Origin of the sequence: Bifidobacterium asteroides (genome assembly GCF_009683175.1) — a bacterium.
GTDB lineage: Bacteria > Actinomycetota > Actinomycetes > Actinomycetales > Bifidobacteriaceae > Bombiscardovia > Bombiscardovia asteroides_H.
Window position 1 is genome coordinate 1 of sequence record NZ_WKKW01000006.1, and the last position, 57,671, is coordinate 57,671.

At 60.7% G+C, this 57,671-nt stretch carries 42 protein-coding genes and 2 tRNA genes; 17 read left to right on the top strand and 27 right to left on the bottom strand.

Annotation, left to right across the window (positions count from 1 at the left end; genetic code table 11):
* Positions 1 to 503 precede the first annotated feature (503 nt).
* Entirely contained in the window at positions 504 to 1,259 is a 756-nt protein-coding gene (locus GKC41_RS07765; RefSeq protein WP_154313695.1) for a Sir2 family NAD-dependent protein deacetylase, read from the top strand.
* Between the two features lie 518 nt (positions 1,260 to 1,777).
* On the opposite strand, the gene GKC41_RS07770 is transcribed toward GKC41_RS07765, so the two are convergent.
* Complete coding sequence (locus GKC41_RS07770; protein WP_154313696.1) at positions 1,778 to 2,080, bottom strand: hypothetical protein; 303 nt, start codon at positions 2,078 to 2,080, stop codon at positions 1,778 to 1,780.
* A 497-nt stretch (positions 2,081 to 2,577) separates the two neighbouring features.
* Here GKC41_RS07770 and GKC41_RS07775 point away from each other — a divergent pair, with 497 nt between their 5' ends.
* Positions 2,578 to 4,611 carry a bacteriocin-associated integral membrane family protein gene (locus tag GKC41_RS07775; protein WP_195760210.1) on the top strand — a complete coding sequence of 678 codons (2,034 nt, stop codon included), beginning with the start codon at positions 2,578 to 2,580 and terminating at the stop codon, positions 4,609 to 4,611.
* A 25-nt stretch (positions 4,612 to 4,636) separates the two neighbouring features.
* A complete protein-coding gene (locus GKC41_RS07780; protein ID WP_154313698.1) occupies positions 4,637 to 5,308 on the top strand; it encodes an ATP-binding cassette domain-containing protein in 672 nt (223 codons plus the stop codon).
* A gap of 244 nt (positions 5,309 to 5,552) precedes the next feature.
* On the opposite strand, the gene ilvA is transcribed toward GKC41_RS07780, so the two are convergent.
* The 6 genes from ilvA to GKC41_RS07810 form a co-directional block, all read right to left on the bottom strand.
* A complete protein-coding gene (gene ilvA / locus GKC41_RS07785) occupies positions 5,553 to 6,818 on the bottom strand; it encodes a threonine ammonia-lyase (RefSeq protein ID WP_154313699.1) in 1,266 nt (421 codons plus the stop codon).
* A 257-nt stretch (positions 6,819 to 7,075) separates the two neighbouring features.
* Positions 7,076 to 9,541, bottom strand: coding sequence for a bifunctional alpha,alpha-trehalose-phosphate synthase (UDP-forming)/trehalose-phosphatase (locus GKC41_RS07790; RefSeq protein WP_195760211.1), 2,466 nt, complete (start codon positions 9,539 to 9,541; stop codon positions 7,076 to 7,078).
* Positions 9,542 to 9,703: 162 nt separating this feature from the next.
* Complete coding sequence (locus GKC41_RS07795; RefSeq protein ID WP_154313701.1) at positions 9,704 to 11,614, bottom strand: glycoside hydrolase family 13 protein; 1,911 nt, start codon at positions 11,612 to 11,614, stop codon at positions 9,704 to 9,706.
* Between the two features lie 86 nt (positions 11,615 to 11,700).
* Positions 11,701 to 12,600: a carbohydrate ABC transporter permease gene (locus tag GKC41_RS07800; protein ID WP_229281726.1), complete on the bottom strand. Its 900-nt coding sequence runs from the start codon at positions 12,598 to 12,600 to the stop codon at positions 11,701 to 11,703.
* A gap of 1 nt (position 12,601) precedes the next feature.
* The gene (locus GKC41_RS07805) at positions 12,602 to 13,540 is read right to left on the bottom strand and encodes a carbohydrate ABC transporter permease (protein WP_154313702.1); all 939 of its coding nucleotides are present in this window, start codon (positions 13,538 to 13,540) and stop codon (positions 12,602 to 12,604) included.
* Between the two features lie 20 nt (positions 13,541 to 13,560).
* Complete coding sequence (locus GKC41_RS07810; RefSeq protein WP_418904399.1) at positions 13,561 to 14,757, bottom strand: ABC transporter substrate-binding protein; 1,197 nt, start codon at positions 14,755 to 14,757, stop codon at positions 13,561 to 13,563.
* A gap of 268 nt (positions 14,758 to 15,025) precedes the next feature.
* On the opposite strand from GKC41_RS07810, the gene GKC41_RS08880 reads away from it, so the two are divergent.
* Positions 15,026 to 16,306, top strand: coding sequence for an ROK family transcriptional regulator (locus tag GKC41_RS08880; protein ID WP_154313704.1), 1,281 nt, complete (start codon positions 15,026 to 15,028; stop codon positions 16,304 to 16,306).
* Positions 16,307 to 16,328: 22 nt separating this feature from the next.
* On the opposite strand, the gene GKC41_RS07820 is transcribed toward GKC41_RS08880, so the two are convergent.
* The gene (locus tag GKC41_RS07820) at positions 16,329 to 18,554 is read right to left on the bottom strand and encodes an alpha-galactosidase (RefSeq protein WP_154313770.1); all 2,226 of its coding nucleotides are present in this window, start codon (positions 18,552 to 18,554) and stop codon (positions 16,329 to 16,331) included.
* A 176-nt stretch (positions 18,555 to 18,730) separates the two neighbouring features.
* Positions 18,731 to 19,705: a ketopantoate reductase family protein gene (locus GKC41_RS07825; RefSeq protein ID WP_154313705.1), complete on the bottom strand. Its 975-nt coding sequence runs from the start codon at positions 19,703 to 19,705 to the stop codon at positions 18,731 to 18,733.
* A gap of 222 nt (positions 19,706 to 19,927) precedes the next feature.
* Between GKC41_RS07825 and GKC41_RS07830 the strand changes: the two genes are divergently transcribed.
* Positions 19,928 to 20,755, top strand: coding sequence for a sulfite exporter TauE/SafE family protein (locus GKC41_RS07830; protein WP_154313706.1), 828 nt, complete (start codon positions 19,928 to 19,930; stop codon positions 20,753 to 20,755).
* A 9-nt stretch (positions 20,756 to 20,764) separates the two neighbouring features.
* On the opposite strand, the gene GKC41_RS07835 is transcribed toward GKC41_RS07830, so the two are convergent.
* Together GKC41_RS07835 and GKC41_RS07840 are read right to left on the bottom strand one after the other, a co-directional pair.
* Complete coding sequence (locus tag GKC41_RS07835) at positions 20,765 to 21,193, bottom strand: nucleoside deaminase (protein WP_154313707.1); 429 nt, start codon at positions 21,191 to 21,193, stop codon at positions 20,765 to 20,767.
* Between the two features lie 59 nt (positions 21,194 to 21,252).
* A complete protein-coding gene (locus tag GKC41_RS07840; protein ID WP_324612108.1) occupies positions 21,253 to 24,006 on the bottom strand; it encodes an HAD-IC family P-type ATPase in 2,754 nt (917 codons plus the stop codon).
* Between the two features lie 555 nt (positions 24,007 to 24,561).
* On the opposite strand from GKC41_RS07840, the gene GKC41_RS07845 reads away from it, so the two are divergent.
* Positions 24,562 to 26,793 (top strand): cation:proton antiporter, encoded by a 2,232-nt coding sequence (locus GKC41_RS07845; RefSeq protein ID WP_324612109.1) that lies wholly within the window; start codon positions 24,562 to 24,564, stop codon positions 26,791 to 26,793.
* Positions 26,794 to 26,799: 6 nt separating this feature from the next.
* On the opposite strand, the gene GKC41_RS07850 is transcribed toward GKC41_RS07845, so the two are convergent.
* The 3 genes from GKC41_RS07850 to GKC41_RS07860 form a co-directional block, all read right to left on the bottom strand.
* Entirely contained in the window at positions 26,800 to 27,555 is a 756-nt protein-coding gene (locus GKC41_RS07850; RefSeq protein WP_154313710.1) for an alpha/beta hydrolase, read from the bottom strand.
* A gap of 31 nt (positions 27,556 to 27,586) precedes the next feature.
* Positions 27,587 to 28,396 carry a hypothetical protein gene (locus GKC41_RS07855; RefSeq protein ID WP_154313711.1) on the bottom strand — a complete coding sequence of 270 codons (810 nt, stop codon included), beginning with the start codon at positions 28,394 to 28,396 and terminating at the stop codon, positions 27,587 to 27,589.
* A gap of 204 nt (positions 28,397 to 28,600) precedes the next feature.
* Positions 28,601 to 28,834 (bottom strand): DUF2188 domain-containing protein, encoded by a 234-nt coding sequence (locus GKC41_RS07860; protein WP_045934889.1) that lies wholly within the window; start codon positions 28,832 to 28,834, stop codon positions 28,601 to 28,603.
* 801 nt (positions 28,835 to 29,635) lie between these two features.
* Here GKC41_RS07860 and GKC41_RS07870 point away from each other — a divergent pair.
* Positions 29,636 to 30,073: a hypothetical protein gene (locus GKC41_RS07870; protein ID WP_229281727.1), complete on the top strand. Its 438-nt coding sequence runs from the start codon at positions 29,636 to 29,638 to the stop codon at positions 30,071 to 30,073.
* Positions 30,074 to 30,301: 228 nt separating this feature from the next.
* Here the strand turns inward: GKC41_RS07870 and GKC41_RS07875 are convergent.
* Both GKC41_RS07875 and GKC41_RS07880 read right to left on the bottom strand, forming a co-directional pair.
* A tRNA-Gly gene (locus GKC41_RS07875) sits at positions 30,302 to 30,372 on the bottom strand.
* 123 nt (positions 30,373 to 30,495) lie between these two features.
* Complete coding sequence (locus GKC41_RS07880) at positions 30,496 to 31,614, bottom strand: ROK family transcriptional regulator (RefSeq protein WP_195760213.1); 1,119 nt, start codon at positions 31,612 to 31,614, stop codon at positions 30,496 to 30,498.
* Positions 31,615 to 31,912: 298 nt separating this feature from the next.
* Between GKC41_RS07880 and GKC41_RS07885 the strand changes: the two genes are divergently transcribed.
* From GKC41_RS07885 to nagA, 4 genes are read left to right on the top strand one after another with little or no spacing between them, the layout of a single operon-like run.
* On the top strand, positions 31,913 to 33,217 hold the full coding sequence (locus GKC41_RS07885) for an AGE family epimerase/isomerase (protein ID WP_154313714.1): 1,305 nt from the start codon (positions 31,913 to 31,915) through the stop codon (positions 33,215 to 33,217).
* Between the two features lie 5 nt (positions 33,218 to 33,222).
* Entirely contained in the window at positions 33,223 to 34,329 is a 1,107-nt protein-coding gene (locus GKC41_RS07890; RefSeq protein WP_154313715.1) for an ROK family protein, read from the top strand.
* Positions 34,326 to 35,114 (top strand): glucosamine-6-phosphate deaminase, encoded by a 789-nt coding sequence (gene nagB, locus GKC41_RS07895; protein ID WP_154313716.1) that lies wholly within the window; start codon positions 34,326 to 34,328, stop codon positions 35,112 to 35,114. Before GKC41_RS07890 ends, nagB begins: the two co-directional genes overlap by 4 nt.
* A gap of 14 nt (positions 35,115 to 35,128) precedes the next feature.
* Positions 35,129 to 36,436 (top strand): N-acetylglucosamine-6-phosphate deacetylase, encoded by a 1,308-nt coding sequence (nagA, locus tag GKC41_RS07900; RefSeq protein ID WP_154313717.1) that lies wholly within the window; start codon positions 35,129 to 35,131, stop codon positions 36,434 to 36,436.
* Positions 36,437 to 36,640: 204 nt separating this feature from the next.
* Here the strand turns inward: nagA and htpX are convergent, their stop codons facing one another.
* The 6 genes from htpX to GKC41_RS07930 form a co-directional block, all read right to left on the bottom strand.
* The gene (gene htpX / locus GKC41_RS07905) at positions 36,641 to 37,576 is read right to left on the bottom strand and encodes a zinc metalloprotease HtpX (RefSeq protein ID WP_121913517.1); all 936 of its coding nucleotides are present in this window, start codon (positions 37,574 to 37,576) and stop codon (positions 36,641 to 36,643) included.
* A 90-nt stretch (positions 37,577 to 37,666) separates the two neighbouring features.
* The gene (locus tag GKC41_RS07910; RefSeq protein WP_154313718.1) at positions 37,667 to 38,266 is read right to left on the bottom strand and encodes a DUF4411 family protein; all 600 of its coding nucleotides are present in this window, start codon (positions 38,264 to 38,266) and stop codon (positions 37,667 to 37,669) included.
* Positions 38,263 to 39,444 carry an ImmA/IrrE family metallo-endopeptidase gene (locus GKC41_RS07915; protein WP_195760214.1) on the bottom strand — a complete coding sequence of 394 codons (1,182 nt, stop codon included), beginning with the start codon at positions 39,442 to 39,444 and terminating at the stop codon, positions 38,263 to 38,265. Before GKC41_RS07915 ends, GKC41_RS07910 begins: the two co-directional genes overlap by 4 nt.
* Before the next feature lie 165 nt (positions 39,445 to 39,609).
* Positions 39,610 to 41,076, bottom strand: a complete 1,467-nt coding sequence (locus tag GKC41_RS07920) for an FAD-dependent oxidoreductase (RefSeq protein ID WP_154313771.1) — start codon at positions 41,074 to 41,076, stop codon at positions 39,610 to 39,612.
* A gap of 118 nt (positions 41,077 to 41,194) precedes the next feature.
* Positions 41,195 to 43,162 carry a heavy metal translocating P-type ATPase gene (locus tag GKC41_RS07925; protein WP_154313720.1) on the bottom strand — a complete coding sequence of 656 codons (1,968 nt, stop codon included), beginning with the start codon at positions 43,160 to 43,162 and terminating at the stop codon, positions 41,195 to 41,197.
* A 154-nt stretch (positions 43,163 to 43,316) separates the two neighbouring features.
* Positions 43,317 to 45,200 carry a S1C family serine protease gene (locus GKC41_RS07930; protein ID WP_154313721.1) on the bottom strand — a complete coding sequence of 628 codons (1,884 nt, stop codon included), beginning with the start codon at positions 45,198 to 45,200 and terminating at the stop codon, positions 43,317 to 43,319.
* Between the two features lie 232 nt (positions 45,201 to 45,432).
* Between GKC41_RS07930 and tgt the strand changes: the two genes are divergently transcribed.
* Positions 45,433 to 46,731: a tRNA guanosine(34) transglycosylase Tgt gene (gene tgt, locus GKC41_RS07935; protein ID WP_154313722.1), complete on the top strand. Its 1,299-nt coding sequence runs from the start codon at positions 45,433 to 45,435 to the stop codon at positions 46,729 to 46,731.
* A gap of 56 nt (positions 46,732 to 46,787) precedes the next feature.
* Positions 46,788 to 46,870 (top strand) — tRNA-Leu (locus GKC41_RS07940).
* Positions 46,871 to 46,944: 74 nt separating this feature from the next.
* On the opposite strand, the gene GKC41_RS07945 is transcribed toward GKC41_RS07940, so the two are convergent.
* Both GKC41_RS07945 and GKC41_RS07950 read right to left on the bottom strand, forming a co-directional pair.
* Positions 46,945 to 47,580 carry an RpiB/LacA/LacB family sugar-phosphate isomerase gene (locus tag GKC41_RS07945; RefSeq protein ID WP_154313723.1) on the bottom strand — a complete coding sequence of 212 codons (636 nt, stop codon included), beginning with the start codon at positions 47,578 to 47,580 and terminating at the stop codon, positions 46,945 to 46,947.
* Between the two features lie 98 nt (positions 47,581 to 47,678).
* Positions 47,679 to 48,488 carry a gluconate 5-dehydrogenase gene (locus tag GKC41_RS07950; protein WP_154313724.1) on the bottom strand — a complete coding sequence of 270 codons (810 nt, stop codon included), beginning with the start codon at positions 48,486 to 48,488 and terminating at the stop codon, positions 47,679 to 47,681.
* A 253-nt stretch (positions 48,489 to 48,741) separates the two neighbouring features.
* On the opposite strand from GKC41_RS07950, the gene GKC41_RS07955 reads away from it, so the two are divergent.
* On the top strand, positions 48,742 to 49,833 hold the full coding sequence (locus GKC41_RS07955) for a glycoside hydrolase family 88/105 protein (protein ID WP_154313725.1): 1,092 nt from the start codon (positions 48,742 to 48,744) through the stop codon (positions 49,831 to 49,833).
* On the opposite strand, the gene GKC41_RS07960 is transcribed toward GKC41_RS07955, so the two are convergent.
* Both GKC41_RS07960 and GKC41_RS07965 read right to left on the bottom strand, forming a co-directional pair.
* Positions 49,830 to 51,194: a dicarboxylate/amino acid:cation symporter gene (locus GKC41_RS07960; RefSeq protein WP_154313726.1), complete on the bottom strand. Its 1,365-nt coding sequence runs from the start codon at positions 51,192 to 51,194 to the stop codon at positions 49,830 to 49,832. The genes GKC41_RS07955 and GKC41_RS07960 overlap by 4 nt on opposite strands.
* 168 nt (positions 51,195 to 51,362) lie before the next feature.
* A complete protein-coding gene (locus GKC41_RS07965) occupies positions 51,363 to 51,644 on the bottom strand; it encodes a metal-sensitive transcriptional regulator (RefSeq protein ID WP_045934848.1) in 282 nt (93 codons plus the stop codon).
* A 119-nt stretch (positions 51,645 to 51,763) separates the two neighbouring features.
* Between GKC41_RS07965 and GKC41_RS07970 the strand changes: the two genes are divergently transcribed.
* From GKC41_RS07970 to GKC41_RS07980, 3 genes are all read left to right on the top strand, one after another.
* Entirely contained in the window at positions 51,764 to 54,622 is a 2,859-nt protein-coding gene (locus GKC41_RS07970; RefSeq protein WP_154313727.1) for a heavy metal translocating P-type ATPase, read from the top strand.
* A 63-nt stretch (positions 54,623 to 54,685) separates the two neighbouring features.
* On the top strand, positions 54,686 to 55,954 hold the full coding sequence (locus tag GKC41_RS07975; protein WP_195760215.1) for an AAA family ATPase: 1,269 nt from the start codon (positions 54,686 to 54,688) through the stop codon (positions 55,952 to 55,954).
* Positions 55,947 to 56,567 carry a hypothetical protein gene (locus GKC41_RS07980; RefSeq protein ID WP_154313730.1) on the top strand — a complete coding sequence of 207 codons (621 nt, stop codon included), beginning with the start codon at positions 55,947 to 55,949 and terminating at the stop codon, positions 56,565 to 56,567. Before GKC41_RS07975 ends, GKC41_RS07980 begins: the two co-directional genes overlap by 8 nt.
* Here the strand turns inward: GKC41_RS07980 and GKC41_RS07985 are convergent, their stop codons facing one another.
* A complete protein-coding gene (locus GKC41_RS07985; protein ID WP_154313731.1) occupies positions 56,568 to 57,659 on the bottom strand; it encodes an alpha/beta fold hydrolase in 1,092 nt (363 codons plus the stop codon). It lies immediately after the preceding gene.
* Between the last annotated feature and the right edge of the window lie 12 nt (positions 57,660 to 57,671).

Consider the following 57,671-nt stretch of genomic DNA (forward strand, 5'->3'; position numbering starts at 1 on the left):
AGCTATAAGTAGCACAAACACGCTCTTGAGTTCTCAAACCACCACCACACCAACAAGCCATTCAACTTCCTCCCGGAAGAAGAACCGCCGTGTTGAGCAGCAAGAGATAAACTTACCACGAGCCGACCAAAACGCAACTCGGCACTCCTATGAAGTCCCTCAAAACAAGCAATAACAAGCCCTCAAACGGCGTGTCGTTACATGTTCCTTTCTAACTTTGAGTCTCCCGAAAATGGGCCTTCAGCTCACGCTCCTCGCTCCATGCACACATTTTATTCACAAAGTATTGTTCAGGCCACTGCTGAATCAGCATGTCAGAATAGCCCTTTCATGGTCCTTTTGAATTTTGGTCACAGGCAGCCATACCCGTGCGGAGCTCTCTCTCGGCCTTCAATCATTAGTCATCCACAACGCAAGAATGTCAGTGCTGATATAAATGCATATTCGCGCACCATGTAGGCCTTCGACTCATAGAGTCTATTAACGGATGGTAAGACGGGTGTATGAGCACAACAATTGCAGTACTGACCGGTGCGGGCATCTCGACTTCCGCCGGCATACCGGATTTCCGCGGACCTGACGGGGTCTGGACCAAGCATCCTGACCAGATGAACGTTTATGACCTGGACCTGTTCATGAACGACAAGAAGCAGCGGGAGTATTCATGGCGATGGCAGAAGGAGTCGCCCGTCTGGAAGGCCCAGCCCGGAGTAGCCCACAAGGCACTGGCCAGGCTGGAGCAGGCAGGCATGCTGAACCTGCTGGCTACGCAGAACTTCGATGCCCTCCACGAGAAAGCCGGTAACTCCGAGGACGTCATCGTCAACCTTCACGGGACCATCGGCAGCTCCCATTGCATGAAGTGCGGCCAGGCATATCGGACGGCCGACATCATGGCCAAGCTTGATCAGGAGCCCGATCCACACTGCCACAAGCCCATGCCCTACCAGGGCAACATGCCATGCAATGGCATCATCAAGACTGATGTGGTCTACTTCGGTCAGGCCCTGCCCGAAGGAGCCATGGAAAAGAGCATGAGGCTAGCCAGCCAGGCTGATCAATTCTGGGTGATCGGTTCGACCTTGGAGGTGTATCCGGCGGCCTCACTGGTGCCGGTGGCAGCCCAAGCAGGTGTGCCAATCACCATCATGAACATGGGTTCGACCCAATACGATTCCCTGGCAACCCGACTCATCCACGAACCTATCGAAGAGGCACTGCCCAAACTCGTCGACAAAACCATCGCCGGGCAGAAATGATTCGCTGACTGCTCCGCGCAATTGGCAATTACTGGAGCAGACCTACAATCTGCAGATTTCTGATGGGCCCTGCAAGAACCTGCGGGGCCCGCTATGGCGTTTCTAGCGCCGTCTTCCGTCTCACCTCAGACAGACTCCGCCTATACCCGGTCCCCTGTCAGCGTCGTTTTGTTGGAACCCCGGTACCCCGCTGGCTTCAAGTCATACATCCCATCGGGGCCTTTTCATGCCCGATAGCATACTTTTGGTAGAGCCATAAGCCTGAAACGCCTTGTCCCAACAGAGCTCCGACGCTTCCGGCGAACCCGCTGGGCCATCATGGCGCACATGGCCAGCTGGGGCTCCCCCTTGGCAGCAGACGTTCAAGCGGGGGAGTGCCGAATATCCCGGAATGATCATGCGTGATCGCCGCGATCCCGCCGGTTCGGTTTCAGTCCCGTGTCATGCGCCGACGAGGTCGGTGTGGTGGGTTTCGGCATCCCGCTGGACGAGCATGCGGAAGTATTTGCTGCGGTTCTTCAGCCCCTCGCGCTTATGGCGGCGGATACGTATTCGTCCATGGGTTCGCTCAAGCGCAGGCTGTGCTGCACTTTCGGCTTCCTGCCCTGTTCGCGCTGCTCAATCGATGGGCGCCCCATCAGGGTGGCGAACAGCTTTGTGGTGTCCGTGTCGGGGTCGAGCTTGGTCTGGCTGATCCTCTTGGCTTCCTCGCCGCCCCATGCGGCAACCGACGGCTTCGAGGGGGACTGGTCGAGCCGGTCCATGCGTTTCTCGTATTCGCTTGCCTCCATGATCGCGCGTCGTATTTTCTTGTCGCTCATTGCCGTTTCCTGTCCGGCGCCTGCTTTCGTGCCATGGCAGGGCAGGGTGCTTTGCCATAGTGGTTCTTTCTTGCCTGGTCGGCTGGAATGGTGCCTGTTGCCATGGCAGGCGGCGCTGGTGGAGGTAGTTTTACTTGTCATCGCTACGAGTTTCCAGGTTGGGATATGTGACCTCGTCATGTTGGCATCCCGACCAAGGGCCATTATGGGACCGCGAAGAGTACTGGATACGTCACAATTCAAGCAAATAGCAATAAATAGGCTGTCGCTCGGACTGGCCGCGTTACCTCAGACAATCAGTGCTACTGTGGTGTATAACTCACTTACGAGTATCAGGTATGCAATGACGTGATGCCTGGTATCACTTAGTGAACGAGGTGCTGGCACATATTTACCGGCATGTACCCGCAGGATTTCTCTTTGTTTTGGGTGGGTGAGGTGATTTGCGAATTCACTGGATTCAACGGTTGACGATTTGGGCTTCCTTGATTCTCACCATGGTGGTGACATTCGAGATGCTTATCACCATCGACCAGGAGCTTCCGGCAGGTACCGGTACCTCTTTCACCGTCGAGAGGGTTGATACCGCGACGAAGGCGGATGCTGTGCGTGCGATTGCTCAAGCATCAAGAAATTTAGGGATTAATGTCTTCAAAATCCAACCTTCATTTCGTGATTCAATGAAGTCTCGTGTTCTCGTGGCCTTTGTGGGTGACCAAAAGTCTTTTCAACGAAATGGAGGGTACGATTATCCTTCCTTTTCAACGCGTGACCAGTCAACGAAAGTAGTTTCTTTTGAGGAGATTACCACCCAGGACTTGCGCGGAAGGTATGCGACCAATGCGGATAGGTCGCATATGGAACAGCTCGCCAAGGCTTTGTCACGTTCCCGGATAGTGGTTGACGAATCACAAAGCCTCTGGTCACGAGGCCTCTGGATAGGTGCGACGATATATGCGTTAGGGAGGGGTGGCCTTTGGGCGGGAGTCGCCATCATCGCCATCACGTTGGTGGTTTCCACCGCGTATTCCCTGTCCAGGAACAGGAAGATACATGCGATCAAGGCGATGCACGGTTATACCAGCGGAAGGATACTCGTCGGCGAGCTGGTTTCACTGCTCGCCACGCTCGTCGTGGGATTGATGACGATTGCCTTGGTGGGATTGCCTTTCCTCTGGCTTATCAATAACTTCCACCAGATTTGGCGACTCCTTCGAGGGCTGTTTATCGCCGTGGCTGTATTGACAGCATATCTTGTCTTCCTGACGTTGGTTTTAGGCGGTGCCAGTACATTCCGCAATCGAATACCCGCCGTTCTCAACGGAGAGGGTAACGAACTCCGTGATGGCGTCATCGCGGGTTTTGCCCAGTTCATGGTGGTGGCTGTTCTCTTTGGCACCATCAGCGGGTCTCTGAATAGAATCAGCGCAATACAGAGCACCAGCCGGTCCTTGGCACAATGGTCTCGCATCTCGGATCAATATGTCCTCAGATTGTCAGTCAACACCAACACCCCACACGAGGATAATCTCCGGACAGCGCCTCCCCTGATGAAAGTGATCGAGGATCTTGACAGCAGAGGGAAGGCAATGCTGGTCGGGTATAACGGTGACTCCGTTTTTCCCGCTGATGGGAACAATGATCCTTATGAACCGGACGGATCCGATTCGATGATAGTGAGCCCGAACTATCTAGACAAACAACCCATTGCCGGACTTGATGGGAAACCGGTTAGGGTGGTTGGAAACGATGTCGGGGCTTTCACACTCCTGGTGCCTTCATCATATAAAGGGGACCCCGGAGCCTTGTTGAAGAAATATGCCGAATATTTCAAGACACAGTGCCAACTGGGTGTTACCCAGAAACAGAAACCATATTCCTGTAGCCCTCACGGCGTCCTGGTCCGCACACGTTCGGGCCAAGACATATCCCTCTTCTCGGGGACCCAGTTCATGCCTGCGGAAGATCAGCAGAGGCTGTCTTTGAAGGATCCGGTGGTAGCCGTCACATCCCCATCGTCAGGGTTGATCAGCCCCATGGTATACCTGTCATACACATCAAGCGATAGTGTATTGTTCTCCGATCCGGAACTCCTGCAAAGCAAGCTGGACCATTATGGAATCTCCGGATACTTCCAGGGTATTGATAACGCCAAGGACTCCGTGGCGTATACGTTGTCATTATCCCGGAACGAGCAACGTGGGGACATCATAGCCATATCGTTCGGTCTGGCCGCTGCCATGATGGCCATCCTTGTGTGCTCGGCCGCGTATTGTGCAAGACGACGCAGACTCTCCTTCGTTCAATTCATCCATGGATACGGGTTTTTCAGAAGACATGGAAGCTTTCTTATCATGCAGAATATTGGGATGCTGCTGACCCTCATGGCAGTCGGCATTATCGGCTCGATGAACAAGGTTGCGGATCTGGTGGCTGGAACATTGCTCTTCGCTGTATCCAGCCTCATCATGGCCATTACCGTATCGGTATACGAATCAAGGTTCCGTGCCGACGACATTAAACGCCCGTGAATCCACGGTGCGGAGGGAGATGCATATGACAGACGCAGGCAGGCAGCCGACATTGAAAGTCGAAGGACTTACCAAGAGATTTGCAGAACACACCTTATGGTCGAGACTGTCCTTCGACGCTGGACCTGGTTCCATAATCGCAGTGAGCGGGCCGTCCGGTGCAGGCAAAACGACCCTGCTCAACTGCGTCGGCTTGTTGGAGGACTTTGATGAAGGATCGGTCACTTACAACGAAGGGACATTCCGTTCCGGTTATTTGCATAAGAGCCGGAAGGGGCAGCGAGTGTGTCTTCGCGAAAACATAGGATTTCTATTCCAGAACTATGGTCTTGTCGAACAGTGGAACGTGTCGCATAACCTGCAGATTCCCCTCAAAATGAAGAAGCGCGAGCATCGCAAAGAATGGGATGAACGAATCGAAAGCGTGCTTGACATCGTCGGGATGAATGGCTCACAGAAGAAAAAGATATACACCCTATCGGGCGGGGAACAACAGAGAATCGCCCTCGCCAGGCTCCTGCTCAAACAGCCGAATGTCATTCTTGCAGACGAACCGACCTCTGCGCTGGATCAGGACAACGCCAACGTCGTAATACGCATACTGTGCGAACTTGCCCAACAAGGCGCTGCCGTCATCATCTCAACACACAATGAGGAAATAAAGCAAATCTGTACGTCGATTATCGAAATAGGCTGATATACCCACACCCTCCACCCGCAGACCGTGGCGACTCCGGGGAAGGGACTCCGCCTGCGATAAGACGCAAGCCAGCACAAGAATCGCCATAGAATGGCCCTTTAAGAACCAGCAAGTCCCATCAGCCAAGTCCAGCAAAGGCATCGGCGATTCCGACTGTTCTCTCGGCGATAATCATTGTCCATCATTGTCCCCGAACATCGGATGCCAGGCACAGGCACCGGATCCAATCGGGACATAGTGCTCAGTAGTTCTGATGGACCTGGAAGCCTCGACTGCGCAAGGTATCCAGAATCTGGGTGATGTGATCGGGGCCGTTGGTCTCCACAGTCACCTCCAAGAGCACGCCGTTGTCATAGTGGCCGGAGGATTTGAACTGATCGTGGTTGAGCTCGATCACATTGGCACGCAGATCGGCCAGGACCGTGGCCACTTTGACCAGCTGGCCAGGTACGTCGGGCAACTCCACGCCGAACTGCATGATGCGCCCGCGGGAGATCATCCCCCGCTGGATGACAGCACCCATGGTGACCGTATCGATATTGCCGCCCGAGATGATGGGGACGATCACATGCGGCCCCGGGGCCGACCGGAATACATCGGACTGCAGATCCAACTGGCCCAGCGCAGCAAGAGAGACGGCACCAGCTGCCTCGACCACCAGTTTGTGCTTCTCCAGCATGAATAGAATCATCTCGGAGATGTCGCTTTCAGTCACCTGGACCAGATCATCCATATAGCGGCTGAGCAGAGCATAGTTCAAATCGCCGGGACGTCTGACGGCAACACCCTCGGCAGCCGTACGAATCCGATCCGCTGCGACCACATGACCAGCTGTCAGAGATTCACGCCAGGCCGGGGACCCGACCGGGGTGGCTCCAATGACTCTGACCTCAGGCTTGAAGGTCTTTACGGCGAGCGCCACTCCGGCGCCCAGCCCACCCCCACCCAGGGGAACCACGATATCGGTGACATCGGGCACATCCTGAAGAATCTCCATGGCGATGGTCCCTTGGCCGCAGACGACCTCGTAGTCGTCAAAGGGCGGGACGAAGGTCATGCCGCGATCGCGTGCCAGGCCCAGGGCGTACTCGGAACTTTCATCGAAGACCTCACCCTGCAGGACAACCTCGGCACCATAGGCCCGAGTGGCATCGACCTTGAGGGGCGGCGTGATTCGGGGCATGACGATGGTGGCCTTCGCGCCACGGCTGCGTGCGGCAAAAGCCACCCCCTGGGCATGATTGCCAGCGGAAGCGGTGACGATACCGCGGTCCAGCTCGTCCTGATTCAGCGAGGCCACCTTGTTGTAAGCTCCGCGAATCTTGAAAGATCCGGTCAGCTGCAGATTCTCCGGCTTGAGCAGAACGCGATGGCCTATCCGAGCACCCAGGTCATCGGATTTCTCGATAAGAGTATGGCGGGCTACACCTTCCAGACGTTGGGCGGCTTTGCGCAGATCAGCGGCATGATCGGCCTGAAGACAGGCTGTGATTGTTGAAGTATCCATGCTCCAAGTATGGTCGGCCGGACCCGACCAATGGGGTCAGCCGTCAACATGGTGGACACCCAAACTTATCGAAAAACAAAAACCTGCGGGCAATCGGACGTTTGGACACCCGAAGACCGGACAATTATGAGAGCAAACCTGAAACAAGCAGACCGATAGCTAGGCGAAGCACCAGCCCGCCCGTGAACTTGACGGACTTCACGAGCGGTCACCGGTGATGGCTAACAGTCGCAGGTGATGGCTTGCGGTCGTCTGCCTTACTTGTCGTCAGTGAGCCGGGCATGCGCCTCGTCGACCACGGTATGGTCGTCGCGGAAGTCGTGGGAGGCCACAGGCTCATTAACGTCACGGGCCACACCGGCACCCAGGTCGGCCAGCAGCAGAGTGACCGCGGTCGGATCGTTGACCCGCAGCCGGGCCTTGGTCTGGCCGGGCCCGACCTTGATTGTCCAGCCCTTATCAGGCATAACGGCGAACATGGTCTCGTCCGTCTCATCGTCGCCCAGGGCCATCATGAAGTCGTAGTCGCCGCTGTTGACGAAGGGCAGGATGGCCTGGCCCTTGCTGGTGGCCACAGGGGTGACCTCGACGACCTTGGAGTTCTCCATGATCATCAACCCCAGGCCGACCACTACTCCGCGCAGGCGATGGAGCAGATCCTGACGTTCCTGGTCGGCCACCTGGGCATCGCTCATCCGGTAGTGCCAGGCCACCGCATCGGACTTGCTCTCCACAAAGGAGTTGGGGACCCTGGTGGCCGACTCATCCATGATGGGCCGGATCACCTTCTGCCAGGTATCGGAGTCGGGCAGGCCTTGCGCCCGCTGCCACTCGTCCGAGTCGCTGCCGGGCAGGTTGCGGTTCCAGGCGCCATGCTCGGCAATCAGCCCCACCGGCAGGTCACCGAACCAGTCCTGCATGATCTGATGGCTGCGGCCGGAGACCAGCAGGAAGTCCACATCGGGATTGCTTCCCACCTGGGTCAGCAGGCGGCGAAGGGCCTGGGTGGGCTTGGCCCGCTCAGGACGGCGAACAAGCGGGGTCAGCGTCCCGTCATAGTCGCACAGGACCAGACGACGATGGGCGCCGTCCCACTGACGAACGATGGCGTTGTGGTGATCCATACGCAGCCTCCTGTCTGTCATACCCGGAATGGACACCTGCCGCAGGGAGTCGAGGAACGAGGTGCACCAGTTGGCTGCGGTGCGCACCTTGAGTCGGGCCTGCATGCGGATGTTGCGCCGCTTGGACTCCTCGGGGGTGATCTCCAGGGCGTTGTGCAGGGCCTCGCAGACCATGTCGATGTCGTAGGGATTGACGATGAAGGCATCGGTCAGCTCGTCGGCAGCCCCGCACATGTCCGACAGGACCAGGGTGCCGTCGCGTCCGTCATGGCAGGCCAGGTACTCCTTGGCCACGAGGTTCATCCCATCGCGCAGGGGGGTGACCAGGGCTACGTCGCCGGCCGTGTAGATGCCGCAGACCGGCTTGATGGACAGGGAGCGGGTGATGTAGTGGATAGGGGTCCAGGCCAGCAGGGAGTAGCGGCCGTTGATCTCCCCCACCAACTGGTCCACCTGGGCCTTGAGCCGCTGATAGGACTCGACGACCTCCCGCGAGGGGGTGGCCAGCAGGTAGTAGGTGACATGGCCCACCCACTCAGGGTACTTGTCCAGCATGCGGCCGAAGGCCTGAAGCCGTTCGGGCAGACCCTTGGTGTAATCCAGCCGATCCACCGAGACGATGACCTTGTTGGAGCGGCTGCCCACCGAGGAGGCCGCCTGCTTGGCCAGCGTGGACTCGGGGATGTCCTTCTCCATGTAGTGGCTCCACCAGTTGGCGTCCGATGTGGCGGCTTCGTTGGCCGCCACGCCCTCGGCAGTCACCGAGGTGCGGTAGCGATGACGGGGGGACTTGCCGCAGACCTCGTCGATTCCTCGACGCATGGCCCGGGCCAGGCCGGAGTGGGCGGTACGCCGGTAGAGGTTGTAGTCGATGCCGATGGGGAAGGCGTCGATGGCTGCTCGGTGGCCGTCAGGCATTTCGACCACGCCGTCCCGGTTGACCGGCAGTTCGGGCAGCAGCCTGTGCAGCGAAGCCAGGAAGCTGGCGGAGAAGTCCACCGTATGGAAGCCGATCAGGTTGGCGCCCAGGACGCCCTCCAGGATCTCGCGGCTCCATGGCAGGGAGCGGAAGATCTCGGCGCTGGGGAAGGGCACGTGCAGGAACCAGCCGATGGAGGCATCAGGGTAACGTTCGCGCAACATCTTGGGCAGGAGCATCAGGTGGTAGTCCTGGACCCAGATGGTGTCGCCCTTGCGGATGAGCGGCTCCACCACCTGCGCGAAACGCATGTTGACCTTGCGGTACATCTCCCAGTCCTCCTGGCGGAAGACGGCCTCGTGCGAGAAGTCATGGAAGAGCGGCCAGAGGGTGTTGTTGGAGAACCCGGCGTAGTATCCGTTCAGCTCCTCCTTGCTCAGGAATATAGGAATGCACCGGCTCTCCCGGTAGGCCTGACGGATGCGGTCCAGCTCCTTTTCCGAGTACTTCTGAGGATCGATGCCGCTCCAGCCGATCCAGAGGCAGTCCTTATGGGAACGGTGATAGGGGCCGATGGCCGTGGCCAGTCCCCCCACGTTCTGGCGCAAGGTGTAAGAGCCGTCCTCCTGTGCCTGCAAGGACATGGGCAAACGGTTGGAGACGATGATCAGACGAGACATGCAACCCGCTTTCTTTTCCCGTCCGCGCCGGAATCGTCGGGATTGACCACGGCGCGGACCCATAGCCCCGGGACCCGGGGACCCAACCGGTCCGTACAGGCCCATCAGGGCATCGCTGACTTCCACTCTAGCCGGGAAAACGTGCCGACGGCGGGGTTTTCCTCAGAGTCGGTAGACGAAGCCCTCCCAGGGGGAGAGGCGGCCGGTCAGCAGGGAGCTGGCGGTTTGCTCCGGTCTGTAGGTGGATATGAGGATCCGATCGGGGTCCACCGCTCCGAGGGCCATGGAGGTGAATCCGGTTTGGTCCAGGCCCAGAAGTGCGGCGGTTTCAGGCGGCAGTGAGGCCGGGCGGCTGCTCAGATTGACCACAACCAGCAGGCGCTGGCAGGGCAGGGCGTCCAGAACGCTGTCAGCCTCGGGTCCCGACTTGGGCTCGGGCGCCTGGTCCAGGGAACGGGTGAATGAGTAGATCTGGTCCGCATCCGGATCCAGAAGGGTGAAGTCACCGGCCGCCACGACCGGATTGGTGTGCCGCAGGCGGATCAGCTCCCGGTAGAAGGCCAGGACCGAATCCGGATCACGCTGCTCAGTCTTGGCGTTGACCTTGTCCCTATTGGGGTTGACGGCCAGCCAGGGCTCCTTGGGGGCGTATGGAGCCGTGAAGCCGGCGAACCTGGTGGAATCCCACTGCATGGGGGTGCGGGCATTGTCGCGGCTCATATAGGCCAGGGCGGCCATCATGGACTCCGGATCCTGCTCGTGCGCCTGGTCGACCCGCTGGTGGTAGAGGTTGATGGACTCCAGATCCTGGTATTGGTCCAGGCTGGTGAAGCCGGCGTTGGTCATGCCCAGCTCCTCGCCCTGATAGATGTAGGGGGTCCCCCGGTGCATGTGCAAAAGGAGCCCCAGGGCCTTGGCCGAACGCGAGCGCAGCTCCTCGCTGGAGGTGTCGCCCCAACGGGAGACGATCCTGGGCTGGTCGTGGTTGTCGAAGTAGAGGCTGGCCCATCCGGCCTTGGCCACAGCCTGCTGCTGCTCGTCCATGGCCGCCTTGAGCCGGGAGACCTGGAAGGGGCGGATGTCCCACTTGCTGTCCCCCGTGTCAACCTCGGTCTGGGTGAAGAGGAAGAGCATGTCCAGCTCGTGGCTGGCGGGATCGGTGATCTGCCCGCTGCGGGCAGGTGCCAGGCTGGGAGCCTCCCCCACGGTCAGGTAGCCCTGTCGGCCTTGGAAGACCTGGCTGCGCATCTGTCTGAGGAATTCGTCCAGCCTGGGGCCGTCCACGCAGAAGGGCACCGAGGACGAGTATCCCTCGGGCCCTACAGGACCGTCAGCGATGGCCGATCCATCCTCGCCAGGCAGACGCCCCTCTGAGTCGACGGTCTTGGAGATCATGACGATCACATCCATGCGGAACCCGTCGATACCCCGGTCCATCCACCAGTTCATCATGTCGAAGACGGCCTGCCGGACCTGGGGGTTCTCCCAGTTGAGGTCGGGCTGCTTCTTGGAAAACAGGTGCAGGTAGTATTCGCCGCGCTGCGGATCGTACTGCCAGGCGGAGCCTCCGAAGTAGGACCCCCATTGGTTGGGCTCTGCGCCCGGGGTGCCGGGTTCGTGGCCAGCCTTGGCGGGACGCCACCAGTACCAGTCGGCGTGCGGGTCGTCCTTGTTGCGGGAGGCCTGGAACCAGGCGTGTTCGTCCGAGGTGTGGTTGACCACCAGGTCCATGACCACCTTGATCCCCCGACGGTGGGCCTGGTCCAGAAGCTCGTCCATATCGTCCATGGTGCCGAAGATGGGGTCGATGTCCTGGTAATCGGCGATGTCATAGCCGTTGTCGTCCTGGGGGGACTTGTAGACCGGGCTCAGCCAGATCACGTCCACGCCCAGGTCGGCCAGGTAGTCCAGCCGTTGGGTGATGCCCGGCAGGTCGCCGTAGCCGTCGCCGTTGGTGTCCTGGAAGGACCGTGGATAGATCTGGTAGACCACCGCGTTGGCCCACCAGGGATTGGGGGTGGCTCCGTTGGTCCGTACCCGATCGGTCAGCTGCATGCGTTCTTTCTGGGTCATGGTCCTCCTCACGAAGATTGGATTCCTGGGACTTCCTTGTTCTGTGACCTCCACTATAGGCTGCCCTGACCGCCTTTCCTGGCGGGCTACTTGACAGCTCCTCTCATAACGCCGCTGATGACCCACTTCTGTGCGAACAAGTAGACGATCAGGATGGGCGCCAGAGCCATCAGGTAGCTGGAGAAGGCCATCGGATAGTTGGTGGCGAACTGGGAGCTGAAGACATACTGCGCCAGAGGGATGGTCTGGCTGGTCTGATCCGTCAAAACGATCAACGGCATGAGGAAATCGTTCCAGGCCCAGAGAGCCGTGGTGATGGCGATGGTCGCATTGATCGGACCCATCAGAGGGAAGATGATGGTCCAGAATATCCTCCAGGTACCTGCGCCGTCCAGGCGGGCGGCCTCCTCAAGAGCGGTGGGGATGGATCGGATGAACCCCGTGGCGATGAAGAGGTTGGTGCCCAGGCCCAACACCACGTAGAGCAGGATCAGACCGGGCACGTTGTCCAGGTGCCAGCTGCCGAACTGCTTGGCGATGGGAAGCATGACCACAGGGAAGGGGACGAACATGGCCGCGATGAAGAAGTAGTAGAGGAAGCGGAAGAAGCGCTTGTCCATATTCCTGGCTACGGCATAGGCCACGAAGGTGTTGGTCAGCAGGGTGAGTGCCACTGCGCAGACCGTGACGATGGCCGAATTCAGCGCAGCCTTGGGATAGTTGACCTTGTTCCAGGCATCGGCGAAATTGTGCCACTGCCAGGAAGAGGGCAGACTGAAGGTTCCGGCTTCCGCAGGGGTCTTCAGAGCCGTGACCACGGTGAAGTAGAGCGGCACAAGAATCGTCAGGGAGAGCACAGCCACGGTGGCAGTCAGCCACCAGTTGACCCTTTTGAGGCGTGATCCCGGGAATCCCCGATGCCGCCTTCCCCCTCTTCCTGCTGATTGTGCCGGTGTCTGAGGCTGCATAAGCGCTGTCTGTGCCATATCAGATCTTCTCCCCTCTTCTGGAAATGCCCAGCTGGATGAACGCAATCACGGCCAGGACGATGAAGAACATGACCGCGTTGGCTGTCTGGTAGGCGTACTCGCCTCCGGTAAGGCCGCCCTTGTAGATGAGGTAGGTGACTGTTTCCGTCCTGGAATCAGGTCCTCCTGCGGTCAGGGCCACCACCTGATCGAAGGTGTTGAAGGCATTCTTCAGAGTCAACACCAGATTGATGGTGAAGAACGGGCCAATCAGGGGGAAAGTGACCCTCCAGAATTTCTGCCACTCGTTGGCGCCATCGATGGATGCGGCCTCATAGACCTCTGAGTCGATGGTCTGTAGACCCGCCAGATATATCAGGGTTGAATAAGCCACCGCCTGCCAGACCGAGAGGAAGACGATGGGGATCCATGCATAGTGCTCGCTGGTCAGCAGGGACTGGGAGAGCCAGCCGATGCCCAGGGCCTTGCCTAGAGCCGGCAGGGGCGTCATGAAGATGTATTTGAAGACATAGCCGATGACCAGAACCGAGAGCGTGTAGGGGATGAAATAGATGACCCGGAACCCGTTCTTGAAGGCGATCTTTCCATTCAGCGCCACCGAGATGAACAGGGCGATGAAATTGACCAACAGGGTGATCAGGATGGCGATCAACAGAGTGAACAGGTAGGCGTGGCCCACGCGGCCATCACGGAAGAGGGCGCCGTAATTCTTGAAGCCGATCCATGAGAAACGCCCGTATCCCTGGGAATTCGTAAAGGAGTAGGCCACACCCTGGAGGAAGGGCACATAGAGGAAGAGCGCAAAAATCAGAGCGGCGGGGACCGCCATCCAGTAGAAGGCGCGGTCCACCTTGCGATTGGAGAACCTTGAAGGCCGCTTTCTGGCCTTGGCTGTTACGTCAGCAGTGTGGACGCCGACGGTCTTGGATTGTGCCATGTCTGAGTCCTGACCTTTCATCATTGGAAGTTCCTTGCTTGGACCTTGTCCCATTCGTTCTGCATGGAACCGATGAAGCCATCCACATCCCCCTTGGTGACCATGGTCTGCAGATAGCCGCCGATATTGATGGAAGAGGGGATGTAATGGTCGCAGAAGTCGGCCAAGCGGTTCTGTTGGAAGAAGGGAAGAACCCCGTTCAGGGCCGGATCGCCTGCCTCCACCTTTCTGGTCGGCGTGAAGGCCGTCTGGGCCTTTGCATACGTGCGCAGCTGCCGGGGCTGCATCAGATAACGGATCAGCCGCATGGCCTCCTTGGGATGCCTGGTGGTGGCACCCATGGTCAGCATGACATCGTCGCCGGCCGTCAGTATCTGCCGGGAGGGGGAATCATTCGCAGGCATCTGGGCGAATCCGAGGTCCACATCCGGATTGATCATCCTGATTTGCGGTATGGCGTATGTTCCCAGGGGAAGAATCGCCACCTTGCCCTTGGCCATGTTCTGGGTGCCCTGCTGGTAGGTAACGCCCTTGTCGCCGGTGGAATGGCTGAAGAGCTCGACCTCGCGCCGGGCCGGCTGTGTCCACAGGGTCTTGAAATCGGTTTTCCCAGCCAGTAGATCCCTGTACTTGCTCTCGGGGACCAGGGTTCCCGCCAGAGATGCCAAAGGGGCCTGGGCGGTCCAGGAATCGGAGAGGGTTCCCTGCACAGGTTCGATGCCCTGGTCCTTGAACTTGTCCATGACGGCCGTGAACTCCGACCAAGTGCGCGGCGGATTGTCAGGGTCGACCCCTGCCCTTCGCCAGAGCGTCTTGTTGTATATGTATCCGCTTGCGTTGCCGGCAAAGGGCAGGCCATACAGGCGCTTGGCCGAAGGATCCTTGGTCTGGACCAGATTCCTGGCTATCGACACCATGCCTGGATTGAGCTCCTTGACCAGGGGATCATCAGTGAAATCATGGAAGACCCCGGATGCTGCGAACATGCCGAAGCTGATATCACCGTTGAAGGTGATGACATCGGGCACCCGGTTTTTGACCAGACGGGTGCGCAAATCCGTCTGGGCGTCGGCCGAATTGTTGATGTTCACCCTGATGTCGGGATTCTCCTTCTCGAATTGTGCCACCATGGCCTTGAACTGGTCGGCGGCCTCGAACTTGAACTGGAAGAAGTCCAGAGTGACCAGGCCTGAATCCGCGGAGCCGCAGCCCGCCATGGCCACGAGAGTCAACAGAGCCAGGAGTGAGGCGACTCCGTTGCGGACCCAGGCCGATATTCGGCCAAGCCCGGATCCTTTCCTACTGCCGATATCCTTCATCTTTGGCTCCTTTACCATCTGCACGGGCAACTGTGACCTAGATGATTCTGCGGACCAGCATAGGGTACCGGGATATTTCATTCCCAGCTCCGGCGAGTTCCTTTCGTTAAGAAAGTAATTAGGATAGGCTATTCAGTATAGGGAGGTTTGTCCGTAAGGAGGCGTCGTGGCCGACAGAGACAACCAAATATCAAACCAACACGGGGATGCTGACCACTCAGGGGAAGCACGGCCGTTCCCAACCTGGTTCACGGCCTCCAAATACACCCACCGCATCGCCATTGAGATCCTCCAACACGGTCCGATCTCCAGAGTGGCTCTGGCGCGGCGATTCAATCTGACCCAGGGCGCCGTATCACGTATCACCAACGATCTGACCCATCTCGGGGTCATCCGGGAAGCCGGCACTCTACCGCAGGCAGACGAACCAGGAAGACAGGATGGCCGCAAGCATAGTTCCAGCAGCGTAGGCAGACCGCAGCAGGCCTTGGTCATCCGCCGGGAAGCCAAGACCTTCATCGGCATAAACCTTCACGGTGGCACCGCGCTGGCCACGGCGACGGACCTGGCCTGCCGACCCGTCGGCCGGTCCCACAGTCATCACATTCGGCAACGGAGCCCGGGCCAGGTCGTAAGGATGCTGTCAGACCTAACCCAAGATTGCGTGCGCGAGATCAGCCAGGCCGGGCTGCCCAGCCCCTCCGGCCTGGCCATCTCCCTGGGCGGACGGGCGGAGCGAGACAGGGTCGTCACCTATGCCCCCTTCCTGCATTGGAGCGAACCCGTTGACCTTGCCACCCAGATGGAGAGCACATGTGATCTGCCTTGTCTGGTCTTCAACGATCTCGATGCCCTGGCCCTGTACGAAGGATGGTTTGGCGAAGGCATCGGGCTGGACCGGTTCGCTCTGATCACCATGGGATCCGGCATTGGCTATGCCCTAAGCGAGCGCGGCATGCCCGTCTCCTCACCGGACGAGGGTTTTGGGCTGATCGGCCATCAGCTGGTGGATCCGGATGGGCCGGTCTGCTATCTGGGCCATCGTGGCTGCGCCCAGTGCCTGACTACAGGATCCCTGGCTGAGCAATACTCGCATGCCATCGGACAAGCTGCCGGCTTTGACAAGTTGGTCAAAGACCTGGAGGAGGACATGCCGCAGGCTGAGACCCTGCTCAATCTGACCGGTTATCGGCTAGGGGTGTTGATCGCCCTGGTGGCCAACGTGGCCCTGCCCGACAAGGTTCTGGTGGGTGGAGAGACTTCCTATCTGATGAAGAGATGCATCGAATCCGTACGCAAGGGCACGGCCTCATTCCGCCACAGCCAGATGGTCGAGGTCCCCGTGAAGATCATCGACGGCGACTGGCTCCGTTGGGCCCAAGCCCCCGCAGCCAGAGCAATCGCCCGGTATCTGCAGGGTTCCGAAGAGGCCGATAAGCCCGAATGAATCGGGAAACGGCTCGACGGATTCAGATACGACTCGCCTCAAAGATCACCGCCTCCGCCGGGTGGATGACCGGCGGCCGGATTCCCTGAGCGCCCAAGGCCGCACCCGGGAGGACCACGCCTTGGGGACGCCACCAGGTCAGAGGGCTTTGCCCGTTGCCGATCCGATCCAGGTCACAGCAGACATCCAAGGGCCTGATCCGGTAATCAGCACTGGGATCCAGGCCGGGAAGCGCCAGAGTCTGCGGGGGGTAATTGGCCGAAGATGTCAACTGGGTGAAGCGGTAGAGCGCCTGAGAGCCGTCAGCAGAGACCACCCCATCCAAGCGGACTGCCGGGTCCGGTGCGTCGCCATGTACTACATGACCGGTGTGCAGCATATGCCTCCACTGCTTATACAGATCGATCCATTGCCTCAGCTCATCCAACTGATCCTGGGGCACGGCAAGCAGGTTCCACTCCACGCCCATATGGCCGAAGAAAGCCATGGCCGCACGCAGATCGAGCGAGGTGGCACGGCCGGTGGAGTGGGCCGGGGAGTCGCCCACATGTTCACCCATCATCTCCGGAGGCACCAGCAGGGATGTGTACCGCTGGATGTCGGCCCGCTCGACCGGATCCACGCAGTCCGAGACCCAGACCCTGTCGGCATATTCCAATACGCCCAGATCGATACGGGCGCCCCCTGAAGCGCAGGACTCAATCTCCAAACCGGGATGCCTGGTTTTCAGGTCGCGCATGATTCCATAGACCGCCTCGGTCTGCGCATGCACGGCAGGACGTCCCGACCGGGGAGAGCGGGCCTCGGTCACATAGCGATTGTGATCCCACTTGATGTAGTCGATGCCCATAAGCGTAATGAGCGAGTCCATGGCCTCGAACACATGGGCATAGGCATCGGGGTTGGTCAGATCCATGACCTGCTGGTTGCGGCCTTCGACAGGCAACCGGGAAGGCCCGGGGGACATGACCCAGTCAGGATGATCGCGAAAGACGTTTGAGTCCGGACAGATCATTTCGGGCTCGAACCAGAGGCCGAATTCCATTCCCAGCTGATGTACCCTTGCGGCCAGGGCTTCCAGGCTCTTAGGCCCTTCAGGCCATATCTGCCGATCGATGGACCAGTCCCCCAGCCCGGACTCATCCGAACGCCTGCCCTGGAACCACCCATCATCAACGACAAAGCGCTCCACACCTATACGGGCGGCCTGCTCGGCCAGGGCAGCCAGCTTGTCATAGGACTGGTCGAAGTAGACCGCCTCCCAGGTGTTGAGGGTGACGGGCCGGGGACGTGAGGCCAAGCCAGGATGCAGGGACCGCAGGAAAGCATGATACCTGTGGGCCGCCTGGTCCAGCCCCTTGCCACGGGAACCATAGAGCCAAGGCATGGAATATACCTGCTGGTCGGAATGACCGTCAACAGGAGGAAGCGTAATCTCCCCGGCCATCAGAATCTCGCCACCCCCCAGCAATGCGGGAGCTGAAGGAATCCGCTCGGCGCTGAGCAGGCCATTGCCACTCCAGCCCAAGTGGACCGTGTATACCTCATCATGCTCGAATCCGAACCCGGGTCGGCCCGCACACATGACTAGGGAGGAATCAAAATCCGGTCGGCCCACCAGGCTTGAACGCTCCAGACGGCCTACGGTCAGTGGCTGACGTTGCGGACTGCGCTCGCGCAGGTGGTGACCGGTGGTGGTCAGAATCTCGGTTGCCTCGGCCGGCAAGGGGAAAGCCAGCTCCAAGCCGTTAATATCCAGACCTCTGACCCTATCCAGGTTGAACAGGTCTGCACGCTGCCTGACAAGACCGGACGGGAGCACCTGGCAATGCCAGGTCAGCCCCACGCCCTGGTCCCGATCGCAGGCCTGAACCTTCAGCGTCGGAACAGCGGAGTCGTCAGGCCGGATCGGTTCCGTACCCAGATCGACTGATTCCACCTGGAAGCAGCAAAAGACCTCAACACCGCCGCGGCTGATGCGCAGTCGGCGCTGTCCGGTCCACGCCTCGGACTGGGTCGGAAGGATGCTGGGCCAGGCTGTAAGATCCAGTCCTCCCGAGACCCGCTGCGGGGCCAGAGCGTCATAGGATCCCAGAAAGGCCTGCGGATCAGCCACCGGATCGCCCCAGTGAACTATTCGTGGCAGACCCTTCCCCGGGAAGAGGACAGCAAGGGACAGCCCGGACTGCTCCATGTAAACCAGCCTGAGGGGAACCCCCAGATTCGATTTGCTCTGATAGGACCCCATCCTTGGGCCGCCGCGATGATCCTCCATGACACCTCCGCCATAAGCCCGACGATGTCGTTTGCCGACATTGAACGATTAGGCTCCATGCTAGGGACCCGCGGCTAACTTGTCTGGAAAGGCGTGTTTTTCTTACTTGGGAAAGTAATTCACGGCAATCTGCTCAGCGACCGTTCACATCACCCCTGGTCGGCCTGCTCCTCATGATGGACGCGGAAGGCCAGCTCGGCCAGATGGACGCCGTGGGTGAGGAACTCCTGGGTCCGGCAGACGTAGTCATGCTCGCGGCCCAGGCGCGCCAGGTAGCCGTTGATGTAATCCACCTCGGTCGGACGGCCCTTGGACATGTCCTGGTACATGGAGGGGTAGTGGAGCGGGTTGCCCACGCGGCTGACGTAATCCACCTCGTCCAGGGTCTCCTGACGGGTCTGGATCAGCTGCTTGCCGGCCCGCTCGCAGGCGTCATAGGCCTCGTCGATCAGCTGGCGGGACATATCCTTGGCGCCCGGGTAGGAGATGAACTGGCCCATGGTGATCTGATACATGGTGCAGATGGTGTTGACCACCGAGTTGAAGATGATCTTAGCCAGGCAGGTGCCCTCGAAGTTCTCGGTCAGGATGGGGTTGAGGTTGGCGGCCTTGAAGTCCTCGGCCATCCGGCGCTCCAGGTCGGTGGTCTGCTCGGTCATGGCGCACAGGTGCATGGAACCGGCCCCGGACTTACCGATGAAGTCCACGTCGCCCGGCCCATTGAGGACCGTGCCGATCATGGCCGTGCCGCCGTAGATGCGCTCCTTGGGGAAGTACTTGAGCAGCTTGTCGAAGTGCCCCCAGCCATTCATGGCCGAGAAGACCACCTGATGGTCGCGGAAGAGCGGTGCGCAACGCTCCAGGACAGCCTCCAGCTGCATCTGCTTGAGCATGACGATCCAGACGTCGGGGTCGCCCTTGTAGTCCTCGGGGGTGTAAATGTTGACGGGCACCAAATGCCGATTCTCATGATCGCGGGAAACATAGACGCCTCCCTGGTCATGAACCTTGTCAATATTGGGCATCCAGGTATCCACGAAATCCACCTGCAGGCCGGCCTGCTCCTGTAGCAGCACGCCCAGACGATAGCCCATGGCTCCGGCACCGATGACCGTATAACGCATCGAAACACACCCTCTTTGTTCTCTTGATCAGACGACGCACCTCCGGGGACCGGCCCGGGGGATACCAAGCAGTATGCCGAGACGGCAGAAGGGAACCAAGGCAACGGTCGCATGGTGGACATAAGGGCTGGAATATGCCTGGATTTCCGCACCTTGGAGGACTTGGCCGCATACGCGGACATCCTGCCATCCCGATGGAGACGTCGACCTAGGCTGGAACCCATGCAGAAAGAGCAGAGAGGAGCCGGAGGGATGGACCGGCGGACCCTGGCCATCCTGGTCCTGGTAGGCGTGATCAGCGGATTCCTGTCGGGGATGTTCGGCATCGGCGGCGGATCGATCATCGTGCCCGCCCTGGTGTGGACCGGACTGCAGCAACGGCAGGCCTCGGCCACCTCGCTGGCCTCCATGATCCCCATGTCGCTGGCAGGGGTGGCCTCCTACGCCCTGGGCGGGCATGTGGACTGGCTGGCCGCCCTGCTGCTGGCCGTGGGCACGGTCATTGGGGCGCAGATCGGCACCTGGCTGCTGGACCGGCTTCCTGAGGTGATACTCAGGTGGCTCTACGTGGGCTTCCTGATGGCGGTCATTGCCCAGCAGCTGCTGTCCACACCCTCCAGGGAGAGCACCATCCGGCTGAGCCCGGCGGTGGCCTTGATCATTCTGCTGGTCGGCATCCTGATCGGGACTCTCTCAGGGCTGCTGGGCGTAGGCGGCGGAGCCATTGCAGTACCGGCCCTGGCCCTGCTGGGCGCCAGCGATCTGATCGCCAGGGGAACCTCCCTGCTGGCCATCCTGCCCAGTTCATTGTCGGGAACGTTCACCAACCTGCGCCACCACCTGGTTCACGCCGGTCAGGGGCTGCTTCTGGGGATCGTGGCCGCGCTGATGACGCCGGTGGGGACCTGGGCGGCCTCAGGGGTCAGCGCACGGGTAGGCGCCAATCTGTTCGCCGCCTACCTCTGTCTGATTGTTTTGCGCTGCATCTGGGCGGCCCTCCAGGTCACCCCGGCCTTCCAGCGGTACAGGGCCAATCACAACCACAGCTGAAAACGGGACTCAGTCCTGGCGGTGCCGGGTGAAGAAATCGGCAAGAATCCCGGCGCATGCCTGTTCACACACGCCGCCCAGCACCTCGACCTTCGTCCCGGTATGCGGGTCACGGGGCAGGTCCCAGACCGACCCGCAGGCTCCCATCTTGGGATCCCAGGCGCCGAAGACCACCCTGCTGAAGTGGCAGGCCATCAGCGCTCCTGCACACATGGGGCAGGGCTCCAGGGTGACGACCATGGTGCACCCGGCCAAGTCCCAGCCCGCATCGGATTCCCCGATGGCCTCCATCTCGGCGTGGGCCAGGGGACGGCCCAGGGCCTGCCGCTGGTTGAAGCCCCGGCCGATGACCCGGTCCGAGGCATCCAGGACCAGGGCGCCCACGGGCACATCCCCCCGGTCTCCGGCTATGCCGGCCAGCCGCAGGGCCTCCTCCATGGGCGCCTTCCACCGTTCTTGCACGGGTTCAGTTTGACAGTCCAGCCCGACAGGTCGGTTCAGTTGATCATGCCCGCGATGCGGCGGCGCATATGGTGCAGATGGCCCTTGGGCCGCCCGGACGTGTCGATGCCACGCTTGGCCAGGAAGGCACGAACCATCTTGTCGCCCTCGCTGAAGATCAGGACCGTCAGTCCAATTCCCAGGCAGATGAGCCACTGGCTTGCGCTCAAGGGAGCCATGCCCAGAACGCCCGCAACCGGAGCCAGATACATGGCCCCCGCATGGATGCCCAGGGCCACGAACGAGGCCACCAGGAGGAAGGTGTTGTCCAAGGGGTTGAGCTGGACGATCAGCCTGTTCTCGGATCGGGCCGACATGGCGACGAAGAAGTTGAAGAGGACCAGCAGGGTCAGGGCGATAGTCCGGGCGTGGGCCAGATCCATACCCGCGTTGATGTTCAAACGGAACAGGACCAGGATGCAGGTGGCCATCCAGAGTCCACAGACTGCAAGTCGCGCCCAGAGCACCCTCGAGAGCAGACCCTCTCCGGACGAACGCGGGGGTGACTCCAGCTCATCACCGTTGCCCGGCTCGAATCCCAGGGCGATGTCCTGGACGCCGTTGGTCACGAAGTTGATCCAGAGCATCTGCAGGGGCAGGAAGAGCAGGGGCTCCTCGGCGATTACATTGACCCCCACGGCAATCATGGCGGCTGCAGCCGTGGACAGGAGGAAGTAGGCGGACCCGCGGATGGCCTTGAAGATGACCCTCCCCTGACGCACGGCCTGGGTGATGGTGACGAAGTTGTCGTCGGTCAGGACCACATCACTGGCCTCCCGGGCCACGTCAGTGCCGGAACGACCCATGGCGATGCCTACCGAAGCAGCCTTCAGGGCCGGGGCATCATTGACGCCATCGCCGGTCACGGCCACCACATGGCCCTCGTCCTGCAGGGCCTCCACAATACGCAGCTTGTCCTGGGGGGAGACACGGGCGGCGATGGAGGTCTCACGCAGACGAGCCCGGAGGACCTCGTCGCTCATCTCCAGCATCTCGCTGCCGGTCAACGCCTGATCGGTGTGCTCCAGACCCAGGCGGCGACCTATGGCTGCTGCGGTCACCGGGTGGTCACCGGTGATCATGACCACGCGGATGCCGGCCCTGGCGCATTCGGCGATGGCCTCGCGCACACCAGGTCGAGGCGGATCGAGCATGCCCTCAAGCCCCAGGAAGGTCAAGTCGTCGGGTCGACGACGGGAGGCGGGGTCCTGGTCAGAGGAAAGGACCCTGCTGGCCACGCCTATGACGCGCAGCCCCTGGGAGCCCATGGCTTCGTAAGACTTGTGGACGGCCTGGGTGTCCAGGGGAACGACTTGGCCGTCCGGGTCCAGCATGGTTCGGCACATGGCCATGACCGCGTCCGGAGCTCCCTTGACGTATTGGGTCAGGGTGCCGTCCGGACTACGGCGGATGGTCATGGAGTGCAGCAGCTCCGGCTCGTAGGGGGTCTCCATGACGATAGGAGTGTCCAGGTCTTCAGTGGTCACGGCCCCGGTCTGGTCGGCCAGGCGGGCCATGGCCATGTCGACCGCGTCACCGCTGTATTCGATGCCGCCCTGTTCATTTGGCTGCCGGTGGGCCTCATTGGTCAGAGCCCCGGCCCGAGCGAGGGCGGCCAGACCGCGCATACGTTCGTCGCCGGATACAGCCGCTGCACCCAGGTCCATGCCCTCGACGGGAACGGGCTGGCCACCGCCCAAGGTGAACTGTTCCACGGTCATGCGGTTCTGAGTCAGCGTACCGGTCTTGTCCGAGCCGATGACGGTGATGGAACCCAGGGTTTCAACGGCCGGCAGCGAACGGACGATGGCATGGTATTCGGCCATCCTTGAGACACCCAAGGCCATGGCCACGGTCAGCACGATGGGCAGGGCCTCGGGCATGGAGGCCACCACCAGGGAGACTGCGGACAGGAAGGCCCCGGTGGCGTCGCCATTGAGGATGGCTCCGCCGATGAAGACGAAGATGGCCACCAGGATGACGGCGACGGCGATGCCCACCTCGGTGCGGTGGATGATCCGCTGCAGGGGGGTGCGGCCCTTGGCCACATGGACCAGATCGTTGATTTCGCCCAGCTCGGTGTCGGAACCGGTGGCCACCACCAGTCCGCGTCCACGGCCGCTGGTGACCATGGTGCCCGAGAAGGCCATGCAGCGCCGGTCGCCCAGGGCTGCGTCGCGGTCCACAGGGTCCGTATTCTTCTTGGCATCCTCGCTCTCGCCCGTCAGCATGGCCTCGTCGATGCGCAGGTGAAGGGCCTCGATCAATCGCAGATCGGCGGGGATACGGTCGCCGCTCTCCAGAAGGACCAGGTCGCCCGGAACCAGCTGGTCGGCGTCAATCTGCTCCATCCGGCCCTGGCGCACCACCCGTGTGGTGGGGGTGGACAGGGTGGTCAGGGCCTCCACGGCCTTGTCGGCCTTGGATTCCTGCACATAGCCGATGATGGCATTGAGAAAAAGGACCAGGAATATGGCCGCAGCGTCCACATAGTGCTGCAGAAAAATGGTAATGATGCCGCAGACCATCAGAACGGCGATCAGAGGGCCGGCGAACTGCTCCAGGAAAAGCTTCCAACGGGGTTTGGCCTGGGCCTCGGCCAGGCTGTTGGGCCCGAAGATCTCCAGTCGGCGTGCGCTCTCCTGCGTATCCAAACCCTGGTCCCCGGTGTGCAGGGCGTCCAGCACAGCCGAGGTCTCCAAGCTATGCCAGTCGGTGTCGTCGAAACGCATGTCAGTCCCTGCTGCCACTGCGTTCTGATTCTTAATGTTTGTAGATGTCACGGATGATGTCATCGGTCAACCTGGCCTTTCCAAACCGGATCGGTCATTTGTCCCCGCATGCAACCCTCTGCAGTCGTTCTTGCAATCTTCCTTCTGGACCGGGGGATGTCCAAAAGCATCGGGGAAACAATAGCGTGCGCGCAAGTCCCCGGGGTCAAGAGATGGGGCTCCATGGTCAGCCGCCACAAGCGGTGCACCTCTGGGAGGTTTGGAGCCTTCCCGGTCTTCACGAGTATACCGATTGAGCCGGCGTTTCACGCACTTACGAGGGGTCCCCGGGCCGGATTTTCACAAATGTTCGCCTATCGCGAGCGCAGTCTGTCCACCATTTTGGCTTGAGGTGTCAACTTAGCGCACATTGTCCATTAATACTGTTCCTGGATATCTTGATTCCGTATAATGGACTGTGCGACGTCGATCCTCATGCGACCCTGCACTCGGAGATTCCTTCATTGGTCGAACGAACCCTGCTAGTCGGACCTGCAGCAGCCCGCCCGGGATTGCGTGGCGGAAAGGAAGCCCGTGGAAACATTCATCCTCATTCTGTGCATACTTGCTGCCGTCCTCGTCTCTTCCTTTATTTCCAGATTCATTCCCCGAATCTCCACCCCCCTGGTCCAGATCGTCCTGGGCGCAGTCATGGCCCTGTTGCCCATTTTCCCGCGGATGCGGCTGGATCCTGAGCTGTTCATGGTCCTCTTCATCGCGCCCCTGCTCTACTACGAGGCCCACACCATCAACAAGGTGGAGCTGCTCAAGGGATTGCGATCCTCTCTTTCCCTGGCCATTGGCCTGGCTGCTCTGACCATGCTCATGGTGGGCGTAATACTACATGCCGCCTGGCCTATGTTCCCCCTAGCCGCAGCCATGGCCCTGGGCGCCGCCCTGGGGCCCACCGATGCCGTGGCCGTCTCCTCCCTGGGCGAGAGCGCCGACCTGACACCGGACGAACATTCAATCCTGGCCGGCGAATCGCTCTTCAACGACGCAACCGGTGTCATCGGCTTCCAGTTCGCCATCCTGGCTACCGTGACCGGCTCCTTCTCCCTGCCCCAGGCCCTGGGCGAGTTCTTCGTTGAGTTCGTAGGCGGCGTCGGCTTCGGCCTGATCATGGGCTTTGTGATCAACTGGCTCTTTGAGTCGGCCCGTCGCCTAGGTTGGGAAACCACCACCACCAGGATCCTGCTGGAGCTCTTCCTGCCCTTCCTGATATACATGGTCGGGCAGAACATCCTGCACGTGTCCGGAATCCTGGCCGTGGTCTCAACCGGACTGCTGATCCGCTTCGACCACACTGGAGTGGGGCCCAATACCTCCAAGGCAAACATCGTCTCGTCCAGCGTCTGGAAGGTGCTCTCCTTCAGCCTCAACGGTGCCGTCTTCGTCCTTCTGGGCATGCTGCTGCCTGCGGCCATGGGCACCAGCTGGCGAGACCGGCGGGTCAGCAACTGGATGCTGGTGGCCACCATCACCCTGGTCTGCCTGACCGTGATCGTGCTGCGCTTCCTCTGGACAGCCAGCGTCCTGATCTTCACCAAGGACCACGAAACCGGCAGCAGACCACGGATCACATCCAAGCTTCTGAGATCGGCAGCCGTCATGACCTTCGGCGGCCCCAAGGGGACCATCACCCTCTCCCTGGCCCTGACCATCCCCTATATGACCGATGACGGTTCTGCCTTCCCCATGCGCAGCGAGCTGATCTTCGTGGCCGCCGGGGTCATCATCGTCACCCTGGTGCTTGCCAACTTCGCCCTGCCCCTGCTGGCTCCCTCACAGAGCAGCGAGGTGCCGGCCCAACAGGTCGAAAAATCCATCAAGGTGCTCAGGGGCACAGTCCGGGAACTCTCCAGCAGGATCACTGACGAGAACCGGCTGGCCATCCAGCAGGTGATCAAGCAGTACAACCACCGCATCGCCAAGCTCAAGTCCGAGATCGGCCAGTACTCCCCCAAGGACTTCCAGGACCTGCAGGTGCAGACCATGGAGTGGGAGCAGGACTACATGGAGGAGCGGCTGAGCCGGATAGAAGAGGCCCAGGATCAGTTGGAGGAGCGACTCAGGAACGAGGACGCAGACATAGAGCAGGCACCTGCATCCACGCAGTCTGCCACCGGGAACGAGACCGAGGCCGAACCCAGCACCGAGGCCGAGACCGTAGCCGACAGGGATGCCGATGCCCAACTGATCGATCAGCGCAGCGAGCGCGGAGACGACCAGGAGGAACTGCTGAATCTGCGCAGCCAGGAACAGGCCGCCCGCAGGATCCTGTCCACCATATCCGGCTCCCTCTTCCACTTGGACAGAGGCGGGGAACTTCGCTGGAGGGCCTACACGGCTCGCAGACGACTCAGGGGACTGCTGCACAGCCAGTTCCACCGCCTGAAGCACCTGACCCAGCCGATCGACAAGGACCAGGTCTTCGTGGCAGGACGCCACCTGCAGGCGGAGATGAACCACTTCCTGATCGAAAAGCTTTACTCCGAGCTGGGCAAGGGACGCTTCAAGACCGAGGACCTGCTGAACACCATCATCAACCACCAGATGATCGAATCCTCGGCGGAGGGAAAGACCGAATACGCGGGCATGCCTGCCATCAGGGATCAGGTGGAGGAGGCCAAGCGGGAGGGCTACGCCATCGAGCTGAGCCAGATCCAGGATATGGTCGAATCCGGGGAAATCTCGCGCACGACAGCCAGGAAGATGCGCCGCAACGTCTACGTCATGCAGGTCGACGCCGACTCGGCTCTCTGAGCCGATCTACATAAGGCCCGAGGTCACGTCAATCTCGCCCAGCCACTGGCGCAGATCGTTCATCTCGCGCATATCGACGGCATGTTCCAGATGGTCATACTCGGTGGTGTGCAGCCATACGTGCTCATCCAGCCAGGCGGCCAGGGCACGAAATTCGTACTTGGGCACCGTGGTGTCGTCCGAGCCGAACCCCAGGAAGACCGGCTTGTTCAAGCCAGCCAGGCGCTCATCCGCAGGAGCGGTGCCAGGCACCAGGCCTGGAGCCAGGAAACCGGACAGACATATGGAAGCCCGGTAGCGCTCTGGGTTGACCCGAAGCAGATGAACAGCCAGCATGGCTCCCTGGGAGAAGCCCATGGCCACTACGGGTCGATCCTCGGGGATGTTGGCTGAAACCCAGGCATCCACAGCCCGAGCCGCTGCGTAACCATCCCGATCCAGGTCCTCCTGTTCGGGACGCATATCATGAAACCAGGTGTAGCCAGGGCCGAACATGCCGCGCTCGCTACCAGGCACCACCATGGGCGCCCGCAGGGATGCGTAGTCGTTGTAAGGAGCCACATAACGCATCAGGTCGGCCATGTCCTCCTCATTGGAGCCCCAGCCATGCATGAGTACAAAAATGGGCCGCGAGGGGTTGCCCGTGCCCTGCTTGCGAGACCAACGGACCTTCTCGACCTTGAGCTCCTGCCCAAAACGTCCGGGCACCACCGTGGAGGGCCGACCCACCAATCCGCCGTCATCCTTTTGTGCTTGATCCATAACTGCCACGATAGTCGACCGGCCCGGTCATTCAATGCTGACCCATGAGCGGCTCGGCCTGGCCACCCCACTGGCTCTGCAGTCCGGTCACCTGGGCCTTGCTACCCACCACCATCCAACGCTTGCCGGTCAGCAGCCATAGATCCTGAGGCTGCAACCCGCCTCCGTAGCGGGAGAGCAGGTCGGGCACGCTGGCGCGGATAGGCCCCTTGGCCAGGGAGGCAGCCGAATCGTTGTCGAAGACCACGTAGGCCATGGTCGTATCCGTGCAATACCGGGCTTGGGAGATGCCTACATACCCGCCCGGGCTGATGTCATGCCAACCCGAAGCGCACTGGCCGGCAGCCTTGTCGATACCGCCGGTCATGGCCTGGGGCGAGCTGGTGGGCGCTTCGTCACGCGCAGGAGCCTTGATGATGCCCTTGGGGGAAGAGTTGGCAATGAGCAGGCCTGCCAGGGTCAAGAGCATTCCGCAAATCAAAAGAATAATGCCCGCCGAGCCTACCGATGGCCGGTTCGGGACTGGTCCGGAGTGACGGGCTATGATGACCAAAATTATGGTCAACAGGGCAAAGGCCACGGAGACACCCACCCAGGCCGAGATGCCCACCTGACCTATGACCCCCAGCCTGGAGGGGGCTATGGCATGGGCCAGCAAGGCCGCGCCCGCCAAGGCCGAGACCAGTCCCGTGACCGCGGCAAACCGACTCCAGATGTTGGCATGCGCTATCTGAATGGGACGCTCATCAATATCCGGGCGAGGAGGATAGGAGGCTGGCAGACCCTCGTCATACCCGCTGTCCGCCAGCCGCTGATCCAGCTGGTTGAATCCATCGGCCATCGACCTCGCCACCTTTCACGGTTGGTTTCAGTCTATGGGGGCGGACACATACAGACCAGCGACGGCGGCCAATGCTTCACCATCCCAACATCCTGCCGGGATGATGGATGGGCATATTAGAAGCGCAATCGTTACTTATCACCACGATGCTCAGCACGTGCACAGGCCCGATGACGGTGAAAGGTCCTAAATCTCAGTTGGAGCTCAGCCCTTGATGTCTCGAGGATCCTTCTTGCCTATGGTGCGCTTGTCGCGGATTTTGTTGCCGCCCTTGTTATGGATGTTGACCTCGCCGCCGCCGGACCGGTCCGCAAAGACCTTGGCCTGCTTGGTGGCCTCCGCCTTGGTGGCGAAGGTGCGGGAGACGCGTGAGGCCCCGGCCCGCTTGACTGTCCAAAGATCGCGATCCCCGTCGTATTGCACGTGATAATCAGCCATGATGGCCGTCCTTTCCATACTTCCCTGTACCCCCTCATCTTCCACTGCCCGACCTGGGGCACCGTGCTTCGACACACCAGAACCTCCAAGAATATTGTTCATCAATGATGGCGCTAAGAGAGGCTTTCCGCACTGTTGCCGGGCTTGCAACTTTTAGGTCAGGTATCGACAATTCGATTATGGGCAGGGGAATAAAAATGACCAGAGCAAATTACTATGAGGTGATTTAAGTGGAACGAAACTACGGATGTTGAGTTACCTACTTGGATACAGGATCTGGGTTGGATGCATATTCAGGCAAGGTGGACACATCTCCATTAACCTTGAGATTCTAGAGGTTTGAGCAGAGTCCTGTTTGCAACCATAGGCGCGATTGGTTCGCCGATGCGGAAAGCAGCGTGCCCAGAAGCCACCAAGTGTTGGTAATAGCTTCGAGGAAGCGCTCCATCAGCTGGTCAGCAGGCGTCACGTCGGCATAGTCGCGGATTGAGTTGACTGGCACCACGTCCTTAATCTCATGTCAACAAGCCAAGCTGCGATATAACTTCCTCACATTGGATGTGGCGAGCAAAAGCCCGCGCATACGCCTCAATCAGACGTGGAAACACAAACAAGGCCACGCCATGATTCGTGCCGTCTTTTGCTATTGTCGCCCACCTTGCAGATTGCACGGTTAAGCCTTTCACAGATGAGAAACTCTTCAGTGAAAACTGGTGGTCAAGCGGAACAGGATTAACAGGGAATGTGAGGAAGCGTCTGCAAGCGGCTCTTCATACCTACAGATGCTGTAGCCTTGCGGCTATGGCATGCAGGGGACGGAAATCGGATACAACAGGCGAGGATACGGAGAATACCGACCTTCGCCGCACGATCCACGTACCCCCTCATGCCGACCTTGTCCTATGGCTTCTAGGCCTGGCTCTGTTGCTGCCAATGAGCTGGGGCTGGTATAGCAAAATTCCTATTCAGTTCTTTATGGCATTCCCGGATGCCGTTGATTTTGCGTCAGACACTTGGGTGAACAGGATAATTGCGACCACCATTGTGGGGCTTGTCTGTTGGCTGATAAGCGGCATTATCCATATAGTTGCCTTGTATAAAGGGAAGTCGCGAAAAGCCCGGAAATGGTGGAACGTCGTCACAAAAATCCTGCTTGTTTTAGTGACGTTGATCGTCTTGCTGCATAGTCTGGCTGGGGTACTGTTCCTCTCGATAGACGTCAGCGATATTCCCCTGTGAGTAACGCTGATGCTGACGCTCGCTCACCGCCTATAAGTCAATCAGCTTCATCAAACGTCTAACGATCTGGATTCGCAAGAAACGCAGCATACGCTCGAGCAAGGGTTTCGGCTCCATCCTTGGTAGGAAGCCGGTCAGCTCCAGATGCACTCAAGAGCTTATCTTTGCCAAAGTTGAAAACTTCCCAAACCCACATGTCAATGCTGATGACAATTTTTCAGAAAAGAGAGCGGGCGACGGGAATCGGACCCGCCTCTGAAGCTTGGGAAGCTTCCATTCTACCAATGAACTACGCCCGCAAATCCGGCTACCGGGGTCATACCTCGGCCAACCGCATGCGAGTCACCATGGTAGCAGGTCTCAGCGATGTGCGCGAATCACCAAGTCCGGGCACGGTTGCGAGACAGGTCTTCAATCCACTTTCAGACGGTTCCGTCAGGCTCGATCAGGTCGGCCACCACCGTGGAGCAGGCCCCAAGCAAGGCGGCATCCTCACCCAGGGCCGAGCGGTCGACCACCAAAGGCCGACGGAAATCAGTGGCCAGGGCATCGTTCATGGTCTTCTCCATGGCACTCAGGAAGATGCGGTTGACCACCCTGGAGTCGCCCAGGACAGCTACGCGGGGAATGTCCATAAGACCGGCGGGCATGGTCAGAACACGACCCAGCAGTTCGCCAGCACGGCGCAAAATGCTGGCCAGATTGTCGGGATCCCGGTCCATTGCAGCAGTCAGCTTGGGAACACTGATCAGCGATTCCAGGCAGCCGCGCTTGCCACAGCGGCACTGAGGACCGGCGGGATCCACCACCACATGGCCAATCTCGCCTGCCGCGCGATTGCAACCGGTCACCAGCTCGCCAGAGACCAGCAATCCTGCCCCAACTCCGTCGCCCAGATGGACCAGCAACAGGTCAGACTGGCCTGAGCCAAACTGCCGCTCGGCCAAAACCTCATTGTTGGCATCGTTGTTGACCGTCACCTCCAAGCCTGTCTTCTCATGCAGATAGCCGCGCAGGTCGGTCTGAACCCAGCCCAGGTTGGTGGCATCATCCACCACGCCTTCAGCACTGACGATGCCGGGACTGGATACGCCGATACCCATGACGGGGTGGGTTGCCCGCTGCATCAATGAATCAGTCAACTCCCCCACCAAGTCCAGGGGGACCTTGCCGTCAGCGGTCAGAGGGATCTCCTCACGCGCCACTACCTGTCCGGTCAGGTTGAGCACCGCCCCCCTGAAAACGTAGGGCGTGGAAAGGTCCAGGGCCAGGATGCTGCGCCCGTCGGGATTGATGCGCAGCAGCCGTCCCCGCTTGCCAGGCCCTGTGGATTTGCTATAACCCACTTCCATGAGCAGATGCTCGCCCAGCAGCTCGGCCACGATGTCTGATATGGCGACTCTGGTCAGCCCTGATGCGCGAGCCAGATCAGCCCGGGTCATGCTGACATCGGGGTAGAGCAACCTGAGCAGGATGGCTCGGTTGTGGTGCCGCACCGACTTGGGCAGCGCCTTGGACAGGTTGCCGGTATTGCTGGTCATGATTCGCCTGACAATAGATAATGCGGGAACGGGGACCCGCCATGGGGATTGGGCCTTGAACCCCGTGATCACGCCCATCCATGCTTGCACCTTATATTGTAAACTTCCTTGCCCGGGCAGGTCCATACCTCGCCATTGCGGCACTGAAGCTGCTGGTTTTCAGGACTGCGCACTAGCATCGTGAGCAAGACCACGGGGACAGCCAATAAAAAGTTCAGTTTCCTAACAATTAAGTGTTAGGCTGTTAACAGATACCAGAAACAGCTGCATCCCCTCGCTGAGCAAAGGAGCGATCGCCATGACCACGACACCGAACCATTCGGGAGTCTCCCCGTCCGCCATAAATCCCCGATACCTGCTGGGCAACGAAGCCAACCGCATCTTCATGGCCTCGCAGACCTACGGCTTCCTGGACTTCGGGCGTGGGTTCCCCACCGAGCAAGGCGGCGCCGGCTGGCTCAATGACGACGGCAGCATCGACCCAGACCAGGGAATCCAGACCTGGATCACTTGCAGGATGACCCACGTCTACGCCATCGGCAGCCTTCTGGGCTACCCGGGAGCATCAGAGCTGGTCCATCGTGGCGTCCAGGCCCTCCAGGGCAACCTGCACGACGACGAACACGGCGGCTGGTATCCCTCGGTCTCCTGGCAGGGCCAGCCCGAGAGCGGCAAGACTTGCTATACCCACGCCTTCGTTGTCCTAGCCGCCTCCTCAGCCATGCTGGCCGGCGACCCCGATGGGCAGGCCCTGCTGGACCAGGCGTTGGAGATCTTCAACCGCTACTTCTGGGATGATGACAAGGGCCTTGCCGTCGACACCTGGAACAGCGAGTTCACCCGGCTGGACCCCTACCGGGGGCTCAACGCCAACATGCACAGCACCGAGGCCTTCCTGGCAGTGGCCGATGCCACCGGCAAGGAGGACTACCGCGAGCGCGCCGGACGCATCATCGACCAGGTCATCAGCTGGGCTGAGAACAACCAGTGGCGCATCCCCGAGCATTTCAACAGCGACTGGCAGGCCGACCTGGACTACAACCAGAACAACAAGGCCGACCAGTTCAAGCCTTACGGGGCAACGCCGGGCCACGGGATTGAATGGGCCAGGCTAATCACTCAGTACGCACTAAGCAGGTTCGATCAGGATGCCGACCGTCGCCACTACATCGAGGCAGCCGAGCACCTGTTCGCCAGGGCTGTGGAGGATGGCTGGGCCGCCGACGGAGCCGAGGGCCTGGTCTACACCACGGACTGGCAGGGCCGCCCGGTGGTCCACGACCGCATGCATTGGACCCTGGCCGAGGCCCTGAACACCTCGTCCACCCTCTACGCAGCCACCGGCAAGGCCACCTACGCCGACTGGTACGCCACCTTCTGCAGCTACGTAGACCACTATTTGATCGACCACCAGGGCGGGTCCTGGTGGCATCAACTGGATGCCGACAACCAAGTCATCGGCACGGTCTGGCCCGGCAAGTCCGACCTCTACCACGCATTCCAGTCCACCCTGATTCCCTACAACGACCCGGCGGTCTCCATCGCCACGGCCATCAAGAAGGCCTGCGGACAGGGACCTGCAGACCAGAATCAGGCCCGCTGAAATCCATGGCAGCATCGACCCCGCATCCCGAGGCGGATACAGATAACGTCCAGGCCCGTCCGATCAGCCTGGGAATTGACATCGGCGGCACCAAGATCGAGGGCGTGGCCATGGACGGCGACAAGCACCTGCTGGCCTGCCATCGAATCCCCACGCGCGAGGGCAACCAAGCGGTTCATGACGACACGGTGACACTTATCCACCACCTTCTGGATCCGGTGGGCCCAAATCGGGGTTCTGTCACCGTAGGCCTGGGCATCCCGGGGCGCGTGGATGCCAACCGTGGAATAGTGGATGACGCAGTCAACCTGGGCATCCGCCACATGGCTCTGGGTCCTGCCGTTGCCAAGACGACCGGCCTGCCCGTCCGTGTCGAGAACGATGTCAATATCGCTGCTCTGGGAGCCGCCTCGCAGGCCGGCGACTCCCTGATGGCCCCTGGAACCACACCTCACTCCGAGGCTGCCCGGAAGCAGGCCCGCCGCTCCGCATCAGTGCCCGGGCGTGACGGTCCCAGGGCCCTGCCCGACCATGACGACCATGTTGTGGTCTTCATCAACCTGGGTACCGGCCTGGCAGCGGGCATCATCCGCTGGGGCCGGATCGAGCACGGAGCCAGCGGGGCAATAGGCGAAATTGGCCACATCCCAGTGGACGCCCACCAGTTTCCCTGCAAGTGCGGCCAGCACGGCTGTCTGGAAACCGTGGCCTCAGGCTCGGCAGTGGAAGCCCTTTGGCCGGGAATCGCCCACCCCCTGCCTGACCTGATTGCCCAGGCAAGCCAGGGGAACCAGCGCGCCCAGGAAGTACAGGACATCATCGGGCATGGCATTGCCCTGGCTGTACAAATCGTGGCGTTGACCATCGATCCCGGAGTCATCATCCTGGGCGGCGGCATGAGCAGAACCGGTCAGCCCCTGCTGGATCTGGTCACCGAGCATCTGAATAGGAGCGCGGCCTGCAGCCACTTCATCGCTTCGCTGAATCTGCCCGACCGGTTGCGCTTGGCTCCAGCCGACCTGCCCATCGCAGCCATCGGCGCCGCCCTGGCAGGACGCATGGCAACCGACAGTCGGCCATCTGACTTTATAGGAAAGGAAATCGCATCATGACCGAAATCATCATCGTCAAGTCCCAGGAGGAAGCCGGCAAAATCTATGCCCGCTGTACAGCCGACCTGATCCGGCGCAAGCCTGACTGCGTGCTGGGTCTGGCCACGGGATCCAGCCCTCTGGCGGCATACCAGGCGCTGGCCGATCTGGTCCACAAGGAGGGGATCGACGTCTCCCAGGTGCGTGGCTTCGCCCTGGACGAGTACGCGGGCCTGGACCCGGCCCACCCTCAGTCCTACCGGTCCACCATCGACCGGACCGTGGTCGAGCCTCTGGGCCTGGACCCCGCCAAGGTGAGGGTGCCCAATGGAAACCTGGACACCATCAAGGACGCTGGCCGCGTATATGACCAGGCAATCGAGGATGCCGGCGGTGTCGACCTGCAGATCCTGGGCATCGGCACCGACGGACATATCGGCTTCAACGAGCCCGGATCCTCCCTGGCCTCGGGCACCCGCATCAAGACCCTGACCGAGCAGACCCGCATCGACAACGCCCGCTTCTTCGACAATGACATGGACCAGGTGCCCACCCACTGCATCACCCAGGGGATCGGAACCATCCTCAAGGCACGCCAGCTGGTCCTCCTGGCTTTCGGCGCTGGCAAGGCAGAAGCCGTGGCCGAGAGCGTAGAGGGCGGCATATCGTCCTTCTGCCCGGCCTCCGCCCTCCAGATGCATCCCCATGCCACCGTGATCGTGGACGAGGCCGCCGCCTCCCGCCTGCGCAACCGCGACTACTACAAGTGGGCATATGCCAACAAGCCTGACTGGCAGTCCATCTAGAAGGCAAACCAAACATGTCCAAGGAAGCATACGAGTCGGCGGGGCTCGCGGTCGAATCATCGCTGAATGGACCGGCCCATCCCCTTGTCCTGACCGGCGCAAGGCTGATAGACGCCCGAGGCATCAGGGAAGACAGCTGGATTTTGGCCTTGGAGGGCAGGATTGACCAGGTCGGACAAGGCAGGGAGAGCCTGGAATCCGCCCTGAGGGCCGCTGGCCTGCCCAGCCTACCGCCCTCCTTCCAGCCTGGATCAGATACCCATGACGTGAATGCGAACGGTGTGGAGTTCATCGACGCAGCCGGCTTCATCCTCACCCCCGGGTTCATCGACATCCACTCCCACGGCGGCTGGGTCCACTCCTTCGATGACGGCGACGATGCCATTCGCACAGCCAGGGCCTGTCATATGGTCCATGGAACCACCAGGCAGGTGCTCAGCCTGATCACCAACCCGGTCGACACGATGTGCACCAATCTGCGCTCAGTCAAGAGGGTCATGGACTCCAGACCCGATGTGCTGGGTGCCCACTTGGAAGGGCCCTTCATCGCTCTCTCCCGTAAAGGGGCGCACGATCCCAAATGCCTGCGCGACCCTGAACCAGCGGTTCTCGACCGCCTCCTGGAAGCTGCCGACGGTTGCATACGCCAGGTGACGTTGGCCCCCGAGCGCGACCATGGCTACGAGGCCATATCCCGCCTGGCTGGGTCCGGTGTGGTGCCTGCGGTCGGCCATTGCGATGCCGGCTACGATCAGACCTGCCGAGCTTTCGATGCCGGTGCCCGCATACTCACTCATGTTTTCAACGCCATGAACGGCATCCACCACCGTCAGCCCGGACCCATTCCGGCCGCCGTGGAGGACCCTCGGGTTACAGCCGAGCTGATCAACGACGGTTTCCATGTGCAGGACCCCTGCGTCGACCTGGCTTTCAGGCTCTTCCCCCATCGGATAGCCCTAGTCACCGATGCTATGGAGGCCACCGGCTGCGAGGACGGCGCCTACAAGCTGGGTTCCCTGGACGTAACAGTGAAGGGCGGCCACGCCCGCCTGACCTCCAACGGAGCCATCGCCGGTTCAACCCTGACCCTGGATGTGGCAGTCGGCAGAGCAGTCCAATCCATCGGCCTGCCAGCCCCCCAGGCCGTGGAAGCCGCCACTCTGACACCTGCCCGGGCCCTGGGACTGGACCGCCCCAACCCGATCACCAACGCCCCGTTGGGCCTGCTGTCACCCGGCTATGCGGCCGACCTCCTCCTGCTGAACCCGGCCGACTGGTCCGTCAAAACCGTGGTCTGCAACGGGCGAAGAATTCAGATCTAAAGCACGGAGAGCCAAAAACCTCCGATTCCTCGTTGCCTCTATGACAAGCCGGATTCTTCGCAACTAAGGGCACAAAGGCAGGAACGGTTAGAAGGCCCGGCCCAATGTCTGACCCTTCTAACCGTTCCCAAAATTATCGACCAAGACAGCGGAGAGGAATCACCGCTATTGATAGGTGTACAGGCGCATTAGCCCGCTAGTCTTTCAGTACCCCACCTGGGCTCCATGCCCGGAATTCACCTGGGTCTGCCCCATCTCCTGGCTCATCTGCATTAGGCGGGCTATGCGCTCATCGGTGGGCGGATGGGTGGAGAAGAGCCTGCTGAACCCCTTGACCGAAAAGGGATTCTCGATCATCATGGCAGCGGCGCTCTGGGTGCCGGCGGTCTGAGGCATAGGCGCGGCCTGAGACCCGTAGGATATTTTGTTCAGCGCCGATGCCAGAGCCGCCGGGTCCCCAGTCAGCCGGCTGCCATCCTCGTCGGCGTCATACTCTCGGGTGCGGGAAATGGCCATCTGAATCAGGGAGGCGCCCAGAGGGGCCAGAATCGAGCTGATCAGCACGCCCAGAAGGCCAAAGACGCCGGAATCGTTATCCCTGTCCCGGCTGTCGCCGCCGAAATACATGAGGGAGTATCCCAGATAGGTGATGACCGTGGCCATGGCCGAAGCTACAGCAGAGGTCAGGATGTCATGGTTATAGACGTGCATGAGCTCGTGGCCAAGCACCCCGCGAATTTCCCGCTCGTTGAGGATGCGCAGGATCCCCTGGGTGCAGCAGACGGCGGCATGGCGCTCGTTACGGCCTGTGGCAAAGGCATTGGGCGAGTCGGTGGGAGCAATGTAGATGCGGGGCATGGGCTTGCCTGCCCTGCCCGACAGCTCTCGGACGATCCGGTAGAGGTCGGGAGCCTCCTGCTCACTGACCGGCCGAGCGTGCATGGAGGCGATCGCCACCTTGTCGGAGAACCAGTAGGATCCGAAAGTGGTGGCCAGACCTATGAGGATATAGATGCCCAGCGTGCCCTGGCGACCGCCGGTCAGCCACCAGATGAGCATAATAACGGCCCACATGAGGGCGAACAAAAGCGTCGTTTTCAGGCCGTTGAAATGTCCGTGAACCTTCAGCTTGCCATTCATGGGTTCCATGGTAGACAATACCGCTGAATTTTTGCTGAACGGGCGCTGAAAAGATGAGGCTGCTGAGCCCACTCTCCCCCTACCATCCGTTCAGAATAGGCCTGGTTGGCTCACAGCTTTTCTCTTACCTTGATGCTCAGGAGGAACATACTGGGCTTTCTTCAACCTCCCGTTGGCATCGAAGAACCGACGAAGATTCATGGTCTTCACCCCAAACTGGTCTGCGATATTAGGAATCTTGGGCTCTTTCTTCATGTGCTGTCCCTGTTGCAACGAAACCCGGGCCTCGTCCGTCACTATGACCGCCCCCTCGACTTTGGCCACGGCAATCAGCCAGGGATCCGCCTTGCTCTCTGCCTCCCAGTATTGGCGCGACCCTTCCGTATACTGCCCGCAGGTGACCAGATAATCCTGGATTTTCGCATAGACCTGCGCATACCTGTCGTCCTTATGGCTTATTTGGCGGCCTTTGAACACTGCACGCACCCAAAGGTCCAACATATCGGGATTGGCGGCCTGCTCATTGACCAGCTCGTCGTAGACGACATCCACCATGGCAATCGCCCTGTCCTCAGCCAGCTTTTCCATCCATCGCCAGAAGGGGTGAAACTCCTTGTAGTCGAAAGGATGGTTGAGCCGGTAGGAGGCGATGAAGATGTTGGAATCGGGCAGGTAGAGGGTAGCGGTCATAACAGCTTCTTTTCACGAATCAACCCCTGATAAGACTGCGGGGAGCGCACCCCCACCAGGTCGAAGCCCTCAGTCGGAGCCAATCTGCCCCCGTCCATAGCGGCATTGACCAAGCGGACGAAACCGGTGTCCACCCTGGAGGCATTGGTCCTGTTGCCATTGCCATGGGGTTCCCGCTCCTGACTATGAACGGTCTTGTCCTGAAGATGCCGATTCATTCGTTTCTGCAGCTCCTCAAGGGTATCTTCGCCAGCCAAGCCGAACTGATGGGCCTGTATACCCATGGCCAAGGCACTCAGATGGAAGTCGTCAGCTATAGATTCTGCGGCATCGGCCGGCTCTTGCCCCCCGTCCAACTGCTCTCGCCACACCTGTCGAAAGCGCTCATCATCAATCACGGCCTTTACCACTGCTCGGTTTATCGCACGCTCCGTGGTCTTGTGGTCTCCTTGGCCGCCAATGCCGTCGAAGAGCTCCTGAGTACCCAGCAGTACATGCCCCACCTCGTGAATCAAGGTGAATATCATGCCGTCAAAGGAATCGTTCCTATTGATAAACACCAGCGGAGCCATGTCGTCAATCAGCACGAACCCTCGAAATTCTTGAAGATCCAGCTTTCGGGACCTTGTAGAACCCACCTGGGAGTTGAGCATGATCATGATGCCCGCATTAGATGCCTGTTCCTTGAGCTGACGGAAACGGTCGCTGGATTTGCCGCCCTCCCAGGCAGAGCGCCCATCCAACCCAAGGGTGGAGCGAAGCGCATCAGCCAGGTCATCGTCATACTCGGCACTGTGCACCGACCCGACCAGCGGGTTGGCATCCAAGCCGGACTCAAGCAATTCATCCCTGGCCCATTCCTGCCTGAATCTCATCTGGTCAATAGTGTCCTGCAGATTTTTGCTGGGCTGCACAGACGTATTGCCTACGGTACGGTACCGGACCAGAGGCTCAAGGCGACGCTGGGGCACGACCGACCTGACCAAGGCACCGAAAGGCACGTGCAGGGCCCTGCTGAGCAGCTCGACCTTGTTGAAGGATACGGACACGGGTTGCTTGGATTCCAACCAATCCGGCAACTGGCCAAGCCCCCGGCGCTGAGACAGAGCCACTGGATCGGCATCACTCTCCTCAACGGCCCACTGGAGGGTGGCCGGATAGAGAGTCAGGTTAGCCATGTCACGCTCCTTCGATTCCGTGATGGGCTCTAATGACAATGATAGCTGCGCGAGACTCATCCCTCCGCTGCGAGCAGCCAGTAGCCCAGATCAAGAAAACAGGGCCTGGATGAGGATTCGTGAACCTCATCCAGGCCCTGCCACTGACGACCTAAGACCAATCGCCTACTCGCCGTGGGCGAGCTGGCGAAGCCGGTCGGGATCGATGACCTTAATGTGCTCGCGGCCAACCTTGGCTCCCTCGGCACGCTCGTAGGCATCCACCCGCTTCCAGCCGGCGAAGTCGATGGGCTTGATGCCCTTGCCCGCCAGGAAGCGATCAATCGAATCGTCGTCACGGTCCTTGGCGAAGCGGCCGCGAGCCGGGCTGGCGGCCAGGTCATCCAGCATGTTGCCGATGGTCTCCAAGGCATCGGACTTGGTGGATCCGATCAATCCCACTGGTCCTCGCTTGGCCCAGCCCGTGGCGTAGAGCCGGTCGATGGGTCGGCCGTCCTCCCCCTCGGGAGCAGTGGTCACGCGACCGTGGACGTTGGAAAGGGTGTAGCCGGAGAAGTCATAGGGAATGCCCGGAACCTCAGCAGGCTTGTAGCCGATGGCGTGGTAGACGGCCTGGACGGGATACTCCTCGTACTGGCTGGTCTCCTCCATGGCGCCCTCGGGCGTGACCTTGGTCTTCTCCACGCGAATGCCGGTCACCTTGCCGTCCTGGCCGATGATTGCCGCAGGCATCCGGTAGAAGTGCATATAGAAACGGCGGTCGGCGGGATTGCCCTCGAAGTCGACGCCACCGTCTTCAGCCATGTCCTCGGCCATCTCCCTGATGGTGAAGAGCTCCTCCAGCATCTGCCGGGTCAGCTTGTCGGCACCGGCCCGATCGATGGTCTCCTGGTCCAGGTCGAAGTCGTCCTCGTCGATGACGATTTGCACCCCGGGCAACTTTTCCAACTCGCGCAGCTCCTGGACCGAGAACTTGGCCTGGGCCGGACCGCGACGGATGAACATGTGCAGCTCGCGGGCCTGGTTGCCCTGGATCCCCCGGTAAACATTGTCGGGGATGTCGGTGCCCAGCAGGTCGTCGGCCCGTCGCATCAGGATTCTGGAGACATCCATGGCCACGTTCCCGCCTCCGATGACGGCCACCTGCTTGGCATCCAGGGGCCAGTCCTGGTCAGCGTCGGGATAGCCGTCATACCATTCGACGAAGTGGGCGGCCCCGTGAACGCCATCAAGTTCGTGACCGGCGATCTCCAGGGGGCGGTCATCCACGGCGCCGGTGGCGAAGAGCACCACATCGTAGCGCTGAAGCAGATCATCCAGGTTGACGTCCTTGCCGAACTCCACATCCGCATAGAGGTGAATCTCGGGGTTATCGAGGGTCTTCTCCAAGGCGCCGGCGATGTACTTGATGCTGGGGTGGTCCGGGGCCACGCCGTAACGGACCAGGCCGAAGGGAACGGGCAGCTTTTCGAACAAATCAATCCTGGCCCGGTCCCCCAGACCCAGGTCGGCACCTTTCTCACGAAGCTGCCGCAGCAGGATGTCAGAGGCGTAGACCCCCGCAGGCCCCGCGCCTATGACGGCCACGCGCAGGGGAGAGCCGGCTTCCTCGCCGCGGGCCGGTGCGGGCATGGTGGAATCGTTGACATTATTATCGCTCATGCTTGTCAGCCTAACGCAAAGCGACGGTCGGGAACAGAGCTAGTCGGGCTCCATCCCCGGGACTTTCACCAAGCGTCGCAAAAGGGCCTCAGTCACGGTCTATCAGCGCGGTCAGGGCCCAGAGGATGGAAACCACGTCGATGGCCTCCTGCGTAAAGGCGCCGACAACCACCGGAATCAGGTCGAAGGCAGCACAGAGCATACCCACCGTGGCCAGGGTCAGCCCCAGCATGACCGCCTGGAGCATGACCCGCTTGGTCCTGCGGGCGATGGTGATTGACCTGGGCAGGCAGGCGATGTCGTCGTTCATGATTACCGCCTGGGCGGACTCGGAGGCGGCCGTGGTGGTTCCGTCGGTGATGGCCATGCCCACGTCGGCGGCAGCCAGGACCGGGGCATCGTTGACCCCGTCCCCCACCATCAGGGTGATGGATTTGGTCACTGACTCCCCTAGGAATTTAGACAGCCAGATGTCCCAGAAGGGCTGCCGATTGGGCTCTTCCCTGGAGGCCTTGGCGATCAGATTGGCCTTGTCCTCGGGGAAGAGGCCGGCATGCACGTCGGTGATGCCCACCTGGTCGGCGATGATCCGGGCTGAGTCCTCCTTGTCGCCCGTGACCATGGATAGACGGGTGATGCCCAACTCCCGCAGCTGGGTGATGGTCTGGGCGGCATCCGACCTGGGCACGTCCTTCATGACGACCCTGGCAGCCAGGACCCCATCAATAGAGACGTAGGAGGCCATCTCGTCAGGTGCCAGGGGGCCGAATAAATCACTTGAACGCCCGTCTGCCACGAACTGAGCCCTGCCCACCTTGACCTGGTGGCCGTCGACCTGGCCCTGGACCCCGTTGCCGGAGTCCTCCTGAACCTCCCGCGCATGCAGATGGGTCTCACCCTTGCTCTGTGCCCGCAGTCGCTCCTGGGCGGCGGCCCCGGCCTCAGCGATTCCGTTGGCCAGGATGTGGACCGAGTAGGACTCCACAGCGCCCGCCATGGCCAGAATCCGGTCTGTATCGACCTTCTGCTCCCCACCGTCAGGCAGGTCGATCTTGGCCACTTGGGGACGTTTGACGGTCAGCGTGCCGGTTTTATCGAAGAAGATGTGCGATACCCGGCCCAGATTCTCAATCACGTCCTGGGTCTTGATCAGCAGACCCGTCTTGGCCAGCCTCCCAGTCCCAGCCATGTAGGCCACAGGGGCGGCAATCAGCAGAGGGCAGGGGGTAGCCAGGACCAGAACCTGGGCGAACCGGGTCGGCACGCCGGAGATGATCCAGGCTACGCAGGCGATGATGAAGGCCACCACGGTGAAGGGGACCGCCATCAGGTCGGCTGTTCTGACGACTGCTGCCCGCGAGTTCTGGGCGGAGCGCACCAGGTTGAGGATTCGCTGGTACTGGGAATCCCGCGCCAGCTGCCGGGCCCGCATCAGGAAGGTGCCCGAGCCGTTGACCGCTCCCGACATGACCTGGGCGTCCTGGTAGAGCCTGCGGGGCATGGGCTCGCCGTTGATGGTGGACATATCCAAGGTGGCGGTTGGGCTGATCAGCTCGCCATCGACGGGCACGGTCTCGCCGGGCTTGACCACCAGGAGGTCGTTCAGACGGACCTTATCGACCGCCACCGTGTTCCAGTCGCTCTCCTTGGGAAGGGTATGCTCCCCCTCCGGCAGCTCCGCCTGAACCACATGGGCCACCTGGGGGGCAGCCTGGACCAATACGGTCAGATTGTTCTGCGCCTTGTTCCCTGCGTACTGCTCGATGGCGTCGCCCGAGTAGAGCATGAGGACCACGGCCCAACTGGCCCAGTACTGACGAACGGCGAGGGTGGACAGGATGGCGACCACGGCCAGGATGTCCACGCCCACGTGGCCCTGGCGGACGTCATCGATCATCCCCTTGAGGGTGTCCACCAGCGAGACGGCCACCAGGATGGCGACCAGCCACTGGGCGGCCTGGCGATAGGGGTGCCAGAGCAGGCCCATGACCAGCCCGCAGACCAGAACCACCCAAAGCATGGGCACCTTCTTGGCGAAACCCAGGACTTTTGACATGACCACTTCCCCGCTCCGGACTTGTCTACCTGACAGCCGTAGCCGGATCACGGCTTTCTTCTGCTCTTGACATATCAAGCCTATACCGCGGCGAGTATGACAAGGGGCCGCACCCGCCAAAGTGACGGATGCGGCCCCTGGGTTCAGTCCTGGATCACTGCCCGAAGAAGAAGCGGAAGGGATCCATGGAGTCATCGTCGTCGCCCGAACCACCCTGGTCGGAGTCGCCGTCCTGGCCACTGCCGTCCGAGTTCTTCCTGTTGGTCCTGGGCTTGCCCTGAACGGTCTGCTCCTCGCTATCCAGGGTGGCGTTCACCTCGGCGGTCTTGCCGTCGCGTACCACGGTGATCTTGACCGAGTCGCCGAAGGCGGCAGCCCGGACGAAGCCCAGCAGTGAGTAGTTGTTGTTGACCGCATGACCATTGAAGGCCACGATGGTGTCTCCGACCTTGATGCCGGCCTTGTCAGCCGGGGAGCCCGAAACCACATTGGTGACCTTGGCGCCGCCACGGGTGACTCCGTCGGCCTGGGCCGTGCTGCTCTGGATGGTGACACCCAGGGAGACGTGCTTGGCCTTGCCGTCCTTGATGATCTCATCGGCGATTCGCTTGACCAGGTTGGATGGGATGGCGAATCCGATGCCGATGGACCCTGCTTCAGACTTGGAGGAGGCCATGGAGGCGATGGAGGAGTTGATTCCGATGACCTCGCCGGCCGCGTTGAAGGTGGGGCCGCCCGAGTTGCCGGGGTTGATGGCCGCATCCAGCTGGACCGCATTGGTCACGATGGGGTTGTTGTTACTCTCGTCCATGACCGAGACCGGGCGGTTCAGAGCCGAGACGATGCCGGTGGTGGCCGTGTTCTCGTAGCCCAGGGGGTTGCCGATGGCCATGACGTTCTCGCCCACGGCCAGCTTTTCGGAGTCGGCGAACTTCACGGGCTTCAAGTCGGAGGGCGCCTGGTCCAGGCTGAGGATGGCCAGATCGGCTGTGGTGTCGGTGCCGACCACCTTGGCCGTGTACATCTGTCCGTTGGAGAGGGTGACGTGGATCTCCTGGGCGCCATCGACCACGTGGTTGTTGGTGACCACATGGCCCTGGGTGTCGAAGACCGCGCCTGATCCGGCACCCACCCCGCTCTTGGTCTGCACCTGGATGGAGACCACGGACTCGGAGACCTGCTTACTGATGCCCTGCCAGTCAGGAGCCTGCCCGCCCTCGACCTTGGCCGTGCCCTGGCCCGAGGAGTTGGAGGAGACCCCGCTCAGCGAGGAGGACGAAGGCAGGGTGATCCATCCGTTGGACAGGGCCGCCCAACCCAGACCCAGCATAAGAGCTGCGGCCACCAGGGCGGCCACCACGGCGGTGAAGACGTACTTGCCCGTGCCGCTCATGTTGCTGCCGGCGTTGTTGACAGGACCCGGCCGACCGTTGGGGCCGGCGGATCCGAAGGGTGCATAGGGACCCTGGCCGGAGGGTCGGCCGCCCTGGGGGTTCTGACCGGCATTCTGGCGGGGCTGGCCGGGCTGGCCATTCTGACCGAACCGGCCTGGCTGTCCGTATTGTCCGAAGAAACCCTGCTGAGGACCGGAGCCATATCCCTGGTTGGGCTGCCGGTTGGGCTGCTGCTGACCCTGATTGTTGGCAGGCGGACGCGAGCCTGCGGGAGCGTAGGCTCCATACTCGGGCGCAGGCCGGTAGTAAGGCTGCTGCTGCGTCGGCGCATCCTGCCCCGTGGCCGAGCCACTGGAAGAGGAGGATGAAGTCCCGGTGCCGCTACCGTCACTCGACCCGTTTTCCGTGGTCGCGGACTGTGCATCGCCACCAGGCACGGCAATGGGGGTCGTGGGCCTCTGATCCCAGGCCTGGGTCTGCTGATTCCCTTCGTCCGTCGTGGGAACTTGAGCAGAGTCGGTCTGGTTTGCGGAAGCTCCCGTCTCCTGCTCTTGATCGGCGACCCCGCGCTCGATGTGGCTTGGCTGCCAGGACTGACCGTCGTCGTCGCCCTTCCAAGGGTCGACCTTGTGCTCTTCAGCCATTTCTGCTCCTTCGGATCGATGCCGCTGCCTGCTATTCGGTCACGCTTGTCAATCTACCCCGTCGCCCGCGCTTTTTGCTGTTTCCGGCTGACAGGCGAAGCGGGTCCTCGCATGCATTGCTTCCAAGTCTAGGGCCGAAATACTGAATGTTGTCTGGACATTGTATGAAAGTCACATCGACTGTGCACAGGGCGGCAGCGGGACGGTTGGATGTCTTGGATACAGTGGAGCCATGAGCCTGATCACCAACCCGCTGGGAGCCACGCCGGGCCGACCCGGCGACCGCGCCGCATTCTCATTCGAGACCCTGAACCGCCTGCCTGACAGCCCGGAAGGCCTGGGACGCAATGGCCGCCGCTACGGCCGCACCGGAATCATCCACACTCCGCACGGAGACATCCATACCCCCGCATTCATTCCCGTAGCCACCCAGGCGGCCATGAAGGCCGTCCTGCCCGAGCAGATGCGGCAGCTGGGCGCCCAGGTCCTTCTGGCCAACGCCTTCCACCTGTTCGAACGCCCCGGCCCCGACATCCTGGACCAAGCAGGCGGCCTGGCCCGGTTCATGAACTGGGACGGCCCCACCTACACCGACTCGGGCGGTTTTCAGGTGCTCTCGCTGGGGGCTGGCTTCAAGAAGACCCTGGCCATGGACGTGACCGGCATGAAGTCGGACCAGGTAATTGCCGAAGGCAAGGAGCGTCTGGCCTTCGTGGACGAGGACGGGGTCACCTTCAAGTCCCCGCTCAACGGCGACCGGCACCGCTTTTCGGCTGAGATCTCCATGGGCATCCAGCACCGCATCGGCGCCGACATCATGTTCTCCTTCGACGAGCTGACCACCCTGATGAACACCCGCACCTACCAGGAGCAGTCAGTGGAGCGCACCTTCCGTTGGGCCAAACGCTGCGTGGAAGAGCACCACAGGCTGACCCAGACGCGGACCGGCAAGCCCTACCAGGCCCTGTTCGGCGTGGTGCAGGGGGCCAACTATGAGGACCTCCGAAGACGCGCCGCCCGCCAGATCGCCTCCCTGGACTTCGACGGCGTGGGCATCGGGGGCGCCATAGAGAAACGGCTGCTAGGGCAGACCTGCGCCTGGATCTGCGACGAAATGCCTGAATCCCGACCCAGGCATGTGCTGGGCATCGCCGCTGTGGACGACATCTTTGCGGGCGTGGAAAACGGCGGGGACACCTTCGACTGTGTATCCCCGGCCCGCTGCGGCCGCAACGGAGCAGTCTTCACCCGTGACGGCCGCTGGAACATCAAGCGCGCCCAGTTCAAGGCTGATTTCAGACCCATAGAAGAGGACTGTGACTGCTACACCTGCACCCACTACTCCCGGGCCTACATCGACCATCTGCTTCGCGCCCATGAGCTCAACGGCTACACCCTGGCCACCATCCACAACGAACGCTTCTTTGTCAGGCTACTGGACGAAATCCGCCAGTCCATCGATGGCGGCTACTTCGACGAGTACAAGAAGGAGACCCTGGCCAGGTTCTACGCCCACGGATCCAAGGGCTGAGCCAACACGCCCTTATTGCGCCGCGCAGACAACCGTGCTAACCTTTCCAGTTGTCTGCGAACGTGGCGGAATGGTAGACGCGCTGTCTTCAGGTGGCAGTGAGCTGATGCTCGTGAGGGTTCAACTCCCTCCGTTCGCACGAAACGAAACGCCGTTGGCAAGGAATTCTCCCTGTCGACGGCGCTTTTTATATCCCGGCCAGCCAAGTGGCTTTCACAGGCGAGCGGCAATCATCTCCTTGATCTTTCCCTCCTCCGCATTGGCCATGAAGTACTCTGCAAAATGCTCGCCGGAAATAGTCTCTTTAAGGAAGCCCTGGTCGATCCGCTCCAGCACCTCCGGCAACGGACGATAGACCTGACTCTTTACATCACGCAGGATACCGGCATTGCGACGCTCGGGCACCGCACGCTCCTTGGGGTAGCCGCCACCGGCTGGCTCGGCAAAGAGACGCTCAAAAATCAGCTTCAGGTTCAGCTCGGCTCCCCACCCAAACCCCTTGGCGAAGGGAATGGAGAGGGCATTGCCCCCGTTGATCTGGCTGAACAAGTAGGCATCAGTCGGATCCTCGGCCAACCCACAGACCACGCCAGGGAAACTGTTCAGGGCCGTCATGGTCCCCTGACCAGTCCCGCACCCGCTGATGACGAAATCGGCCGCCTTGCTGTTGAGTAGGATCGAAGCCAGTAGACCATTCTGCACGTAGGTCAGCTGGCTTTCCCCCTCCTTGCCATACATGCCATAGTTGAAGGCCTGAAGCCCTTTCTGGTCGCAGACCTCCTTCAAGGTCTCGAAAATCAGGGCGTTCTTCGAGGCCTGTGAGTTCTCGTTAATCAACGCTACTTTCATGCTCTGCCTACTCTCCCTCATCACTGATTGATTTCATTGCCCGTCTGAACCCCTGCATCCCATCGGACAGGCACTCCGGAAGCCTCTGACTCCCGGCCTTACTGAGGCTGCTTGCCGATATAGGCCAGAATGCCGCCATCCACATACAGCACCTGCCCGTTGACGAAGTCCGAGGCCGACGAGGCCAAAAAAACCGCAGGACCCTGAAGATCAGAGGGATCGCCCCATCGGGCTGCGGGCGTCTTCGAAAGGATGAACTGATCGAAGGGATGCCTGGACCCGTCGGGCTGACGCTCACGCAGAGGCGCGGTCTGCGGGGTGGCGATGTAGCCGGGTCCGATGGCATTGCACTGAATGTTGGCACCGCCGTATTCCGCACAGATGTTGCGGGTCAGCATCTTCAATCCGCCTTTGGCGGCCGCATAGGCCGAGACGGTCTCCCGCCCCAGCTCACTCATCATCGAGCAAATGTTGATGATCTTCCCGTGTTCCTGCTCGATCATCCCCGGCAGGACGGCTTTCGAGACTATGAAAGGCCCGGTGAGGTCCACATCAACCACCTTGCGGAAGTCCTCGACAGTCATGTTCAGCATGGGGATCCGCTTGATGATGCCGGCATTGTTGACCAGGATGTCGATGGTGCCGACCTCCCTGTCAATCCGGTCGACCATATCAGTCACGGCATCCTCATCAGTCACGTCGCAGACATAGCCCTGGGCTGGGATACCTGCCAGCCTGTAGGCCTGGGTCCCCTTGTCCACCGATGAGCGCCTTGAAGCATTGAAAACGATGGTCGCGCCCGCCGCATGCAGGGCGGAGGCTATTGCAAATCCGATTCCGTACACGGCGCCGGTCACCAAAGCCACCTTCCCCTTCAAAGAGAACCTCGACATGGTGAACTCTGCCATGATGACCTCCTCATCACCGACTGTTGCGCTCGCAGAAGCTATATAGAGTATGCCGTATCTGCAGATGCACAACCGAACAGCACCACCGCTGGATTGGCTTAAAAGTATCAGGCAATGAGTTATGCGACAAGAAAGTTGCAGGCGCTTTCAACCTCGCCTTTCCAACACTCCGGGCCGGAATTCCAAAGGGGACGGCCTGGCTGCGAGACAGTAGGATATTCAATGAAACCAGCCCATCAACGAGGAAGGCACCATGGTTCAGACCCCGTCAACACCCTTGGAGTATGCCCAGGCAGCGGTCGACACACTCCGCCGCACCTATCCGAACCCGGCCGACCTGCCGCCGATTCGCCATTTCCACTACCATCAGGGCGTCCTCCTGTCCGGAGTGCACCAAACCTACCTGATCAACAAAGACGAATCCTATCTGGAGTACATAAGGGGTTGGATCGAATCCAACATGGATGACCAGGGCCACGTGCTCAACCATGATCCCGTATGCTTGGACGACATTCAGCCTGGCATCCTCCTCTTCCCTCTCTATGACCATTTCGAATCCCCCCGGTACAAGACCGGCCTGGACCAGTTGGCCGACGACCTTGAAGCCTATCCGAAGAACGACGAGGGCGGATTCTGGCACAACGACGGAGTACCGCGGCAGATGTGGCTGGACGGGCTCTATATGGGTGGCCCAATCATGGTGGAATACGGTACCCGCTTCGGACGCAGAAATCTGGTGGACGAGGCCGTCAGACAGGCCCTCCTGATGCAGAAGAAAACCCGCATACCTGAAACCGGGCTCTGGCGGCACGCCTATGATCCTGATCGAAATGAGCCTTGGGCCGACCCTGTGACAGGCCTCTCGCCCGAATACTGGGGGCGGTCCATCGGCTGGGTGCCCATGGCCGTGGTCAATGAGCTGGAACTGCTGCCGCAGGACCACCCGCGCCGCGAGGATCTGCGGAACCTGGTCCGCGACCTGCTGACCGCCGTCTGCCGCTATCAGGGTCCGGACGGCCGCTGGTGGCAGGTTCTGGACAAGGTTGGCAAAGAGGGCAACTGGCCTGAAAACTCATGCACCTGTCTCTTCGTGGCCGCCATCTGCAAGGCCGTAGACCAAGGCATCCTGGACAAGGCCTATCTGGAAGCGGCCAACAAAGGATATGAGGGGGTCATCAAGAGCCTTGAGTGGCAGGGAGATGACCTCCTCATCGGCGACATCTGCGTAGGGACCGGCCCCGGCAGCTATGAGGAATACTGCCAGCGACCCACCAGCATCAACGACATGCACGGGGTGGGTGCCTTCCTGCTTATGTGCGCAGGGATGGAACGCGTCCGGGCCTAGTCTGCTGGCTGTTGTATATCCTCGCCCTCTTCGATGTCCTGGTCGTCGAAGACCTTACGACCCTGGTAAAGGTCAAGGTCCAACTCGTTCTCAGTCCTGGCCACGATGACTGCCGTATTGGCGGCACCAGCCACGTTCACCAGCGTGCGGCCCATATCCACCAGCTGGGAAATAGGCTGCATGATGGCGATGAAGGGTACGGGCAGGCCAGCCGCCGTGAAGAGGGAGGTGGCGGTGATCGTGGCTGTGCCGGGCACGCCCACCGTCCCCACGGAAACCACCAGGGCAAAGACGATCAGGAGGGCGAAACGCAGGGGGGAGTAAGGAATCCCCTGAGCATTGATGGCGAAGATCGCCAGAAGGACGGGCCAGAGCCCGGCGCATCCGGGCATGCCCAGATTGGCTCCCAGGCTGGCCACGAAGGAAGCCGTCTCTTCGGGAACGCCGGCAGAACGCAATTGACGGACCGTGACAGGAATGGTGCCGATGCTGCTCTCGGAGGTGAAGGCCACCACGCCCGCCGGCCAAAGGGAGCGGAAGAAGGGCAGAGGATTGACCCGGCCGACCAGGGCCAGAATCAGGGGTTGAACCAGGAAGAGCTGAATGGCCAGACCCAGGTAGGCCACCAAGAGAACCGCCAACAGGGGCAGAAGGCTCTTCAGGTTGCTGCGACCGATGGCGGCAGCGATCAGCGAAAGAACCGCATAGGGGGTGAAGCCAACCACGATTTGAGTGGCCTTGGACAGGACCACATTGCCGGCTTCAACGAAAGCCTTGAAGGGGGCCACACTCTGCTCGCCGCGCGGGGTGGAGGCGGCCTTGTTCAGAGAGACCGCCAAAAGGATGGCGAAGATCACGACAGGAATGACCTGGTTCTGGGCCCAGTTTTCCGCCAGGTTCGATGGGAAGAGACCGACCAGGGTATCGAGTACTCCCGGCACATCGTGAGGCTTGGCCCCCTTGGGCAAGGCCTGGTTGAACCCCTTGCCGACCTGGAAGAGCAGCCCCAGAACCAGGGCGATCACGGCGGCTGTGAAGGTGTTGACCAGGAGCAGAACGATGGTCTTCACACTGATGTTTTTCAACCGACCTGACCCGCCGATGCGGCTGATACTAGCAATGATGCTGAAAAGCAGGAGGGGCACCACGAGGGCCGAAATGACCTCGGACCAGACGTTGCCGAATGCCCCTACAAAGGTGGTGTGACCGGAGAAGCCCACACCCACCAGGATTCCCAGCACCGTCGCTATGATGACCCGCCAACTGAAGTTGACCTTGGTCCTCCTGCTCAGCAGGGCCAGCCCTGCAAAGAGAATGACGACCACTATCAGGGCCGCCCAATCCCAACCTGTTTCCGACATTGCCTCTCCCTCATTGAGCTCTCCTCCCCAGGACCGAACGGCCCGGGGTTGGGGTTCAATCTAACAGGAGAAAAGCGGAAGTCCAACGATTCCCGGAAGAATGCCTATACCCGTTGCTTATGGACTGCTATTCTCGGGCCGATTAGACCTGGCTGACGGGGGGGGGGGCTAGGAGCGGACCAGGCGGGCAATGGCATCGGAAGCCTCCTGCATCTTCTCGTCGGCCTCCTCGCCTCCCTTTTCGGCAGCCTCACGGACGCAGTGGTTCATGTGGTCGTCCAACAGGGTCAGAGCCACCGACTTCAGGGCGCTGGTCGAGGCGGCGATCTGGGTGAGGATGTCGATGCAGTAGGTGTCCGACTCGACCATCTGCTCAATGGCCCTGACCTGGCCCTCGACACGCCGGAGTCTGGTGATGGTCCGCTTTTTGTCGTTGGCATATCCGGGCAAGGTTTACTCCATTCCTGTTCGCTCCATGGCCTTCATGGCGGAGCCGGGACCGACCCGTTCCCATGAAACCCATCTCGAAATTCACTATCAGTATACCCCTGGGGGGTATAGTGAGGCACATGAGCAGCATCCTGGTCCTCATCGCAGCCCTGGCCATCACGGCGGGCATCATCTGGTACTTCTTCGCGCCCAGAAAGGCCACCCAGGCCAAGGACGAGGGCGGCGTCCAGACCGTCCACATCACAGTCAAGGGCGGATACAGCCCTCAGCTGATCCAGGTCCAGGCCGGACGACCGGTCAAACTGATCTTCGACCGCCAGGAGAGCGGGGAATGCTCCTCGCACGTGGTCTTCAACGACTTCAACATTGACAAGACCCTGCCCGCCTTCCAGACCTCGACCGTCCAGCTGACCCCGCCCAAGGCCGGCGACTACCCCTTCGCCTGCGGGATGAACATGCTCCACGGAATGCTCCGGGCCACCGACGGACCTACGATCGGCAGCGCACAGGCACAATCCAAACAGGCACAAGGCAACCAGCCGCAAAGCGAGCACACACAAGCCGAACCCACCGAATCCGCCAAACCCACTCAGACCACTGGCGGCAGCGACCAGGACGAGGCGGATCAGGAGCGCACGGCAGAAATCCGTGACCTGACCAGGCGATTCATCGTGGCCTTGGTCTTCACGCTCCCGGTCTTCATCCCGGCCATGTTCGGCATGTTCCTGCCCATGCCCCACATTCTGATGAACCCCTGGGTCCAGCTGGTCCTGATATTGCCGGTGATATTCTACTCGGGCTGGCCCATCCACCGCACCGGATGGCTGGCCCTGGCACACCGGGCTCCGGAGATGAACTCCTTGGTCGCCCTGGGCACTGCCACGGCCTTCCTCTATTCACTGGTGGTCACCGTGGCCCCGCAACTCCTGCCTGAGGGAAGCCGCGAACCCTACTACGAGGCCGTAGGCACCATCATCACCCTGATGATTCTCGGCCAGATCCTGGAGGCACGGGCCCGGCGCGGCACCGGCGATGCCATCCGCGCCCTTGTCGGACTGAGGCCCAAGACCGCCACCGTGGTGAGGACCGACCAGGACGGCAGGGAGACCACCCAGGAGATCGCTGTCGACGATGTGGCTGTTGGAGACGTGATTCAGGTCCATCCAGGCGAGAAGTTGCCGGTGGACGGCCAGGTCATCTCCGGTTCATCCTCAGTGGACGAATCCATGGTGACCGGTGAGCCTATACCCGTCCTCAAGCAGGAGGGTGATTCCCTTGTCGGAGCCACCGTCAATGGCACAGGCTCCCTGCGCTACAGGGCCACCCAAGTAGGACAGGACACGGTTCTGGCCCAGATCATCCGCCTGGTCAAGACGGCCCAGACATCCAAAGCACCCATCCAGAAGCTGGCCGACCGGATATCGTCAATCTTCATCCCCGGAGTCATCCTGGTAGCGCTCTGGACCTTCGTAGCCTGGTGGGCGTTCGGCCCCATGCCCCGCGGCGTATATGGAATCGTGGCGGCGGTCTCCGTCCTGGTCATCGCCTGCCCCTGCGCCCTGGGTCTGGCCACCCCACTGTCCGTGACGATCGGCACCGGACGTGGCGCCCGTGCCGGCGTGCTCTACCGGTCGGCGGAGGCTCTGCAGGGAGCACATGACGTCGATACCATCGTCCTTGACAAGACCGGCACCATCACTCAGGGCCGACCTGAACTGGCCGACGCTCTGAGCGTGCAGAGAATGGATGAGGACCTACTGATTAGGGCGGCCGCGAGCGCCGAGTGCAATTCCGAGCACCCCCTGGCCCAGGCCATCGTCCAGGCCGCCAAGGACCGCAATCTGGAGCTGGTCCCAGCCAAAGACTTCGACTCGGTCACCGGCGCCGGCATCGATGCGACCTTCCCTTCTGGATCTTTCAACGGAAGCAAGGGCACTTCGCATGTCCTTGTCGGCAACCGCAGACTGCTCGAGGGCAAGGGAATCGAACTGGAGAATGAAACGGTGGACCAGGCAGGCGCGCAATCCCTCTTCGACACCGTCCGCAGCTGGGAGGATCAGGGCCGCACGACCATCTTCGTAGCCATCGACGGCAGGCTTGCCGGTGTCCTGGCCGTGACCGACCAGGTCAAGTCCGGGTCCAAACAGGCCATCCGCGACATGAACGAGCGCGGCATCCAGACCATCATGCTGACCGGTGACAACCAGGGCACCGCCGAACAGGTTGGCGGCCAGGTGGGAGTCACCCGGGTGGTGGCACAGATCCATCCCGAGGACAAGGCGAGCATCGTCAAGGCCCTTCAGACCCAGGGGCACAAGGTGGCCATGATCGGCGACGGCATCAACGACGCCCCAGCCCTGGCCCAGGCCGACCTGGGCATGGCCATCGGCACCGGAACGGACGTGGCCATCGAGTCCGCCGACGTGACCCTGGTCTCGGGCGACCTGAACGCGGCCGTCAAGGCCATCGACCTCTCAGCAGCGACCATGCGCAACATTCACCAGAACCTCTGGTTCGCCTTCGGGTACAACGGCCTGGGCATCCCCATCGCCGCCGGCGTGCTCTACCCCTTCATCGGCCTCCTGCTCAACCCCATGATCGCCGGCGCAGCCATGGCCTTCTCCTCCCTGTCGGTGGTGCTCAACGCCAACCGGCTTCGGCACACACCCCTGAAGGCCAGGCCGATCAAGGAGGCCAAGCCAATCGACATGGATGCCCTGACCAGGGACCTCAGTATTTCCTCCCACCAAGAACACAATCAAGAGAAAGGAAATGAGATGGGACTCTTCCATCATCATGACGACATGCAACAGGATCAGGCAGCGACAGACAAGGTCACCGACCCGGTCTGCGGCATGTCCATCGACCCCAACACTGCCGCCGCCAAGCGCGACTACCAGGGCAAGACCTACTACTTCTGCTCGCAGAACTGCGTCGATACCTTCGACGCTGATCCTCAGAAGGTGCTCAACAAGTAGAATTGCAGGCGTATCATATCTCTGTAGACACTTTTTATGTCTACAGGGATATTGGTGGTTATTATGCGTCTGCTCAGAATGGTCGTCGAGGGCCTTGAACCCTTTGAAAACCAGACCCTGGCCCTGGATCTTTACGCCCGCGACCAGGTCCGCTCGAAAACCCCTGGCAACGGTCTGACTTATTTGGAAAACAATCCGACCAGTCACATTTACGCACAGAACGTGCTGTGCCTTACAGGCATCAATGCATCCGGTAAAACCACAGCACTCAATGCCTTGGCTCTGGCCGTCAGCATCCTGAGCAAGGATACCAGCCCTATGCTGTCCTCCGTCAGGTCCCTCAGCGCCTTCGGGCCCAGCCTGCAAATCTCTTTGGTCTTTGAGTCCAAGCAGCACTTCTATCTGCTCAAGTCACAGCTGGATGCAGTCCGGAATGACAACACCGATGAAAGTACGGACCCGCTAGCAGATAGCACCTATAAGTTTTCTCAGGAACAGCTTTGGCGCTATCCAAACAAGCCTCTGTCCAAGTCTGTGCTTCGCAATACAGACGCTTTCCAACAACGCTCAAAGCTAATCAAGGTTCGGCGGCTGGCAACTCAATCTCCAGACGATGCAACCACGGATGCCTATCTGACAAAAGAGGCTTTCGACTACCTCTCACCTCACTCCAGCATCGTTCTGCCTTACACCAGGACGACTCGAACTCAGGTCATCGCCCGCATCGGACCAGAGACCTACTTTCCCATCGTTCCGGCCGACACCATCGCCGATCCCGTGCTACACGTCTTCGATGACAGCATCGACTACTTCCACATCGACCAGGAACACCGCGCCCATCTGAGATTTGCCGGCACCTCTCAAGAAGTGGTCATGCCCAACATGGACACGGCCGGACTGCTCTCCCTGGGCACAGTCCGCGGATCCCGAATCGTCAGAGCGGCCATCCGGGTCCTGCGCACCGGCGGCTATCTGCTGATCGACGAAATCGAAAATAGCATCAACAAGGAGCTGGTGCGCATGATCATCAACCTCTTCATGTCCACGACCAGCAACCCTCATGGCGCCACCCTGGTGTTCACGACCCACTACGCTGAACTGCTCGACTTGATTCAGCGCAAGGACAATATTTACTTCCTTAGACGTAGCGAAGACAAACGCAAGGGCATTCAGGCAATCAACTACTCAGAAGCGGTCAGGCGCGGCGAACTCAAACACAGCGAGGTCTTCCTGTCCAACTACATCGGAGGCACCGCTCCCAAGGCAGCCGAACTCAAAGCCATGCGACAATACGTAGCTGGCCAGGTAGCCGGGCAAGAACATCATGCATAGTAGGCGGGAGGAGCTTGCAAGGGCCATCGGGGACGATGCGGTTCTCTTCTCATGCGAAGGCGTGGCCGAGCAGGTTATTGTCGACAAACTGGTCACCAAGCACCTGACCTTCATCGATCAGGATCGCATCATCACCGACCCCTACAACGACGATGTCTGGTCAACCCGCGACAGAAGCGGTGAGAGCCTGGCTCGGGACTTCCTGACCCAGGACTACGGACGAGACGTGACCATCCTCTGTATACAGGACCAGCTGGGCCACCGCACCTTGCTACGCCAGCCTTACGCCGAGCATGCCAGGACCATTAACGTCACCACGCATCCCGAGATCGAGATGCTGATCGTCTGCCGCGAGGACAAGCTGGACGAGTACAACAGTTGGAAGTCGCACCATCGCGGCGCGAAAAACAGCAAACTGAAACCCAGCCTCTTCTGCAAGGAGGAGCTGGGACGGGACGACCGCAACTTCCGCAACATCAAGAAATATCCCTTTCTGAATCAATACTGGGATGATGCGGATACGCTGGTTAGAGCTTTAGAACTGTACAGGGAAATGACCTCGGCAAAAAAGCAGGGCGATGACTTTCTGCTGGCCGATCTGCTCAACATCTGATCAGCGGTCGTCAGCGAGCTGCCAGGGCTGGTCGAAAAAGTCGAAGATGCGCTCCAAGTAAGGCCCCAGGACCTTGTCGGGCATCTGGTAGAGCTCGTGCATACTGTTAGGAATGCGGACCAACGTGGCCTGGCAGCCACCCTGCTGGACCTGGTCGACAAAACGGTTCTGGGGCATCGGCAGCACAAACCGGTCGGGCTGAGCCTGGAAAAGCAGCAGAGGGGTCTCCACACGGCTGCACCGGTCGGGACGCAGTATGGCCCGGCTCATCTCCAGGCTCTCCCTGACCCAGCCAAAGGTGGCGGCGCTGGTCTGGTAGCGCAGTTCCTTGGCCCGTAACTTATGGGTCCAGGCCACCCGCGCCTGGCTGCCATTGGGGTACTTGCCCATGTCCAGCTCGGGGCGGAATGGGCCGAACCCCGGAGCCATGCTGCGCGAGCGGCCCATCATGCAGGCGGCGTTTGTCGCCGTCCAGGCCACCGAGGGCATGAACCCGGTCCGCGGCGCAATCATCGGCGATGACAGGACCGCCTTATCGATAAGCGAGGGGAAGGTTTCCAGCATCCGCGCAGCCACGCCGCCGCCCATGGAGTGGGCATAGAGGACCATGGGATTGTCTTGGGCATACTGCTGGCCCACCTGGGAGCAAAAGGCGGCCAGATCCGCCACATACCGCTGCCAATGATCCACCCATATCAGGCTGGGATCGCTCACACCACGGCCGGAGAAACCGTGCCCCCAATGCTCGGGAATGCAGACGGAGTACCCCTGCATCAGGAAGTACCAGGCCATCTCCTGGTACTTATCGGCGAATTCCGAAAAACCGAAGGAGATGATTACGGCCCCGCGCACACGAGCCGAGCCGGACTCCACCGCACCTTGGCGAAACAGCGTCCTGTCATAACAGACGTAATGCAGGAGCCGGGAGGGGTCCACGCCGCCGAGATGGGCCTTGTCCAACAAGGTTCCCCCGTCCTCGCCGCCGTCATGGGAGATCATCCATCCCTCACTGCGACAGGAGGCCAGGTCAGGAAGGACGCGATCCTTCATGATCTGGTCGTAACGGCGCTCCTCAACCAGTTGGACGCTCATGCTCTCACCCTA

Coding starts and splice junctions, on each gene's coding strand:
- GKC41_RS07880 (WP_195760213.1), bottom strand. CDS start 31,614: ATGACCAGCAATACCGGCAACCTGTCCAAGGCGCTGCCCAAGTCGGTG.
- GKC41_RS07960 (WP_154313726.1), bottom strand. CDS start 51,194: ATGTCGGAAACAGGTTGGGATTGGGCGGCCCTGATAGTGGTCGTCATT.
- GKC41_RS07945 (WP_154313723.1), bottom strand. CDS start 47,580: ATGAAAGTAGCGTTGATTAACGAGAACTCACAGGCCTCGAAGAACGCC.
- GKC41_RS07955 (WP_154313725.1), top strand. CDS start 48,742: ATGGTTCAGACCCCGTCAACACCCTTGGAGTATGCCCAGGCAGCGGTC.
- nagA (WP_154313717.1), top strand. CDS start 35,129: ATGTCCAAGGAAGCATACGAGTCGGCGGGGCTCGCGGTCGAATCATCG.
- GKC41_RS07920 (WP_154313771.1), bottom strand. CDS start 41,076: ATGCCCGCACCGGCCCGCGGCGAGGAAGCCGGCTCTCCCCTGCGCGTG.
- GKC41_RS07790 (WP_195760211.1), bottom strand. CDS start 9,541: ATGTCTCGTCTGATCATCGTCTCCAACCGTTTGCCCATGTCCTTGCAG.
- GKC41_RS07975 (WP_195760215.1), top strand. CDS start 54,686: ATGCGTCTGCTCAGAATGGTCGTCGAGGGCCTTGAACCCTTTGAAAAC.
- GKC41_RS07765 (WP_154313695.1), top strand. CDS start 504: ATGAGCACAACAATTGCAGTACTGACCGGTGCGGGCATCTCGACTTCC.
- GKC41_RS07925 (WP_154313720.1), bottom strand. CDS start 43,162: ATGTCAAAAGTCCTGGGTTTCGCCAAGAAGGTGCCCATGCTTTGGGTG.
- GKC41_RS07825 (WP_154313705.1), bottom strand. CDS start 19,705: ATGCGTTATACGGTCATCGGTGCCGGAGCCATGGGCTATCGTCTGGGC.
- GKC41_RS07970 (WP_154313727.1), top strand. CDS start 51,764: ATGAGCAGCATCCTGGTCCTCATCGCAGCCCTGGCCATCACGGCGGGC.
- GKC41_RS07800 (WP_229281726.1), bottom strand. CDS start 12,600: ATGGCACAGACAGCGCTTATGCAGCCTCAGACACCGGCACAATCAGCA.
- GKC41_RS07980 (WP_154313730.1), top strand. CDS start 55,947: ATGCATAGTAGGCGGGAGGAGCTTGCAAGGGCCATCGGGGACGATGCG.
- GKC41_RS07950 (WP_154313724.1), bottom strand. CDS start 48,488: ATGGCAGAGTTCACCATGTCGAGGTTCTCTTTGAAGGGGAAGGTGGCT.
- htpX (WP_121913517.1), bottom strand. CDS start 37,576: ATGAATGGCAAGCTGAAGGTTCACGGACATTTCAACGGCCTGAAAACG.
- GKC41_RS07850 (WP_154313710.1), bottom strand. CDS start 27,555: ATGGATCAAGCACAAAAGGATGACGGCGGATTGGTGGGTCGGCCCTCC.
- nagB (WP_154313716.1), top strand. CDS start 34,326: ATGACCGAAATCATCATCGTCAAGTCCCAGGAGGAAGCCGGCAAAATC.
- GKC41_RS07775 (WP_195760210.1), top strand. CDS start 2,578: ATGGTGGTGACATTCGAGATGCTTATCACCATCGACCAGGAGCTTCCG.
- GKC41_RS07830 (WP_154313706.1), top strand. CDS start 19,928: ATGCAGAAAGAGCAGAGAGGAGCCGGAGGGATGGACCGGCGGACCCTG.
- GKC41_RS07795 (WP_154313701.1), bottom strand. CDS start 11,614: ATGACCCAGAAAGAACGCATGCAGCTGACCGATCGGGTACGGACCAAC.
- GKC41_RS07835 (WP_154313707.1), bottom strand. CDS start 21,193: ATGGAGGAGGCCCTGCGGCTGGCCGGCATAGCCGGAGACCGGGGGGAT.
- GKC41_RS07770 (WP_154313696.1), bottom strand. CDS start 2,080: ATGAGCGACAAGAAAATACGACGCGCGATCATGGAGGCAAGCGAATAC.
- GKC41_RS07915 (WP_195760214.1), bottom strand. CDS start 39,444: ATGGCTAACCTGACTCTCTATCCGGCCACCCTCCAGTGGGCCGTTGAG.
- GKC41_RS07855 (WP_154313711.1), bottom strand. CDS start 28,396: ATGGCCGATGGATTCAACCAGCTGGATCAGCGGCTGGCGGACAGCGGG.
- GKC41_RS07780 (WP_154313698.1), top strand. CDS start 4,637: ATGACAGACGCAGGCAGGCAGCCGACATTGAAAGTCGAAGGACTTACC.
- GKC41_RS07805 (WP_154313702.1), bottom strand. CDS start 13,540: ATGGCACAATCCAAGACCGTCGGCGTCCACACTGCTGACGTAACAGCC.
- GKC41_RS07910 (WP_154313718.1), bottom strand. CDS start 38,266: ATGACCGCTACCCTCTACCTGCCCGATTCCAACATCTTCATCGCCTCC.
- GKC41_RS07870 (WP_229281727.1), top strand. CDS start 29,636: ATGGCATGCAGGGGACGGAAATCGGATACAACAGGCGAGGATACGGAG.
- GKC41_RS07885 (WP_154313714.1), top strand. CDS start 31,913: ATGACCACGACACCGAACCATTCGGGAGTCTCCCCGTCCGCCATAAAT.
- GKC41_RS07930 (WP_154313721.1), bottom strand. CDS start 45,200: ATGGCTGAAGAGCACAAGGTCGACCCTTGGAAGGGCGACGACGACGGT.
- GKC41_RS07985 (WP_154313731.1), bottom strand. CDS start 57,659: ATGAGCGTCCAACTGGTTGAGGAGCGCCGTTACGACCAGATCATGAAG.
- ilvA (WP_154313699.1), bottom strand. CDS start 6,818: ATGGATACTTCAACAATCACAGCCTGTCTTCAGGCCGATCATGCCGCT.
- GKC41_RS07860 (WP_045934889.1), bottom strand. CDS start 28,834: ATGGCTGATTATCACGTGCAATACGACGGGGATCGCGATCTTTGGACA.
- GKC41_RS07820 (WP_154313770.1), bottom strand. CDS start 18,554: ATGGGGTCCTATCAGAGCAAATCGAATCTGGGGGTTCCCCTCAGGCTG.
- GKC41_RS07810 (WP_418904399.1), bottom strand. CDS start 14,757: ATGGCGGGCTGCGGCTCCGCGGATTCAGGCCTGGTCACTCTGGACTTC.
- tgt (WP_154313722.1), top strand. CDS start 45,433: ATGAGCCTGATCACCAACCCGCTGGGAGCCACGCCGGGCCGACCCGGC.
- GKC41_RS07890 (WP_154313715.1), top strand. CDS start 33,223: ATGGCAGCATCGACCCCGCATCCCGAGGCGGATACAGATAACGTCCAG.